52 protein-coding genes, 2 tRNA genes and 1 pseudogene (2 of these 55 running past the window's edge) are annotated in these 57,205 nt (G+C 61.3%); 31 read left to right on the top strand and 24 right to left on the bottom strand.

Translation table 11 applies throughout. The features are described 5' to 3' along the window. The 3 genes from hutU to hutC all read right to left on the bottom strand — a co-directional run. Window positions 1-324, bottom strand: the start of a protein-coding gene (hutU, locus tag J4E63_RS22125) for a urocanate hydratase (RefSeq protein WP_039592729.1). The gene continues 1,365 nt to the left of window position 1, outside the view; 324 of the gene's 1,689 nt are visible here — the first part of the coding sequence; its start codon is at window positions 322-324; the stop codon falls past the left edge of the window. A gap of 447 nt (window positions 325-771) precedes the next feature. After that, the gene (locus J4E63_RS22120; protein WP_103310037.1) at window positions 772-1,341 is read right to left on the bottom strand and encodes a HutD family protein; all 570 of its coding nucleotides are present in this window, start codon (window positions 1,339-1,341) and stop codon (window positions 772-774) included. Next, window positions 1,338-2,048: a histidine utilization repressor gene (gene hutC, locus J4E63_RS22115; RefSeq protein ID WP_170842365.1), complete on the bottom strand. Its 711-nt coding sequence runs from the start codon at window positions 2,046-2,048 to the stop codon at window positions 1,338-1,340. The genes J4E63_RS22120 and hutC overlap by 4 nt, the downstream gene beginning before the upstream one ends. 143 nt (window positions 2,049-2,191) lie before the next feature. Here hutC and J4E63_RS22110 point away from each other — a divergent pair, with 143 nt between their 5' ends. Further along, on the top strand, window positions 2,192-3,556 hold the full coding sequence (locus J4E63_RS22110) for a formimidoylglutamate deiminase (RefSeq protein ID WP_060739592.1): 1,365 nt from the start codon (window positions 2,192-2,194) through the stop codon (window positions 3,554-3,556). Between the two features lie 122 nt (window positions 3,557-3,678). Here the strand turns inward: J4E63_RS22110 and J4E63_RS22105 are convergent, their stop codons facing one another. Further along, the gene (locus J4E63_RS22105; RefSeq protein ID WP_060739593.1) at window positions 3,679-4,248 is read right to left on the bottom strand and encodes a lipocalin family protein; all 570 of its coding nucleotides are present in this window, start codon (window positions 4,246-4,248) and stop codon (window positions 3,679-3,681) included. Window positions 4,249-4,279: 31 nt separating this feature from the next. Further along, window positions 4,280-4,534, bottom strand: coding sequence for a hypothetical protein (locus J4E63_RS22100; RefSeq protein ID WP_003186715.1), 255 nt, complete (start codon window positions 4,532-4,534; stop codon window positions 4,280-4,282). Between the two features lie 284 nt (window positions 4,535-4,818). Here J4E63_RS22100 and J4E63_RS22095 point away from each other — a divergent pair, with 284 nt between their 5' ends. Continuing rightward, complete coding sequence (locus J4E63_RS22095; RefSeq protein WP_207283366.1) at window positions 4,819-6,711, top strand: methyl-accepting chemotaxis protein; 1,893 nt, start codon at window positions 4,819-4,821, stop codon at window positions 6,709-6,711. Window positions 6,712-6,824: 113 nt separating this feature from the next. Here J4E63_RS22095 and J4E63_RS22090 read toward each other — a convergent pair whose 3' ends face one another. The 5 genes from J4E63_RS22090 to J4E63_RS22070 form a co-directional block, all read right to left on the bottom strand. Then, entirely contained in the window at window positions 6,825-7,421 is a 597-nt protein-coding gene (locus J4E63_RS22090) for a DUF924 family protein (RefSeq protein WP_207283365.1), read from the bottom strand. Window positions 7,422-7,424: 3 nt separating this feature from the next. Next, window positions 7,425-8,435, bottom strand: a complete 1,011-nt coding sequence (locus J4E63_RS22085) for a class 1 fructose-bisphosphatase (protein ID WP_018607993.1) — start codon at window positions 8,433-8,435, stop codon at window positions 7,425-7,427. Between the two features lie 235 nt (window positions 8,436-8,670). Next, window positions 8,671-10,053, bottom strand: coding sequence for a DUF3999 domain-containing protein (locus tag J4E63_RS22080; RefSeq protein WP_207283364.1), 1,383 nt, complete (start codon window positions 10,051-10,053; stop codon window positions 8,671-8,673). Next, a complete protein-coding gene (locus J4E63_RS22075) occupies window positions 10,050-13,673 on the bottom strand; it encodes a DUF2339 domain-containing protein (RefSeq protein ID WP_207283363.1) in 3,624 nt (1,207 codons plus the stop codon). The genes J4E63_RS22080 and J4E63_RS22075 overlap by 4 nt, the downstream gene beginning before the upstream one ends. 291 nt (window positions 13,674-13,964) lie before the next feature. Further along, a complete protein-coding gene (locus J4E63_RS22070) occupies window positions 13,965-16,415 on the bottom strand; it encodes a glycogen/starch/alpha-glucan phosphorylase (RefSeq protein WP_207283362.1) in 2,451 nt (816 codons plus the stop codon). 254 nt (window positions 16,416-16,669) lie between these two features. On the opposite strand from J4E63_RS22070, the gene J4E63_RS22065 reads away from it, so the two are divergent. Continuing rightward, window positions 16,670-17,107: a YkgJ family cysteine cluster protein gene (locus tag J4E63_RS22065; protein ID WP_025211360.1), complete on the top strand. Its 438-nt coding sequence runs from the start codon at window positions 16,670-16,672 to the stop codon at window positions 17,105-17,107. A 226-nt stretch (window positions 17,108-17,333) separates the two neighbouring features. Here the strand turns inward: J4E63_RS22065 and typA are convergent, their stop codons facing one another. After that, window positions 17,334-19,154, bottom strand: coding sequence for a translational GTPase TypA (gene typA / locus J4E63_RS22060; RefSeq protein WP_003186725.1), 1,821 nt, complete (start codon window positions 19,152-19,154; stop codon window positions 17,334-17,336). A 138-nt stretch (window positions 19,155-19,292) separates the two neighbouring features. Beyond that, on the bottom strand, window positions 19,293-20,747 hold the full coding sequence (gene thiI / locus J4E63_RS22055) for a tRNA uracil 4-sulfurtransferase ThiI (protein ID WP_207283361.1): 1,455 nt from the start codon (window positions 20,745-20,747) through the stop codon (window positions 19,293-19,295). Window positions 20,748-21,075: 328 nt separating this feature from the next. On the opposite strand from thiI, the gene glnA reads away from it, so the two are divergent. From glnA to ntrC, 6 genes are all read left to right on the top strand, one after another. Continuing rightward, window positions 21,076-22,482 carry a type I glutamate--ammonia ligase gene (glnA, locus tag J4E63_RS22050; protein WP_003196860.1) on the top strand — a complete coding sequence of 469 codons (1,407 nt, stop codon included), beginning with the start codon at window positions 21,076-21,078 and terminating at the stop codon, window positions 22,480-22,482. Window positions 22,483-22,605: 123 nt separating this feature from the next. After that, entirely contained in the window at window positions 22,606-23,169 is a 564-nt protein-coding gene (locus J4E63_RS22045; RefSeq protein ID WP_207283360.1) for a chorismate mutase, read from the top strand. Between the two features lie 189 nt (window positions 23,170-23,358). Next, complete coding sequence (locus tag J4E63_RS22040; RefSeq protein WP_207283359.1) at window positions 23,359-23,877, top strand: DUF4124 domain-containing protein; 519 nt, start codon at window positions 23,359-23,361, stop codon at window positions 23,875-23,877. After that, window positions 23,874-24,497, top strand: coding sequence for a DUF4124 domain-containing protein (locus J4E63_RS22035; RefSeq protein WP_207283358.1), 624 nt, complete (start codon window positions 23,874-23,876; stop codon window positions 24,495-24,497). The genes J4E63_RS22040 and J4E63_RS22035 overlap by 4 nt, the downstream gene beginning before the upstream one ends. Window positions 24,498-24,750: 253 nt before the next feature. Continuing rightward, window positions 24,751-25,836, top strand: a complete 1,086-nt coding sequence (glnL, locus tag J4E63_RS22030; protein ID WP_053117539.1) for a nitrogen regulation protein NR(II) — start codon at window positions 24,751-24,753, stop codon at window positions 25,834-25,836. Continuing rightward, window positions 25,833-27,269: a nitrogen regulation protein NR(I) gene (gene ntrC, locus J4E63_RS22025; RefSeq protein ID WP_060739603.1), complete on the top strand. Its 1,437-nt coding sequence runs from the start codon at window positions 25,833-25,835 to the stop codon at window positions 27,267-27,269. The genes glnL and ntrC overlap by 4 nt, the downstream gene beginning before the upstream one ends. 549 nt (window positions 27,270-27,818) lie before the next feature. Here ntrC and J4E63_RS22020 read toward each other — a convergent pair. After that, on the bottom strand, window positions 27,819-28,259 hold the full coding sequence (locus J4E63_RS22020) for a hypothetical protein (protein WP_207283357.1): 441 nt from the start codon (window positions 28,257-28,259) through the stop codon (window positions 27,819-27,821). Between J4E63_RS22020 and trmL the strand changes: the two genes are divergently transcribed. Next, the gene (trmL, locus tag J4E63_RS22015) at window positions 28,258-28,713 is read left to right on the top strand and encodes a tRNA (uridine(34)/cytosine(34)/5-carboxymethylaminomethyluridine(34)-2'-O)-methyltransferase TrmL (protein WP_192262088.1); all 456 of its coding nucleotides are present in this window, start codon (window positions 28,258-28,260) and stop codon (window positions 28,711-28,713) included. The genes J4E63_RS22020 and trmL overlap by 2 nt on opposite strands. A gap of 188 nt (window positions 28,714-28,901) precedes the next feature. On the opposite strand, the gene secB is transcribed toward trmL, so the two are convergent. Genes secB through J4E63_RS22000 form a run of 3 tightly spaced genes read right to left on the bottom strand, consistent with a single transcriptional unit; the run spans window position 28,902 to window position 30,093 of the window. Continuing rightward, the gene (gene secB, locus J4E63_RS22010) at window positions 28,902-29,384 is read right to left on the bottom strand and encodes a protein-export chaperone SecB (RefSeq protein ID WP_060739605.1); all 483 of its coding nucleotides are present in this window, start codon (window positions 29,382-29,384) and stop codon (window positions 28,902-28,904) included. 39 nt (window positions 29,385-29,423) lie between these two features. Next, entirely contained in the window at window positions 29,424-29,678 is a 255-nt protein-coding gene (grxC, locus tag J4E63_RS22005) for a glutaredoxin 3 (RefSeq protein ID WP_207283356.1), read from the bottom strand. A 1-nt stretch (window position 29,679) separates the two neighbouring features. Further along, window positions 29,680-30,093, bottom strand: a complete 414-nt coding sequence (locus J4E63_RS22000) for a rhodanese-like domain-containing protein (protein WP_060739607.1) — start codon at window positions 30,091-30,093, stop codon at window positions 29,680-29,682. Window positions 30,094-30,245: 152 nt separating this feature from the next. Between J4E63_RS22000 and gpmI the strand changes: the two genes are divergently transcribed. The 4 genes from gpmI to J4E63_RS21980 all read left to right on the top strand — a co-directional run bounded on the left by gpmI (window position 30,246) and on the right by J4E63_RS21980 (window position 35,412). Continuing rightward, the gene (gpmI, locus tag J4E63_RS21995; RefSeq protein ID WP_207283355.1) at window positions 30,246-31,775 is read left to right on the top strand and encodes a 2,3-bisphosphoglycerate-independent phosphoglycerate mutase; all 1,530 of its coding nucleotides are present in this window, start codon (window positions 30,246-30,248) and stop codon (window positions 31,773-31,775) included. A 214-nt stretch (window positions 31,776-31,989) separates the two neighbouring features. Then, window positions 31,990-33,282 carry a murein hydrolase activator EnvC gene (locus J4E63_RS21990; protein WP_207283354.1) on the top strand — a complete coding sequence of 431 codons (1,293 nt, stop codon included), beginning with the start codon at window positions 31,990-31,992 and terminating at the stop codon, window positions 33,280-33,282. A 32-nt stretch (window positions 33,283-33,314) separates the two neighbouring features. Then, window positions 33,315-34,631 (top strand): S41 family peptidase, encoded by a 1,317-nt coding sequence (locus J4E63_RS21985; protein WP_060739610.1) that lies wholly within the window; start codon window positions 33,315-33,317, stop codon window positions 34,629-34,631. Window position 34,632: 1 nt separating this feature from the next. Next, window positions 34,633-35,412 (top strand): divergent polysaccharide deacetylase family protein, encoded by a 780-nt coding sequence (locus J4E63_RS21980; RefSeq protein ID WP_192262085.1) that lies wholly within the window; start codon window positions 34,633-34,635, stop codon window positions 35,410-35,412. A gap of 459 nt (window positions 35,413-35,871) precedes the next feature. Here the strand turns inward: J4E63_RS21980 and J4E63_RS21975 are convergent, their stop codons facing one another. From J4E63_RS21975 to J4E63_RS21945, 7 genes are all read right to left on the bottom strand, one after another. Continuing rightward, window positions 35,872-36,618, bottom strand: a complete 747-nt coding sequence (locus J4E63_RS21975) for an ABC transporter substrate-binding protein (protein ID WP_192262084.1) — start codon at window positions 36,616-36,618, stop codon at window positions 35,872-35,874. Between the two features lie 63 nt (window positions 36,619-36,681). After that, window positions 36,682-37,452, bottom strand: coding sequence for an imidazole glycerol phosphate synthase subunit HisF (gene hisF, locus J4E63_RS21970; RefSeq protein WP_003196830.1), 771 nt, complete (start codon window positions 37,450-37,452; stop codon window positions 36,682-36,684). Between the two features lie 9 nt (window positions 37,453-37,461). Next, entirely contained in the window at window positions 37,462-38,199 is a 738-nt protein-coding gene (gene hisA / locus J4E63_RS21965; RefSeq protein WP_060739613.1) for a 1-(5-phosphoribosyl)-5-[(5-phosphoribosylamino)methylideneamino]imidazole-4-carboxamide isomerase, read from the bottom strand. Between the two features lie 42 nt (window positions 38,200-38,241). Continuing rightward, window positions 38,242-38,496, bottom strand: a complete 255-nt coding sequence (locus J4E63_RS21960; RefSeq protein ID WP_003186749.1) for a DUF2164 domain-containing protein — start codon at window positions 38,494-38,496, stop codon at window positions 38,242-38,244. Further along, a complete protein-coding gene (hisH, locus tag J4E63_RS21955; protein ID WP_024619262.1) occupies window positions 38,496-39,134 on the bottom strand; it encodes an imidazole glycerol phosphate synthase subunit HisH in 639 nt (212 codons plus the stop codon). Before hisH ends, J4E63_RS21960 begins: the two co-directional genes overlap by 1 nt. After that, complete coding sequence (gene hisB / locus J4E63_RS21950; RefSeq protein ID WP_003186751.1) at window positions 39,134-39,727, bottom strand: imidazoleglycerol-phosphate dehydratase HisB; 594 nt, start codon at window positions 39,725-39,727, stop codon at window positions 39,134-39,136. The genes hisH and hisB overlap by 1 nt, the downstream gene beginning before the upstream one ends. 280 nt (window positions 39,728-40,007) lie before the next feature. Then, entirely contained in the window at window positions 40,008-41,669 is a 1,662-nt protein-coding gene (locus tag J4E63_RS21945; protein WP_207283353.1) for an OFA family MFS transporter, read from the bottom strand. 417 nt (window positions 41,670-42,086) lie between these two features. Between J4E63_RS21945 and J4E63_RS21940 the strand changes: the two genes are divergently transcribed. The 9 genes and pseudogenes from J4E63_RS21940 (at window position 42,087) to J4E63_RS21900 (ending at window position 50,361) form a co-directional block, all read left to right on the top strand. Next, window positions 42,087-44,312, top strand: a complete 2,226-nt coding sequence (locus J4E63_RS21940; RefSeq protein WP_207283352.1) for an AsmA family protein — start codon at window positions 42,087-42,089, stop codon at window positions 44,310-44,312. Continuing rightward, window positions 44,309-45,376: an A/G-specific adenine glycosylase gene (mutY, locus tag J4E63_RS21935; RefSeq protein ID WP_060739616.1), complete on the top strand. Its 1,068-nt coding sequence runs from the start codon at window positions 44,309-44,311 to the stop codon at window positions 45,374-45,376. Before J4E63_RS21940 ends, mutY begins: the two co-directional genes overlap by 4 nt. Next, entirely contained in the window at window positions 45,373-45,645 is a 273-nt protein-coding gene (locus J4E63_RS21930; RefSeq protein ID WP_060739617.1) for an oxidative damage protection protein, read from the top strand. Before mutY ends, J4E63_RS21930 begins: the two co-directional genes overlap by 4 nt. 102 nt (window positions 45,646-45,747) lie before the next feature. Next, a tRNA-Phe gene (locus tag J4E63_RS21925) sits at window positions 45,748-45,823 on the top strand. 177 nt (window positions 45,824-46,000) lie between these two features. Beyond that, complete coding sequence (locus J4E63_RS21920; protein ID WP_060739619.1) at window positions 46,001-46,408, top strand: hypothetical protein; 408 nt, start codon at window positions 46,001-46,003, stop codon at window positions 46,406-46,408. Between the two features lie 257 nt (window positions 46,409-46,665). Beyond that, window positions 46,666-46,938 (top strand): annotated as a pseudogene (locus tag J4E63_RS21915) (PDDEXK nuclease domain-containing protein); the annotation flags it as partial. Window positions 46,939-47,037: 99 nt separating this feature from the next. Next, a complete protein-coding gene (locus tag J4E63_RS21910; RefSeq protein ID WP_207283351.1) occupies window positions 47,038-47,643 on the top strand; it encodes a biliverdin-producing heme oxygenase in 606 nt (201 codons plus the stop codon). After that, a complete protein-coding gene (locus J4E63_RS21905) occupies window positions 47,640-49,874 on the top strand; it encodes an ATP-binding protein (RefSeq protein WP_207283350.1) in 2,235 nt (744 codons plus the stop codon). Before J4E63_RS21910 ends, J4E63_RS21905 begins: the two co-directional genes overlap by 4 nt. Window positions 49,875-49,914: 40 nt before the next feature. Continuing rightward, entirely contained in the window at window positions 49,915-50,361 is a 447-nt protein-coding gene (locus tag J4E63_RS21900; RefSeq protein ID WP_060739623.1) for a hypothetical protein, read from the top strand. A 9-nt stretch (window positions 50,362-50,370) separates the two neighbouring features. Here J4E63_RS21900 and J4E63_RS21895 read toward each other — a convergent pair whose 3' ends face one another. Continuing rightward, window positions 50,371-50,820, bottom strand: coding sequence for a carboxypeptidase regulatory-like domain-containing protein (locus J4E63_RS21895; protein WP_207283349.1), 450 nt, complete (start codon window positions 50,818-50,820; stop codon window positions 50,371-50,373). A gap of 396 nt (window positions 50,821-51,216) precedes the next feature. On the opposite strand from J4E63_RS21895, the gene J4E63_RS21890 reads away from it, so the two are divergent. The 8 genes from J4E63_RS21890 to J4E63_RS21855 form a co-directional block, all read left to right on the top strand. Then, window positions 51,217-51,990, top strand: coding sequence for an ABC transporter ATP-binding protein (locus J4E63_RS21890; RefSeq protein ID WP_014336086.1), 774 nt, complete (start codon window positions 51,217-51,219; stop codon window positions 51,988-51,990). 13 nt (window positions 51,991-52,003) lie between these two features. Further along, entirely contained in the window at window positions 52,004-52,759 is a 756-nt protein-coding gene (locus J4E63_RS21885) for an ABC transporter substrate-binding protein (RefSeq protein WP_060739627.1), read from the top strand. Between the two features lie 78 nt (window positions 52,760-52,837). After that, window positions 52,838-53,533 (top strand): ABC transporter permease, encoded by a 696-nt coding sequence (locus J4E63_RS21880; RefSeq protein WP_103310089.1) that lies wholly within the window; start codon window positions 52,838-52,840, stop codon window positions 53,531-53,533. Continuing rightward, entirely contained in the window at window positions 53,530-54,219 is a 690-nt protein-coding gene (locus J4E63_RS21875; protein WP_060739629.1) for an ABC transporter permease, read from the top strand. Before J4E63_RS21880 ends, J4E63_RS21875 begins: the two co-directional genes overlap by 4 nt. After that, on the top strand, window positions 54,200-55,432 hold the full coding sequence (locus J4E63_RS21870; RefSeq protein WP_207283348.1) for a methyltransferase: 1,233 nt from the start codon (window positions 54,200-54,202) through the stop codon (window positions 55,430-55,432). The genes J4E63_RS21875 and J4E63_RS21870 overlap by 20 nt, the downstream gene beginning before the upstream one ends. A gap of 331 nt (window positions 55,433-55,763) precedes the next feature. Then, window positions 55,764-56,588 (top strand): FkbM family methyltransferase, encoded by an 825-nt coding sequence (locus J4E63_RS21865; protein WP_207283347.1) that lies wholly within the window; start codon window positions 55,764-55,766, stop codon window positions 56,586-56,588. A gap of 75 nt (window positions 56,589-56,663) precedes the next feature. Further along, window positions 56,664-56,739: transfer RNA gene (locus J4E63_RS21860), tRNA-Thr, on the top strand. Between the two features lie 269 nt (window positions 56,740-57,008). After that, window positions 57,009-57,205 carry the 5' portion of an Abi family protein gene (locus J4E63_RS21855; protein ID WP_207283346.1) on the top strand. Its footprint extends 793 nt past the window's final position, so 197 of the gene's 990 nt are visible here — the first part of the coding sequence; the start codon lies at window positions 57,009-57,011; its stop codon lies beyond the right edge, outside the window.

Genomic DNA, 57,205 nt, shown 5'->3' with positions numbered 1-57,205 from the left:
GGCGATCAGTACACGAGGGGCGTTGCTGTGGGTCTTGAACACGCCCACCGGCTTGCCGGATTGCACCAGCAGGGTTTCGTCGTCATTCAGGTTGGTCAGGCTTTCGACGATCTTGTCGTAGCACTCCCAATTGCGCGCCGCGCGGCCGATGCCACCGTAGACCACCAGTTCCTTGGGGTTCTCGGCCACTTCCGGGTCGAGGTTGTTCATCAACATGCGCAGCGGCGCTTCAGTCAGCCAGCTCTTGGCGGTCAGCGTGTTACCGCGAGGGGCGCGGATTTCAACGTCACGGTATTTTTCGGGTTTGCGGGTAGCGTCGGTCACAGCAAAAACTCCTCAGCGATCAATCCAGACCAGCCCGGGCAGTGGGCAGCGATTTAGCGAACGTTGCGTAGAAGATCGGTGACTCATACGCATACGTCTTTACTTGTATGTACAAGCATATGCAATCAAGCGGCCAACTTGTCGAGGACACGTTTGCAGGATGACGTGAGGATTGGCTGAAAGCCCCGTGATTGAGCGGTTTGAGAACCAGATGAAATTTCTGAAGGAGGGATTTATGCAGGAGACAAGCAGGTTCTGGCAGCCCGGCTCTGCGCCACGCTGGGGCATTCGGTAACAAGTTGGTGCGCGCAGAAGGAAACAGTGAGATGGCTTTTGTGGCGAGGGAGCTTGCTCCCGCTGGGCTGCGCAGCGGCCCCCAAGAAGCGACGGGCGCTGCGCCCCCGAGCGGGAGCAAGCTCCCTCGCCACTAGAGCGCTTCGCCGAAAATCAGCGGGCCGTCAGCTCGATCACACAGCATTGGCCGTGGCTGGTGATGTCCAGCAGCCCGGTGTTACCGCTCAATTGCAAGCAGTCGTAGAGGCCCAGGATAACGGCGGACTCGCCAATCTTGATGGTCAATCCCGGGGCCGCGCTGAACACCAGCAACGTCTCCGCTTCGCTGAAGAATCGCTGCTGCCCCCCCACCCACTGCAATCGCGCGCGGTAACGCTGCGGTGCATAGATCAGGTTGAAATCCCGAATGGGGCCGCCCAGCAAGGTGCAATGCACATGGCTCTCGCCGCTGAAGGCAAAGGGGTCCAGCGGGCGCAAAGGCCCCGTGGCCTGGCCATCGACGTTCAGCGTCATACCGTCTCCCTGCAAGACGCTGATGATCCGCTCGTAACCGGCAAACGTGGAAAAACCACCCGACTCACCGATATCGGCAATCGACAGACGCCAGCCGAAACCTTCCAGGCCAGTGCCGGCATCGCGAGTGATTTCCTCGGTGCTGCCACCGCCGTTTTTCCAAGGCATGCGGGGGTAATCTGCTGCGCGTAAAACCTTCAACTGGCTCATTTATGAAAGCGCCCTTCCAGACTGTGACGGGAACCCGGATGGATCAGGCGCGCGGCGGTCACCGGCTGGCGCCCGGACCAGGTGCGGCGGCGGATCAACAGGCAGGGTTCGCCTCGCTCGATCTGCAGCAGTTTGCACTCGCTCGGCTCGGCCAGAATCGCCTCGACCACATGCTCACCCTCGGTCAGCGGCGCGACCTGGTTCAGGTAGGCGTAGGGCGTCTGCAAGGTGAAGTCCTGCTTGAGGTAGTCCGGCGCCACCAGTGCGTTGACGAAACGGTCCTCGATTTGCACAGGGATGTCGTTCTCGAAATGCACGATCAGCGAATGGAACACCTTCTGGCCTTCACGCATGTCCAGGGCCAAGGCACGCTCGGAACCGGCGGCTTCTTCTTCCAGGGTGATGACCTTGCAGGTGTGGCGATGACCACGGGAGGCGATTTCGTCGGCGATGTTATGCACTTCAAACAACGCGGATTGGCTCTTGGGCTCGGCGACGAACGTGCCGACCCCCTGCATGCGCACCAACAGGCCGTCGGCGGTCATTTCCCGCAGGGCACGGTTGATGGTCATGCGACTGAAGCCCAATTGGCTGACCAGCTCGCTTTCCGACGGCACGCGGTAATGCGGCGGCCAGTTTCCACTGTCGATCTGCTGGGTGATCATCTGTTTGACGCGGGCGTACAAGGGCGCCGGACTGTCACCCATGTGTGCGGCCAGCGGCGGTTTGGCAGGCGGAGTCGGCACGGCGGTTCCCTGTTCTGCGAATAAGGTTGCTAGCTTGCCGGAGTTTACCGGCCAGGCAAACGTCTGTATATGTATATACAAATTACGCACGATGAGGTTGAACCATGTCCGCCTTCTTTGCCGAACGCGCGCTGCTGCCTAGTGGATGGGCCCATGATGTACGTCTTGAGGTCGATGCCAAGGGCGTCCTGACCCATATCCAGGCCGGCTCCCACGCAGACGGCGCCGAACGGCTGGGCGGTCCGCTGTTGCCGGGCATGCCGAACCTGCACTCCCATGCCTTTCAACGGGCGATGGCCGGGCTGGCGGAAGTGGCGGGCAATCCCAACGACAGTTTCTGGACCTGGCGCGACTTGATGTACCGCCTCGTCGGAAAAATCAGCCCGGATCAACTCGGCATCATCGCCCGCCAGCTGTACATCGAAATGCTCAAGGCCGGCTACACCTCGGTCGCCGAATTCCATTACGTGCACCATGACACCGACGGCGCACCCTACGCCGACCCGGCGGAGCTGGCCCTGCGCATCAGCCACGCCGCCAGCGCCGCCGGCATCGGCCTGACCCTGCTACCGGTGCTCTACAGCCATTCCGGTTTTGGCGGCCAGGCGCCCAATGACGGGCAGCGCCGGTTCATCAACAGCACCGAAAACTACTTGAAGCTTCAGTCACGCTTGCAACCGATCCTGGCCGGGCAACCGGCCCAGGCCCTGGGCTTGTGTTTCCACTCGCTGCGCGCCGTGACACCGGGGCAGATCCAGGACGTGCTGGCCGCCAGCGACCGTGATTGCCCGGTGCACATCCACATCGCCGAGCAGCAGAAGGAAGTCGATGACTGCCTGAGCTGGAGCGGCGCCCGCCCGCTGCAATGGCTGTACGAAAACACCGAAGTCGACCAGCGCTGGTGCCTGGTGCACGCCACCCATGCCAACGCCCAGGAAGTCAGCCTTATGGCCAAGAGCCGGGCGATTGCCGGCCTGTGCCTGACCACCGAAGCCAACCTGGGGGACGGGATTTTCCCGGCCGTGGATTTCCTCGCCCAGGGCGGGCGCCTGGGTATCGGCTCCGACAGCCATGTGTCCTTGAGCGTGGTCGAAGAATTGCGCTGGCTGGAATATGGCCAGCGCCTGCGTGACCAACGGCGCAACCGCTTGTATCGGGCGGATCAGCCGATGGTCGGCCGCACCTTGTTCGATGCGGCATTGGAAGGCGGCGCCCAGGCCCTGGGGCAACCGGTCGGCGCCCTCGACATCGGCAAGCGCGCCGACTGGCTGGTGCTCGATGGCAACGATCCGTACCTGGCCACGGCCAATGGCGACGGGATTCTCAATCGCTGGTTGTTTGCCGGCGGCGATCGTCAGGTGCGGGATGTGATGGTCGGTGGACGGTGGGTTGTGCGTGATGGGCGCCATGCCGGCGAAGAGGAAAGCGCTCGGGCGTTTACCCAGGTATTGCGCGAACTTCTAGACTGACGCGGATAAAAAAATGTGGGAGCGAGCTTGCTCGCGATGAGGCCTTCACATTCAACACTGAGGTTGGCTGGAAGTCCGTCATCGCGAGCAAGCTCGCTCCCACATGGGTTCTCAGGAGCTGATCAATTCGAAGTCTTGGCCATCTGCCGATCCGACGCGCGCCAGATCAGTCGTGTCGTGTCATAGCCCTGCTGGCGCGCCTTGCTCAGCAGCTCCTCGCGCACGACGCTATTGACGGTCGGTGTGCGGGACAGCAGCCACATGTAGCGGCGGCTCGGGTCGCCGACGATGGCGGTCTTGTAGTCATCGCTGACGTACAGCACCCAATATTGCCCTTTCGCCACGCCTGGCACGATCCGTGAAAACCAGTTGTCGAACTCGACCCAGAGCTTGTCGGTCTTGCCCGGCACCTGCGGCGTGGCCGTGCCCCTGGCCTCCTCCCACTGCCAGTCCGAGGTCAGGCAGCGATTGAGCACACCCACGTTGCCGTCTGGCTTGAGGATGTAGTGAGCTTCCGATTGCGCGCAATTGCGCTGGAAATACATGGGCAGACGGGCCAACTCATACCAGGTCCCTTGGTAACGCTTGAGGTTGACGCTGTTGACCGTCTTGGGCGCCAACGGATCTTCGCCAGAAGTGGCACAGCCGGCCAATACCAGGCCAGCCAAAAGTACAAAAACTAACCGCATCATTATTTTTCTCCCGCAGGCCTCTGGCCTCGGTTTACTTCAGGCCTTGGCCGGAAAACATCAACACTTTGTCACCGGCGTACTGCACGCTGATAAAGCTTTTCTGGTCGCCCCAGGTACAGCTGGACATGCCGAGTGCGCCTGAACAATCGGTCGGTTTCCCCAGCAACGTTTCGACTTCGGCCTTGGGCATGCCAGCCGACAGTTTCGAATAGTTTTCCTGGTTGACCTTGCTGCATGCGGTCAACACGACGCACATAAACAGCAGAGCGATAGATCGCAGCGACATGGTGTAACTCCTGGAACGGAAGGGAGGTGGCAGGGTGCCAACCTGATCCTTAGAAGAGAAAACCCCTATCTGGTTCCCTGACACCCCCAGTATTTATTGGCTGTGCAGAGGTGTTTCATCGATGAATCACCCGGTTTGTGACGCCGTCGTACCTTTCGTCGGGACTGAGGCCCTGGCGCCTGATGGGCCGGGCTTTTGCGCCGATAAAAAGTCACAGCGCAAAATCCCGCGCTATGGCAAATTGACAGCCCTCCCTGACCCGCCCCTTCGCAGTAGTGTTCTTAATGACCAGAAACATGAAATTCAGCCATAAAATCCTGCTGGCTGCCGCCCTCGTGGTGGCCGTTGCATTCGCCTGTTTCATCCTGTTCAACGACTATCGTCAACGCCAGAGCCTGCACGCCAGCACCGAGACCTCCATGCAGGAGCTCGGCAACCTGACCAGCCGTAACATCCAGACGTGGGTCGACGGCCGTATCCAATTGCTGCAGTCGCTGGCCCAGCAGATCGCCGTGGACGGCAACAGCGCCGACAGCCTCAAGCGTGCCGTGGGCCTGCCGGCGTACACCGGCAATTTTCAGCTCAGCTATTTCGGCGGCACTGACGGCGTGATGTTCTCGGTACCGGCCGGCAATCGCGCCGCCGACTACGACCCGCGCGCCCGTGGCTGGTACAAGGCCGCCAACAGCGCACAGCAAACCATCGTCACCGAACCGTACATCGCCGCCTCGTCGGGCAAACTGGTGATCACCGTCGCCACGCCGGTACAGCGCCAGGGGCAGATGATCGGCGTGGCCGGTGCGGACATCGACCTGTCCAGTATCAGCGCCATCATCAACTCGCTGAACTTCGGCGGCCACGGCCACGCGTTCATCGTCAGCGCCGACGGCAAGATCCTGATCCACCCCGACAGCAAGCGCGTGCTCAAGACCCTGGCCGAGGCCTACCCCAACGGCGCGCCGCAAATCAGCCCAGGCGTGAAGGAAGTCGACCTCGACGGCCAGACCCAATTCATTTCCTTCACCCGCGTCAACGGCGTGCCGGGCGCCGACTGGTACGTGGCGCTGGTGCTCGACAAGGACACCGCGCTGGCGATGCTCAGTGAGTTCCGTACGTCGGCGCTGATCGCCATGGTCATCGCGGTGGTGTTCATCATCGCCCTGCTGGGCATGTTGATCCGCGTGCTGATGCAACCGCTGCTGACCATGGGCCGCGCCATGCATGACATCGCCGAAGGCGAAGGCGACCTGACCCGGCGCCTGGTCATTCACGGCCATGACGAATTCGGCGCACTGGGCACGTCGTTCAACCGTTTTGTCGAACGCATTCACACCTCGATCCGCGAAGTGGCCTCGGCCACCGGCCAGGTCAACGAAGTCGCCTTGCGCGTGGTCAGTGCGTCCAACTCGTCGATGTTCAACTCCGACCAGCAGGCGTCGCGCACCAGCAGCGTGGCCGCGGCCATCAACCAGCTTGGCGCCGCCGCCCAGGAAATCGCCCAGAACGCCGCCCTCGCCTCGCAACATTCCAGCGAGGCCCGCAACCTGGCCGAAGACGGCCAGCAAGTCGTGGATAAAACCATCGCGGCCATGCAGCAGTTGTCGGCCAAGATCAGCGATTCGTGCGGCAACATCGAAACCCTGAACAGCAACACAGTGAACATCGGCCAGATCCTCGAGGTGATCACCAGCATTTCCCAGCAGACCAACCTGCTCGCCCTCAACGCCGCCATCGAAGCGGCGCGGGCCGGTGAAGCCGGGCGCGGCTTCGCGGTGGTGGCCGATGAAGTGCGCAACCTGGCGCACCGCACCCAGGACTCGGCGCAGCAAGTGCAGAAGATGATCGAAGAGCTGCAAGTCGGCGCACGGGAAGCGGTGCTGACCATGACCGATAGCCAGCGCCAGAGCGAAAGCAGCGTCGGCATCGCCAACCAGGCCGGCGAGCGACTGGGCAGCGTGACCCAGCGTATCGGTGAAATCGACGGCATGAACCAATCCGTGGCCACCGCCACCGAAGAACAGACCGCCGTGGTGGAGTCGATCAACGTCGACATCACCGAGATCAACACGCTGAACCAGGAAGGCGTGGAAAACCTGCAGGCCACCTTGCGGGCCTGTGCCGACCTCGAACAGCAGGCGGCGCGGTTGAAGCAGTTGGTGGGTAGTTTCAGGATCTAGCGCTTTCAAGACCGCCATCGCGAGCAAGCTCGCTCCCACAGTTGACCGCGCTCGAAGTCATCAATGTGGGAGCGAGCTTGCTCGCGATAGCGGCGTCAGCTAGATCGAAAGAATCAGAACCTGGACCCAGGCCTGTTCAAAAACTCGATTTCCTCAGCCGTGGACTCGCGCCCCAACACCGCATTGCGATGGGGGAACCGTCCAAACCGGGCAATGATCTTCTGGTGCCGCTCGGCATAATCCAGGTTGTCTTCAAACACCGCCCGCTCCGCCTCCGGTTGCTCTCGGACCAGGTCGATAAACCGCGACACAGCCTCGTTCTGCACCGCCAGGTTTTCGCAGTGTTCGAGTACCAGATAGATGAACACGCGCTGGATCGGCTTGAGTTGCCGGTCGAAACCCGCCGCCAGGCCTTGGGCGACCAGCGCTTGGGCACGCAGGTCGCCGGAAAAAGCCTTGGGGGTGTCGCGAAAGATCATCCGCGGGAGTTGATCGAGCAGTAGCACCAGGGCCAGCCTACCTTCCGGGCGTTGCGCCCAATCGGTCAATCCGCCGGCCAGTGCCTGCTCGACCCGATCACCGAAGCGCTCTTGCGCCTGGCGATCATGGCCTTTGCCGAACCACAGCTTGCCCCTGTCAGCCGATATTTCGTCCGGTGTCTGGGCTGCACCAAACCACCAATCGAGCAACGGCTGCCAGGGCTCGGCCATGATTTATTCCTTGTGGTAAGCCGTGGCGCGAGCCACTTCTTCCTTCGAACCGAGGAACACGGCCACGCGCTGGTGCAGACCTTCAGGCTTGATATCGAGAATGCGCTGGTGACCGTCGGTGGAAGCACCACCCGCCTGCTCCACCAGGAACGACATCGGGTTGGCTTCGTACATCAGGCGCAGCTTGCCCGGCTTGGACGGCTCGCGGCTGTCGCGCGGGTACATGAACAAGCCACCACGGGTCAGGATCCGGTGCACGTCGGCAACCATCGCGGCGACCCAGCGCATGTTGTAGTTCTTCTTCAGCGGGCCTTCTTCGCCTGCCAGCAATTCTTCGACGTAGCGTTTCACCGGGGCTTCCCAGTGACGCTGGTTGGACATGTTGATGGCGAATTCCTGGGTGGTCTCAGGAATGGTGATGTCTTCGTGGGTCAGTACGAAGCTGCCCATCTCGCGGTCCAGGGTGAAGCCCTTGACGCCGTCACCCAGGGTCAGCACCAGCATGGTCTGGGGGCCGTAGATGGCATAACCGGCGGCGACCTGCTCGGTGCCCGGCTGCAGGAAGGCCTTTTCATTCAAGGCTTCGTTCTGGCTCAAGTACTCGTTCGGGCAGCGCAGTACCGAGAAGATGGTGCCGACCGGCGCGTTGATGTCGATGTTCGACGAACCGTCCAGTGGGTCGAACACCAGCAGGTAGGCACCCTTGGGGTATTTGCCCGGGATCTGGTAGGCATTGTCCATTTCCTCGGACGCCATGCCGGCCAGGTGACCGCCCCATTCGTTGGCTTCGAGCAGGATTTCGTTGGACAGCACGTCGAGCTTCTTCTGCACTTCACCCTGCACGTTTTCGGTGCCCATGCTGCCCAGGACACCACCCAACGCGCCTTTGGAAACGGCGTGGCTGATTTCCTTGCACGCACGCGCCACCACTTCGATCAGAAAGCGCAGATCGGCAGGGGTGTTGTTGCTACGGGTCTGCTCAATCAAATAGCGACTCAAGGTAACGCGGGACATGGACGGCTCCGAAGAATAGGGGGCGGAAAAACCAGCGCAGTTTAGCGCGAGTCGGGACTTAATTCCTCCTATGAGACGGGATATGGAGGATTGAGTTCACGGCGTGGCGGCTCGCTTGGATATTTCTGTCGATTGAGAGGACGCCATCGCGAGCAAGCTCGCTCCCACAGTTGACCGGGTTGTATCGACGAACGCGGTCTATTGTGGGAGCGAGCTTGCTCGCGATGAACGCACCTCAGCTCTTGACCGGCGGCTTGCGAAGCAGGCTGAACGCCATCGCCGCGAGGAACAGCACGCTCAGCAGCAACACCGCCCACAAGCCGATTTTCTTCCAGTTGGTATCGACCGTCGCAGGCGCGGTGGCGGTTGCAGGGGTCGCAGTTGGCGTCGACGTAGCCGCGCCGTTCACCGTCGCCGTCCCCAGCGTCGCCAGGCGCGACGGTTTGTAATCAGGCACCAGCGTGCTCAATGGCAAGCTGGCCGCTTTGACTGTCGCGCTGCCCAGCGCCAGGCGGTAAGGCCCTTCGCCCCGCGCCAGGAACACCACCTGGGTCGGGCGTACGGCAAAGCGCAGGGCCGGGGCTTCGGTTCCCAGGCCGCCGCCACGCTCGTCCACGGTCAGTTTCAATTGCTGCACGGTCTGGCCGGACAGCTGCAATTGGTTTTGCAGCACATCCTGGCCGTTCTGGGTCAGGCGATAGAGCAAGCCACTGCCCATTGGCTGCCACGGATGGCTGCTTTCACGGCGACCGGCCAGGGTCACCGGCGCCAGGCTGTTGGCCTGGCTCAGTTCGACCTGCACTTGTTCGATGTTCAGCCCCATGGGCAACTGCCAGGTGTACTCACCGGCCTTCGTCGTGCTGCCGGCCAACGGTTGCGACCAGACCAGCGGCAACGGCAGGCTTTCGCGGCTGGCGCTGTGCAGTTGGGCCGAGGTCAGCACCGGCGCGGAGGACGGCGAATCCCACAGCAACCGCAGATAGCGCGCCGGTTGCCCCGGCAGGTTCACTTCATGCTGCTCGACCCGCTCATCGGCAAAGGTCAAGCGCGCCACCTGGCCTTCACCCCAGGATTGCCAGTGCTGCAAGTCGTCACTGGCTTCGATGGTGAACCGCTGGAAGCCGTCGCGCTCGCTGGTCCAGTCGAGGATCAACTGCTGCAGCGGCGCCTTGATCGCGCTGGCATCCAGCAACCAGCCACGCAACTCTTCCTCCCCGGCTTCGAGCCGGCTGGAGGGCTGGACTTCCACCAAGGTGCCGTTGGCGTTCGATTGCACCCGCACACTGGGCGCACGCTCGTTGTCATCGGCGGCGTTGTACAGCGGGAACCACTTCACGTCGGTGAGGGTGCGGTTTTCCCGGCTCTGGGCCGACTCGCGCACCAAGGCATAGGCCTGGGCCTGCCCGGCGGCGTTGAAGACGCGCAGGTCGCTCAGGTCGGTCTGCCGCGCCTGCAACTGCACGTCCAGTGGCAACGGCAGGCGATACCACGGCCCTTCGCCGCTCAGGGCCAACGGCACTTGATGAGCGAAATCCGCCGGTTGCTCCTGGGCCGTAGCCGACAACGCCACCCACAATCCGACCACGCCCAGTCCGATCCGATTCAACTTGCGACTCAAGATGACACTCCCTCACTGACAGGCATAGGCGGCTCATCCTGGGCGACCGTCTCCGGGCGCTTGGGCGGCAGCGGCGCGAAGTAGCCCACCACCAATAGCAATACACCCACGCCGATGAACGACACGATCCGCGCCAGACCGCCACGGTTACTCAATTCGACAAAGAACAGCTTGGCCACGACCACGGCGATCAACGCCGCACCGATCAGCCACACTTCACGGCGATGGCGCAGATGCCCACCGATCATCAGGCCCAGGGCGATCAAGGTCCAGACAATGGACAACCCGGCCTGCACGAACATCGACTCGAGCAGCGCGTCCAGCTCGTATGGCACCCCCATCCACTGGTGGGCCGTGCGCATCACCAGGGCGGTGAAGAACGCGAACAGCGACACACCGGCGATCAACTGGGCGATGTGCCCGACGCGATTCCAGCCATTCGTCGATTGCTCCACGGCGTTGCGAGCCCACACATAGATACCGAACAAGGCAAACAGCAGGCCCAGCTCCAAGGGATTGAGCAACGGCACATAAGGCAGTGGCTCTGAGTTGCCATCGCTGAAGGTGTTGGTCAGCCAGAACCAACCGAGCATCAACAGCGCCATGGGCGCCGCCGCATAGACACGATATTCCCGTGGTTGTGCCGAAACCGGCCATGGCAAGGTACGCGGCGTGGCCATCAGCACCAGATAAAGACCTGGCAGGATCGCCCAGGCCAGCCAGCGCCAAGCGTTGTACTGCTCGGACAGCAACAGCAGGCCGTAACGCAACTCCAGCATCAACACCGCCATCAGCAACCAGCACCCGAGTACGTGGGCCGTACTGCGCGCCCGGGCCGGCAGCACCGGCGCCAGGCGCTTGAGCGAGAGGAAATGCACGGCGAATACCGCCAGCCAGGCCAGCCAGCCAAAGTCCGCCGCCGGGTGGTAGCGGCTATCCCACGCTGCGACAAGCACACAGCCCGCCGCCGGGATCAACAGGGTGCACAGCAGCCCCAGTGCCGGCCATTTCAACCGCAGCGACAAAACGCTCCACACCGCCACGCTGATGGCCGCGACCAACAACAGCAAGCTGCCTTGCAGGTTCGCCGGGGCAAAACGCAGCACTTCGCTGACCCACGCCAGCGCCCACCAACCCGCGCCCCAGATCAGCAACAGCTCGGACAGGCGCTGCAAGCTCAAGGCGTCCAGCTCCTGCGCCGCGTGCGCCCGTTGCAGGCGCCACGCACCCACCAGCGCCGCCAGCCCCAGGACCAGCGGCGTCCAGAACCCGCTGTGGGCCAGGGGTCGCAGATCCTCGGCATTGAGCGGGCCCAGCAACGCCGGCCCCGCCGTCAGGAACGCCGCACCGCCCAGCAGTTGCAACAACAGGCCGAAGACAAAGCTCACGCGCTGTTTCAGGTACAGGCTCAGCCAGATGATCAACAGCCCACTGGCCGCCCACACACCGCTCGCGGTTTGCCAGGGCAGGACGAACAGCACCGCGAGGTTGATCAGCACCAGCCCCGCCAGCAGCACCACCGACAAGCCGCGCAGCAATCGGACATCGTTGCGCACCATGTCGTCGCGCGCCGCCAGCAACATGCCGCCAATCAACGCCAGACCGATCAGGGAAGCGCTGAGCAAACCGCTCCAGCCCGCGCTGAACACCGCCGCCGAATCGCCCTCGGCGCCTTGCAGGCGCAACAGGAACAATGCGCCGCCGAGCAATTGCACCGCGAACGCGGTGAACAGGAAGCTGCGCGATTGCAGGCGCAGACCGACAAACAACGTCGCCAATCCGGCCAGGGCCCAGGCGATGGCCGTGCCGTGGGTGAAGAAGAACAACGGTGCCAGCAGATAGAGGAAACTCAAGCCCAGCACCGCCAGCACCGGCAGGCCTTGGCGCTCCCAAGCCGCAGTGTGTTCAGGGGCGGCCTTGCGCAGTTGGTAGAACGTGAACAGTAAAGCGCCGCCGAGCATCAACGCCCCCAACGGTGAGCCGTCGAGCAGGCTGCTTTCGCCAGATCGCAATTCGCTGAGGAAGGCCAGCGCCGAACCCAATTGCAGCAGCAAAGCAAAGGCTCGTGCGAAAGGTCGTTGCTGACGCAGGCCCAGCCAGAAAATCCCCGCGCCCTCCACGGCCCAGGCCGCGGCGGTCCAACGGGCGTCGAGCCCCAAGGGAATCGCCAGGCTGGAAAAAATCACCCCCAGGGCCAGGCAGGTTTCCGCCAACAACAAGGCGCGGCCGCCCATCAATAGCCGCGCCAGGCCCATGTAGATCATGCCCAGGGCCAGGGCGCTGAAGGCAGCGGCGAACTCCAGGTGCTGCACCAACGCGAACTGCAAGCCGAAGCCCACCAGCGGCGGGGCGAACAGCATCGTGCCGTCCACGTAATCGCCCTTGCGCGCCGACCAGCGCAACAACGCGTCGCGGCTGCCCTCTTCGGGGGCGTCGTTCATTTCCAGCAGCTTGCGGCGGGTGAACAGCAAGCCAATCGCCAGGTAGATGAGGAAGAACAGAATCAGGAACGGCTCGGTGCTCCAGAGCAGTTCTGGCGTGTAGGAACGCAGGCCCCAGGCGAAACCGATGCCGAAGGTGCCGACAAAACCGATCAGGTTGAGCAGGCGCCAGGTCTTGAACCAGGCTATCGCGAGAATGCCGGCATTGAGCAGGATGAAATAACTGAACAGCGCGACGTGGTTGCCGCTGCCGGTAGAGGTCAGGATCGGCGCGGCGAACCCGCCCAGTGCCGCCGCCGCAGCCAGGCCCAGGGCATTCTGGGTAACCGCCAGGATCGCCGAGAACACCGTCACCGCCACCAGTAAGCCCAGGGCCGCCTTGGAATCGAGCAACGGATGCAAGCGCATGGCGGCGAACACCGTCAGGTACAACACGGCGATCCCGGTGCCCTGGAGCATCAGCGCATAACTGTTGTTGCGCTGGCGCAACCACCAGCCCAGGCCCAACAGGCCCAGCGCACTGGCTGCGACGCCGGCGTAACGCAATTCGATCGGCACCACCATGCCTTCGGTGGCATAGCGCAGCAAAAACGCCAGGCCGAGGAACAACAACACCACGCCGACCCGCAGCACCGTATTGCCGCCGAACAACCAGTTGCGCGCACCGATGATGGCGCGGTCGAACAGATTCGGACCACGTGGGGCCGCCGGCTCCGCAATCATTGGCTCCAGAGGCAGAGGGGCAAAATCGCGCTCGGCACGCCGACTGGACGTCTCTGGCGCGGGCTTCCAAATGTCATCGGGCAACGGCTGGCTGGCCTGGGTGGCCATCGCGGGAGCGGGTTCGAGGTCTGACGGCAATTCCCAGACGAGCTCCGGTTCGGTGCGCGTTGCGGGCTTCGCGGCCTGGGGCACGACAACCTCGGGCGCGGGGGCCGGATCACTCGGTTCGGCCACCTTGCCGCGTTCGAGTACCGCCAGGCGGCCCTCCAACGTGAGCAAGCTCTGCTGGGCCTCTTGCAACAAGATCTGTTGCTTGGCCGCCTGGACACCCAGGCGCCCCAATCGAAACGCCTGGGCGATGCCAAGCCCCACCAGTGCGCCTATCAGCGCATCGGCGAACGACTCGTCCACCACCCAGCCGAGTGCCAGGCCCAACAACGTCAAGATCCATTGCATGGTTGATATCCCTAAGCGGCCCGTTGCGGGCATGACCGGGGTGATGCGATGCCTGGATCAGTCTAGTGGAAACCCCCAAACCCTGTGGGAGCGAGCTTGCTCGCGATAGCGGCATGACAGACACCTTAAGGCTGACTGATACACCGCTATCGCGAGCAAGCTCGCTCCCACATTGGAATGTTGGCGCTGCCAATTGCTGAGTCCGGCCAAACAGCCCGGCGAAACTGGCGCCTAGTATATCGACGAAGCCCAACCGCCGTTGGGCTTCGCTCACATTTCTTGCAGCAAATGCTACTCCAGGGCTTTCCAGATGTCGGTGGCATATTCGCGGATGGTCCGGTCCGAGGAGAACCAACCCATGCGCGCGGTGTTGAGCACCGCCGAACGCCACCACTGCTTGTCGTCGTGCCAACGCTCTTCGACCCGGGCCTGGGCGTTCCAGTACGAGTCGAAGTCGGCACAAACCAGGAAGCGGTCATAGTCCACCAGCGAATCGACAAGCCCGGCGTAGCGCATCGGATCATCCGGCGAGAACACCCCGCCGCGAATCGCCTGCAATACATCGTTCAGGCGATGGGAGGCGGCGATGTCCGGCGCAGCGCTGAACTCACCGTTTTGCTTGCGCGCTTCCACTTGCTCAGCCGTCAGGCCGAAAATGAACATGTGCTCGCCACCGACGCGCTCATGCATCTCCACGTTGGCGCCATCCATGGTACCGATGGTCAGCGCGCCGTTGAGGCCGAACTTCATGTTGCTGGTGCCCGACGCTTCGAAGCCGGCCGTGGAAATCTGCTCCGACAGGTCCGCCGCCGGAATGATGCTTTCGGCCAGGCTGACGTTGTAGTTGGGCAGGAACACTACTTTGAGCAAACCGCGCACGGTCGGATCGTTGTTCACCACCCGGGCGATGTCGTTGGTCAGCTTGATGATCAGCTTGGCCTGGTGATAACTGGCGGCGGCCTTGCCGGCGAAGATCTTCACCCGCGGCACCCAGTCCACTTCCGGCTCGGCACGGATCGCCTGGTACAGCGCCACGGTGTGCATCAGGTTGAGCAACTGGCGCTTGTATTCGTGGATCCGCTTGACCTGCACGTCGAACATCGCCGCCGGGTTCACGGCAATGCCCAGTCGCTCGTGGATCAGGTAAGCCAGGGCTTTCTTGCTGTGCAGGCGCTGCTCGGCGAACTGCTTGCGAAACGCCGGCTTGTCGGCAAACGGTTCCAGTTCGATCAGGCGCTCCTCGGGGTTGTCGAGCACGCTCGGGCCAAGGGCGTCGACCATCATCGAGGTCAATTCGGCGTTGGCCTGGAACAACCAGCGGCGGAAGGTGATGCCGTTGGTCTTGTTGTTGATCCGATCCGGATAGAGCTTGTGCAGCTCGGAGAACACCGTGCTGCGCATCAGTTGCGTGTGCAACCCGGACACGCCGTTGACGCTGTGGGAACCGAGGAACGCCAGGTTGCCCATCCGCACCCGCCGCCCGTTGTCCTCTTCGATCAGCGAAACCGAGCGCAGCACGTCGAAATCGTGCACGCCTTTGGCCCGCAGCGAATCGATGTGCTGGGCGTTGATCAGGTAGATGATCTGCATGTGCCGGGGCAACATGCGCTCCATCAGCCCCACCGGCCAGGTCTCCAGGGCTTCGGGCAGCAGTGTGTGGTTGGTGTAGGACAGCGTGTCCTGGGTGATCTGCCAGGCCGCATCCCAGGCCACGTCATAGACATCCACCAATTGCCGCATCAGCTCGGCCACGGCGATGGACGGGTGCGTGTCGTTGAGCTGGATCGCCGCATGGTCGCCCAGGGTCAGCACCGAGGTGTGCATGTTGCGATGGCGGCGCAGCAAGTCCTGCAACGAGGCGGCGACAAAGAAATATTCCTGGCGCAGGCGCAATTCCTGGCCGGCTTCGGTGCTGTCGGCCGGATAGAGGACGCGGGAAATACTTTCGGCCCGAGCCACTTCCGCCACCGCGCCCAAGTGGTCGCCGGCGTTGAAGCGTTCCAGGTGCAAGTCTTCCACGGCCCGGGCGCGCCACAGGCGCAGGGTGTTGACGCTGGCACCGCGCCAACCCACCACCGGCGTGTCGTAGGCGATGGCCCGCACGGTTTCGGCCGGGGACCAGACTTGCCGGGTCTTGCCGGCCTCATCGGTCACGGTCTCGACGCTGCCGCCAAAACCGATCGGGTAGACCACCTCCGGCCGCTCGAACTCCCACGGGTTGCCGAAATCCAGCCAATGCTCGGTCTGCTCCTGCTGCCAGCCATCGACAATCGCCTGGCGGAACAGGCCGTGCTCATAACGAATGCCGTAGCCATGGCCAGCGATGCCCAGTGTGGACATGCTTTCCATGAAACACGCCGCCAAGCGGCCAAGACCACCGTTGCCCAGCGCCGCATCGGGTTCGAGCAGACGGATGCGCTCCAGGTCCACGCCCAGCTCGGTCAGGGCCTCGCGCGCGGTGTCCAGCAGGCCAAGGTTGCTCAGGCTGTCGTAGAGCAAGCGGCCGATGAGGAATTCCAGGGAGAGGTAATAGACGCGCTTCTGGCCCTTGCGGTAGATCTGCCGCGTGTGGTCCATCCAGTGTTCGACCATGTGGTCGCGGGCGGCCAGGGCAATGGCTTCGAACCAATCGTGATCAAACGCATGATCCGGGTCCTTGCCGACGGCGTAAGTGAGTTTGGTCAACACGGCGTCGCGAAATGCCGCAACTTCAGCTTCGCGAACAAGTGGTTCTTGAGTCATTGATGAGACCTCGAACGAGCATGGAATTGTCTGAGCCTAGTCGGTCTGACAGACGGTACAGGCTCTTGGTTCGGTGGATTCCCCCGAGTGCCGGAGAATCGTCGCCAGAGAGTTGCCGGTTGGGCAAATGAATGCAGGGGCCGTGCCGGTCCTCGAGCGTTTTAGCGCAGATGAAAAAAAACCGGCAGATGGTCGTTCAAAATTTCACCAGTCCCGGTATGATCGCGCGCCCTGATGCATGCTGGTAAACCGTGATGATGAAGCCCAACCTGATCGCCGCCGCGGAGATCGACCGACTCGATACCTGGGCCAAGTACTCCGCCCCGATGTGCGGTTCCTGCGTATCGAGCTGCTGCACGCTGCCGGTGGAGGCCAAGATCAAGGACCTGATCCGGATCGGCATCGTCGATGAGTTCGAACTGGGCGACCCGCCGAAGAACATCGCCAAGCGCCTGCAAAAGGAAGGGATCGTCGAGCGCTACAACCAGAAGTCGGAAATTTTCACGCTCCAGCGCATGAGCAACAACGATTGCCTTTATCTGGACCGCAAGAGCCGGTTGTGCACCATTTACGAGAAGCGCCCGGACACCTGCCGCAACCATCCGCGGATTGGGCCACGGCCGGGGTATTGTGCCTACAAGCCCAAGGAAGTGGAGCGCGAGCGGAATCCGCGGACGTTGGACAAATTCTGATCGACAGCTGGTTCAGCGGTGCCTGAGCCGACGCCATCGCGAGCAAGCTCGCTCCCACAGGGGATTCCTGTCGGACACAACATCTGTACCCACTGCAAATCCACTGTGGGAGCGAGCCTGCTCGCGATAGGGCCCTGACAGGCGCTACATCACTTCCAGGCATAAAAAAACGCCCCTGATCTCACAATCAGGGGCGTTTTTTTTCAGCCGCTAACTAAGTCGAAACTCAGTTGCCGCTTTTCTTGGCAGCGCGGGTACGCTCGCTTTCGCCAAGGATTTTCTTACGCAGGCGAATCGACTTAGGCGTCACTTCGCACAATTCGTCTTCCTGCACGAACTCCAGCGCTTGCTCCAGGGTGAACTTGACCGGCGGAACCAGGGCAATGGTTTCGTCCTTGCCCGAAGCACGCATGTTGTCGAGCTTCTTGCCTTTGGTCGGGTTCACGCCCAGGTCGTTGTCGCGGCTGTTCAGGCCGACGATTTGACCTTCGTAGATATCCTGGCCGTGCTCGACGAACAGCTTGCCGCGCGCTTGCAGGGTTTCCAGCGAGTAGGTCAGGGCCTTGCCGGTCGCAACCGATACCAGCACGCCGTTCTGACGGCCGGACATGTCGCCGGACTTCATCACGTCGTAACGATCGAAGATCGAGGTCAGGATGCCGCCACCGGAGGTCAGGGTCAGGAACTCGTTACGGAAACCGATCAGGCCACGGGCCGGGATGTTGTACTCAAGGCGCACACGGCCCTTGCCATCCGGAACCATGTTGGTCAGGTCGCCTTTACGCAGGCCCATTTGCTCCATGATCGCGCCCTGGGATTCTTCCGGCAGGTCGATGGTCACGTTTTCGTACGGTTCGTGCTTGACGCCATCAACCATGCGGATGATCACTTCAGGACGACCCACGCCCATTTCGAAGCCTTCGCGACGCATGGTTTCGATCAGTACCGAGAGGTGCAGCTCACCACGGCCGGACACTTTGAACTTGTCGGCCGAGTCGCCTTCTTCAACGCGCAGGGCAACGTTGTAGAGCAGCTCTTTGTCCAGGCGTTCCTTGATGTTACGGCTGGTCACGAACTTGCCTTCTTTACCGCAGAATGGCGAGTCGTTGACCTGGAAGGTCATGGAAACGGTTGGCTCGTCGACGGTCAACGGCTTCATCGCTTCGACGTTCAGTGGGTCGCACAGGGTGTCGGAGATGAACAGTTGCTCGAAGCCGCTGATGCAGACGATGTCGCCGGCCGCAGCTTCTTCAACGTCGATGCGGTGCAGGCCGTGGTGACCCATCAGCTTGAGGATACGACCGTTGCGCTTCTTGCCGTCGGCGTCGATGGCAACCACCGGGGTGTTCGGCTTGATGCGACCACGGGCGATACGACCAACACCGATCACACCCAGGAAGCTGTTGTAGTCCAGTGCCGAGATCTGCATCTGGAACGGACCGTCACGGTCGACTTTCGGCGCTGGTACGTCGTCGACGATCGACTGGTACAGCGGGGTCATGTCTTCAGCCATGGCGGTGTGGTCCAGACCGGCAATGCCGTTCAGGGCCGAGGCGTAGACGACTTTGAAGTCCAGCTGTTCTTCGGTGGCACCCAGGTTGTCGAACAGGTCGAAGATCTGGTCCAGAACCCAGTCCGGACGCGCGCCTGGACGGTCAACCTTGTTGATGACCACGATCGGACGCAGGCCGGCTTCGAACGCCTTCTTGGTCACGAAACGGGTTTGCGGCATAGGGCCGTCTTGAGCGTCAACCAGCAGCAGCACGGAGTCGACCATCGACATCACGCGCTCTACTTCACCACCGAAGTCGGCGTGGCCCGGGGTGTCCACGATGTTGATGTGGTAGCCGTTCCAGTTGATGGCGGTGTTTTTCGCCAGGATGGTAATACCGCGCTCTTTTTCCTGGTCGTTGGAGTCCATCACGCGCTCGTCGTTGAGCTCGTTGCGCTCCAGGGTGCCGGATTGACGCAAGAGTTTGTCTACCAGGGTGGTCTTACCATGGTCAACGTGAGCAATGATGGCGATGTTGCGTAGATTTTCGATCACTTGTGTATCTCGATCAGAGGATTCGGTGTGCTGACAGGTCGTGGCAGCGATTTACGTTGAGTCCGACAAAGCCGTTACAGCCTGTCGGCGGCGTCGGGGGGCCGGTGACGCAGGCCACAGGCAAACAGCCCCGGGCACTTAGCTCGGTCGATAAACGCGCACATTGGCATGCCCCTCACTGAGCAAATGGTGGGCATGCAGGCGACTCATCACGCCTTTGTCGCAATACAGCAGGTACTGGCGAGTAGGGTCCAGTTCCTTGAAACGCGCGTTCACGGCATAGAACGGCATCGTTTTTACCTCGATGCCGGCGACACTCAGCGGGTCGTCTTCAGCGTCATCCGGGTGGCGGACGTCGATGATGATCTGACCGGCCAGCGCTTCGCCGACTTCTTCAATCTTGATGTCCTGGCCCAATTCGTCGATGACGCGATCGATCGGCACCAGCCTGGCGTTTTCGAGCGCTCGCTCGAGTACCGCCATGTCGAATTCTTTCTCTTCGTGCTCCACCCGCCCGCGCTTGGCCGCCGTCTTCGGATTGACCGAGATGACGCCGCAGTATTCCGGCATGTGCCGGGCAAACTCGGCGGTGCCGATTTCGTTGGCCTGGTCGATGATGTCCTGCTTGTGGCTGGCGATCAGTGGACGCAAGACCAGCTTCTCGGTCACGCAGTCGATCACCGACAGGTTCGGCAAGGTCTGGCTCGACACCTGGGAGATCGCCTCGCCGGTCACCAGCGCATCGATTTGCAGGCGGTCGGCAATTCGTGAAGCGGCGCGCAACATCATACGCTTCAAAATGACGCCCATATGACTGTTATCGACTTTGCCGAGAATCTCGCCCAGGACTTCCTCGAACGGCACACTCACAAATAACACGCGTTGAGAGCTGCCGTACTTCTTCCAGATGAAGTGCGCCACTTCCATCACGCCCAGTTCATGGGCACGCCCGCCGAGGTTGAAGAAGCAGAAATGGCTCATCAACCCGCGACGCATGATCTGGTAGGCGGCCACCGTGGAGTCGAAGCCACCGGACATCAGCACCAGGGTCTGCTCCAGCGAACCCAGCGGATAACCGCCGATGCTGTTGTGCTGGCTGTGGATCACGAACAGCCGCTGGTCGCGAATTTCGATGCGTACTTCGATTTCCGGGTCTTTCAACGAAATACCGGCTGCGCCACATTGCCGGCGCAACTGGCTGCCGACGAACTTCTCCACATCCATCGAACTGAACGCGTGCTTGCCGGCGCGCTTGCAACGCACCGAAAAGATCTTGCCGGCCAGTGCGTCACCATAATGAAGCATGCACTTGGCGAGGATGTCGTCGAAATCCCCCAGCGGGTATTCATCGACTTGCAAAAAATGCGCGATGCCCGGCATGCAACTCAGGCGCTCGGTCATTTCCTTCAGCAGCTTGGGTTCGCTGACACGGGTTTCCAGTTCGAGGTTGTCCCACACGCCATTCACCACCACGGCCGGATCCAGGTCTCGGAGCACGGCACGGATGTTCTTGGCCAACTGGCGGATGAAACGCATCCGTACCGGGCGGCTCTTGATGGTGATCTCGGGGAAGACTTTTACGATTAGTTTCATGAAAACAGCGCGCGAACGGCCAGCCGAAAAAGGGGGGCGCGGATTATAGCGGAAATTGCTCAAGGTTTAACCAGTTAATGTGCAGATGGTTTTGCGCGCACCAAAACAGGTCATTATCGATTGGCGACGCCACATTGCAGTGCGTTATTGTCGGACAATCTTTGATTTACGCCTTTAAAAGCGTGTATTTGGTGCAAAAAACCCATGCTGGGGCACTGGCATGCAATTTGCTCCCTTGTGAGGCAGGTTGCCTTGGCAGAGTATTCGCGCCGGCATCACCCATATCTAAGGGCACTCCACTACCCGCCCGAAGCCACCCGGAGGACATATGTCGAAGTCGGTTCAACTCATCAAAGATCATGACGTCAAGTGGATTGATCTGCGCTTCACTGACACCAAAGGTACTCAACATCACGTGACCATGCCGGCCCGTGATGCGCTGGACGACGAATTCTTTGAAATCGGGAAAATGTTCGACGGCTCCTCCATCTCTGGCTGGAAAGGCATCGAAGCCTCCGACATGATCCTGATGCCGGACGACGAAACCGCCGTCCTGGACCCGTTCACCGAAGAGCCGACCCTGATCCTGGTCTGCGACATCATCGAACCTTCGACCATGCAAGGCTATGACCGCGACCCACGCGCCATCGCCCACCGCGCCGAGGAATACCTGAAGTCCACCGGTATCGGCGACACCGCTTTCTTCGGTCCTGAGCCTGAGTTCTTCATCTTCGACTCGGTCAAGTTCAAGTCCGACATCTCCGGTTCCATGTTCAAGATCTTCTCCGAGCAAGGCTCGTGGATGTCCGACCAGGATGTGGAAGGCGGCAACAAAGGCCACCGCCCAGGCATCAAAGGCGGCTACTTCCCGGTTCCACCGTTCGACCACGACCACGAAATCCGTACCTCCATGTGCAACGCACTGGAAGAGATGGGCCAGACCGTCGAAGTTCACCACCACGAAGTGGCGACTGCCGGCCAGAACGAAATCGGCGTGAAATTCAACACGCTGGTCAAGAAGGCTGACGAAGTACAGACCCTCAAGTACTGCGTACACAACGTTGCTGACGCTTACGGCCGCACCGCGACCTTCATGCCGAAGCCTCTGTACGGCGACAACGGTTCGGGCATGCACGTTCACATGTCGATCTCCAAGGACGGCAAGAACACCTTCGCAGGCGAAGGCTATGCCGGTCTGTCGGACACTGCCCTGTACTTCATCGGCGGTATCATCAAGCACGGTAAGGCCCTGAACGGCTTCACCAACCCGTCGACCAACTCCTACAAGCGTCTGGTACCAGGCTTCGAAGCCCCGGTCATGCTGGCCTACTCGGCTCGTAACCGTTCCGCCTCGATCCGTATTCCTTACGTGAACAGCCCTAAAGCCCGCCGTATCGAAGCACGCTTCCCGGATCCGGCTGCCAACCCGTACCTGGCCTTCGCTGCACTGATGATGGCCGGCCTGGACGGTATCCAGAACAAGATCCACCCTGGCGATGCCGCGGACAAAAACCTGTATGACCTGCCGCCTGAAGAGGCCAAGGAAATCCCACAGGTGTGTGGCAGCTTGAAAGAAGCCCTGGAAGAGCTGGACAAGGGCCGTGCGTTCCTGACCAAAGGCGGCGTATTCAGCGATGACTTCATCGACGCTTACATCGCACTGAAAAGCGAAGAAGAAATCAAGGTTCGCACCTTCGTACACCCACTGGAATATGAGCTGTACTACAGCTGCTGATCCGGTAGCGCCGCCACGCACGGCGTGAAATAAAGAAAGGCCTCCTTCGGGAGGCCTTTTTTATGGGCGCAGGTTACGTGCATGATGCCCCGTCGCCCCCCCCCTATGAAGACGAGACTACCCATGACTTTGCGCTTCAAGCTCTGCCTTGCCCTGTCTGCCGCGCTGCTGGCCTCCACCGCCGCAGCCGCCTCGACTCCCGCCCCAGAAGCCCTGACCCCGTTGCTTAACGCCATTGGCGAACGCCTGGCCATCGCCGATCAAGTGGCGCTGAGTAAATGGGACAGTGGCAAACCCGTAGAGGACCGTCAGCGCGAGCGTGAAGTCATCGCCGCCGCCGTCGCCCAGGCACCGGCCTACAAACTGAGCAGCGAAACCGTGGAAGCGTTTTTTGCCGCCCAGATAGAAGCCAACAAAATGGTGCAGTACATCAACTTGTCCGACTGGGCCCTGGACGGCAAGGCCCCGGACCTCCCGCGCCCGGACCTGGTGGGGCAGATCCGCCCGCAGCTCGACCGCCTGCAGAAACGCCTGCTGCAACAACTGGCCGACTTCGCCCCCTACCGCACCGACCCGCAGTGCCCGCAATGGCTGGCCCGTGCCACCCACCACGACAAGCAGCACCCGGTGCACCGGCTCGCCCTGATCCGAGCAACCGCAGAGCTGTGTATCTCCACAAAAGCCTAAGCCCCCCCTGTGGGAGCGAGCTTGCTCGCGATGAGGCCAGCACATTCAACACCTCAGTGCCTGACACTCCGCCATCGCGAGCAAGCTCGCTCCCACAAGGCAGGTCATGGCCCAACACACAACAACTTGGGCCAACCCTCCCCCCTGACCTATGCTGCAACTCAACACTTTCAGTTTTCGGTCGATTTTATGGGGCGCGGCTTTTCAATCATCCTGTTGTCGCTGCTGGCACTGTCCGCCGCCGCGCAGATCTACAAGTACATCGACGCCGAGGGCAATACCGCCTACAGCAACCAGCCACCCCAAGGCGTCCCGGCCCAGACGGTGGAGTTGCCGCCGCTCAACAGCATCGAACGCCAGTCTCCAGCCAGCCCGGGCACACCGACGCCCCCCATCAACAACGAAAAGTCGCGCGATGCCTACGAAACCCTGGAACTGACCGACATCCCCACCGACGAGGCCCTGCGCGCCAACAACGGCACCTTCACCGTTGGCGTACACGCTCAACCGCGCCTGCGCAGCCCGCATCTGTTCCGGTTGCTGCTGGACGGGCAGCCCTACGGCCAAGCGAGCAACGTGCCGCGCCTGCAATTGGTGAATATCGACCGAGGCGAGCACAGCCTCGCGGTTCAAGTCATCGACGGCGACAACCTCGTGCAGCAAAGCGAGACCGTCACCTTCACCGTGCAACGGGTACACCAGCCATGATCCGCTGGCTGCTCGCGCTGGGCCTGGCGCTGGCGGCGATGCCCGGCGTGGCGCAGGTCTATACCTACATCGATGCCCAGGGCAATCGCGTGTTCACCGATCAGCCGCGCCCCGGCAACGCAAAGAAAGTCCAACTGCCACCCGGCAACCGGATGCCGGCGCCGCCCACGGGTACAGCCTCGGCGCCCGCGACCGAAGCCAGGCCCGAACCGTTGTTTCATTACGAAATGCTCAGGCTGTTGATTCCCGAGCCGGACGCGACGATACGCAGCACCGCAGGCGAATTGATCGTCAGTGTCACCAGCGAACCGAGCCTGAGAAAAGGCCACCGCTACCGCCTGTTGCTCGACGGCAAACCAACGGGCGCGCCGGGACCGAGCCCGGTATTCGCCTTGAGCGACATCGATCGAGGCACCCATCACCTGGCGGTCGAAATCCTCGACGAGCAGGACCGTATCGTCGAACGCACCGCCAACCAGCCCTTCCACATGCAACGCATGTCCCTGGCGCAGAAGCGCCGCATCAAGCCCTGTGTCATGGCCGATTACGGTCAACGCCCCGAGTGCCCTCTCGCCGAAAAGCCTGAAGAAGAAAAAAGCAGCATCTTGCCGTTTTTTTAACACTGCCCAGGCTCTCGCACTATATTGGTGCAATAGCTTGCACGCTACTCAGTCCAAAAACCCATTTTGGTTCGAAAGTACCCGGAAAAGCTGGCAGAACGCCACGCAAGCGAGCGAAAAACACCCTTTTGAGGCTCTAAACGCTTCTTTTCGGAGCCTTGGTTTGGTTTTTGCATTTTCCTTGTGACAGCGCATTAATCGCGCGCGCAATTTGGGACCGGTCCCGAGTTGCTACGCTCCAAAAGAGGTCCTGATGACCATTAGCGACGCACTACACCGCTTGCTGCTCGACAACCTCACCACCGCGACCATCCTGCTCGACGCCGAACTGCGCCTCGAGTACATGAACCCGGCGGCGGAGATGCTCCTGGCCGTCAGCGGCCAGCGCAGCCACGGGCAGTTCATCAGCGAGTTGTTTACCGAATCTGCCGAAGCGCTCAATTCCCTGCGCCAAGCGGTGGAGCAGGCTCACCCGTTCACCAAGCGCGAGGCGATGCTCACCGCCCTGACCGGCCAGACCCTGACCGTGGATTATGCGGTCACGCCGATCCTGAACAACGGCGCCACCTTGTTGCTGCTGGAAGTCCACCCGCGTGATCGCTTGCTGCGCATCACCAAGGAGGAGGCGCAGTTGTCCAAGCAGGAAACCAGCAAGATGCTGGTGCGGGGCCTGGCCCACGAGATCAAGAACCCTCTCGGCGGAATACGTGGCGCGGCACAGTTGCTTGCCCGCGAACTGCCGGAAGAAAGCCTCAAGGACTACACCAACGTCATCATCGAGGAAGCCGACCGCCTGCGGAACCTGGTGGACCGCATGCTTGGCTCGAACAAGCTACCGTCCCTGGCGATGTGCAACGTCCATGAAGTGCTGGAGCGCGTCAGCAGCCTGGTGGAAGCAGAAAGCCAGGGTTGCATCACTTTGGTGCGCGACTATGATCCAAGCATTCCCGACGTCTTGATCGACCGCGAGCAGATGATCCAGGCGGTGCTGAACATCGTGCGCAACGCGATGCAGGCCATCAGCAGCCAGAACGAACTGCGCCTGGGTCGCATCAGCCTGCGTACCCGCGCCATGCGCCAGTTCACCATCGGCCACGTGCGCCATCGCCTGGTGACCAAGATCGAAATCATCGACAACGGTCCGGGCATCCCTGCCGAACTGCAGGAAACCATCTTTTTTCCCATGGTCAGCGGCCGTCCGGACGGTACCGGGCTGGGCCTGGCCATTACCCAGAACATCATCAGTCAGCATCAGGGCTTGATCGAATGTGAGAGCCACCCCGGCCACACCACTTTCTCGATCTTCCTGCCACTGGAACAAGGAGCCACATCGACATGAGCCGTAGTGAAACCGTGTGGATCGTCGATGACGACCGTTCTATCCGTTGGGTCCTGGAAAAAGCCTTGCAACAGGAAGGCATGACCACCCAGAGCTTCGACAGCGCCGATGGGGTGATGAGCCGCCTGGCGCGTCAGCAACCGGACGTCATCATCTCCGACATCCGCATGCCCGGCGCCAGTGGCCTGGACCTGTTGGCGCGGATTCGCGAGCAGCATCCGCGGCTGCCGGTGATCATCATGACCGCCCATTCCGACCTGGACAGCGCCGTGGCGTCCTACCAGGGCGGCGCTTTCGAATACCTGCCCAAGCCATTTGACGTCGACGAAGCCGTATCGCTGGTCAAGCGCGCCAACCAGCACGCCCAGGAACAACAGGGTATGGAAGAGGTGCCGGCCCTGGCCCGCACCCCGGAAATCATCGGCGAAGCGCCGGCGATGCAGGAAGTGTTTCGCGCCATCGGGCGCTTGAGCCACTCCAACATCACTGTGCTGATCAATGGCGAGTCGGGCACCGGCAAGGAACTGGTGGCCCACGCCCTGCACCGCCACAGTCCACGGGCGGCGTCGCCGTTCATCGCGCTGAACATGGCGGCGATTCCCAAGGACTTGATGGAGTCCGAGCTGTTCGGCCACGAAAAAGGCGCCTTCACCGGCGCGGCCAACCTGCGGCGCGGACGCTTCGAGCAAGCCGACGGCGGCACGTTGTTCCTCGATGAAATCGGCGACATGCCGGCCGACACCCAGACCCGCTTGCTGCGCGTGCTGGCCGATGGCGAGTTCTATCGGGTCGGCGGCCATACACCGGTGAAGGTGGACGTGCGCATCATCGCCGCGACCCACCAGAACCTGGAAACCCTGGTTCACGCCGGCAAATTCCGTGAGGACTTGTTCCACCGCCTGAACGTCATCCGTATTCATATCCCGCGCCTGGCGGATCGTCGCGAAGACATCCCGACCCTGGCCCGGCACTTCCTCAGCCGCGCGGCCCAGGAACTGGCGGTCGAGCCCAAGCTGCTCAAGAGCGAAACCGAGGAATACCTCAAGAACCTGCCGTGGCCGGGCAACGTGCGCCAGTTGGAGAACACCTGCCGCTGGATCACGGTGATGGCTTCAGGTCGCGAAGTGCACATCAGCGACCTGCCGCCGGAACTGCTGAGCCTGCCGCAGGATTCGGCCCCCGTGACCAACTGGGAGCAAGCCCTGCGCCAGTGGGCCGACCAGGCCCTGGCCCGCGGTCAGTCGAGCCTGTTGGACAGCGCGGTACCGGCCTTCGAGCGGATCATGATCGAAACCGCCCTCAAGCACACCGCCGGCCGCCGCCGCGATGCCGCCGTGCTGCTGGGCTGGGGCCGCAATACCTTGACCCGCAAGATCAAGGAGTTGGGGATGAAGGTCGACGGTGGGGATGATGATGACGGGGATGAGGGCTGATCGGTCTTCAGCCCTTCGCTGAATTTGAAGGCCCAATCGCGAGCAAGCCCGCTCCCACAAGGGAAACGCAATTCCTGGACTGCCCCCCAAAAGTCAGATTGGTGTCCAACTTTTTGGGGCAATCCATCCTGTGGGAGCGAGCTTGCTCGCGATGCTTTTAAAGGCCTCATGCACCGCATCAATGCACTGCGAACCGCAATTGCACATGCACCACCCGCCAAAACCAATCGGCCCAGCTCGAAAAAACCGCACAAACAAAAGCAAAAGCCCCGGAATACGGGGCTTTTGCGTCATAGAAAGCGTTTTTGTGACAAATAATTTAAAACTGGCACGCCCCCTGCAATAGCTAGATCACTACCCAGTTTCGGGGACCTTGGTACAGGCAGGCCGGGGAATCCCCATTTTATACCGGGCTCAGTGAGCCCACTGTTTTGGGGGCCTTGATACAGGCAGGTCAAGGTTTCCCTTCTTTACACCCAGGGCCATGCGCTTAGCGCGAGCCCTCCCGTTTTGGGGACCTTGGTACAGGCAGGCCGGGGATTCCCTCTTTTATTGCTCCTGGAGACGGACCTCCAGCCGCCAGCGGTCATCGACCTCGCTGCCGGTCCACTCCCCCCGCAACGGACGCGCCGCCACCAGCGTCAGCAACAACCCCTCGTCACTCAAACGCACCCGCCAGTTCACATCCTTGCCGTTGATCTTGAGCTGGCCCTTCTGCGGCTGACCTTCTGCTTGGAACAGCAACGCCACTGAGCCGTCGACAATTTCGCCATGGAGCTTGGGTTCATTGTTGAACCAGGCCACCAGCGTTCCGTCTGTCACCTCGATCTGTTGCAACGCGCTCGGCTCGGGCGTGGTCAGGCGCCCGATCATCAGCCCGACCATCATGCCGAAGATCGCCAAAGAGCCCATCACCCGAGGCATTAGCTTCGAACGTCGGTCGGTTTGCGGCGTAGAATGCCGCTCATCTTTATCTGCGGAGCCGTGCATGTTTCACGTCATCCTTTTTCAACCGGAAATTCCGCCGAATACCGGCAACGTCATCAGGCTGTGCGCCAACAGCGGCTGCCACCTGCATTTGATCGAACCGCTGGGCTTCGACATGGACGACAAGCGCCTGCGCCGGGCCGGCCTCGACTACCATGAGTATGCCACCTTGCAGCGTCACGCCGACCTCGCCAGTTGTCTGGAAAGCCTCGGGCATCCGCGTCTGTTCGCCTTTACCACCAAGGGTTCGCGGCCCTTCCATGACGCCAGCTTCGTCGCCGGTGACGCGTTCCTGTTCGGCCCGGAAAGCCGTGGCCTGCCGGCCGACGTACTGGACGCCCTGCCCACCGAGCAGCGCCTGCGCCTGCCAATGCGTGAAGGCTGCCGCAGCCTGAACCTGTCCAATACCGTGGCGGTGGCGGTTTATGAGGCGTGGCGGCAGAACGGGTTCGCCTGAGCCGTTCCTGTCAGCCAGAAACACCTGTGGGAGCGAGCCTGTGGGAGCCGAGCTTGCTCGCGATGAGGTCGACACGGTTCAACTGCAAAACCGTGTCATCGTTCATCGCGAGCAAGCTCGGCTCCCACAGGGCTCGCTCCCACAGGTTTTGTACCTGGCCGTCGAGCGCTATGCCTGGCAGTGGACGCTTACTGAACGGTCGCGCCGCCTTCCTGCTGCATGCGCTGCAGTTCTTGCGCATACAGGGCATCGAAGTTCACCGGCGCCAGCATGAGGGCCGGGAACGAGCCGCGGGTCACCAGGCTGTCCAGGGTTTCCCGGGCGTAAGGGAACAGGATGTTCGGGCAGAACGCGCCCAGGGTGTGGCTCATCGAAGGAGCATCCAGGTTCTTGATCAGGAAGATCCCGGCCTGTTGCACTTCAGCGATGAACGCCACTTCGTCACCGTTCTTGACGGTGACCGACAAGGTCAGCACCACTTCGTGGAAGTCATCTTCCAGGGCTTTCTGACGGGTGTTCAGGTCCAGGCCTACGCTCGGCTCCCACTGCTGGCGAAAGATCGCCGGGCTTTTCGGGGCTTCGAAGGACAGGTCACGTACATAAATGCGCTGCAAGGAGAATTGCGGTGCGGCTTCTTCTTCGCTGGCAGCTGTGTTCTGTTGGTCAGTCATCGCAGATCCTTCTTACTTTCAGGTTCTTTAGTGGGAAATTCAGGCCTTGAGCAGCGCGTCGAGCTTGCCAGCGCGCTCCAGGGCATACAGATCGTCGCAACCGCCCACGTGGGTGCTGCCGATCCAGATCTGCGGCACGGACGTGCGCCCGGCCTTCTGGGTCATTTCGGTGCGCAGTTGCGGCTTGCCGTCGACCTTGATCTCTTCGAAGGCCACGCCTTTGTTCTGGAGCAGGGACTTGGCTCTGGAGCAATAGGGGCAGTAATCGCTGGAATAGACAACAACGTGGGACATTTCACTTCACCAGGGGCAGATTGTCGGCTTTCCAGCTGGCAACGCCGCCGGACAGCTTGGCGGCGGTAAAACCGGACTTCATCAGCTCGCGGGCGTGGGTGCCGGCGTGCTGGCCTTGGGCGTCCACCAGGATCAGCGTCTTGGCCTTGTGTTTTTCCAGCTCGCCGATCCGCGCCATCAGTTTGTCCTGGGGAATGTTCACCGCCCCGACAATGTGACCGGCGGCGTAATCCTTGCTCGGGCGGATGTCCACCACCAGGCCGGCATCCTTGTTGACCAGTGCGGTCAGCTCCCCAGTGCTCAGGCTGCGACCGCCGCCCTGCATCGTGTGGGCAACCAGCAACGCCAGCAGCACGACGAAGATACCGACGAGAATGTAGTGGTTAGTGGCAAATTGAATCAGGTGAGCAACCATCGAAGGAGGTTCCAGGGCGTTAAAATGTCGGCCAGTATACACAGCACGCAAGGCCGGCCAAACCCCGCCCGGCGGTGACGCCGCCGGAACTTACCTTTAAACTGCCCGTCCCTTTTCCATCGTCTTCTTTTAACCCGCCACGAGTGGATTCCATGACTACCACGCCTAAACCTTTGGTCCTGATGATTCTCGACGGCTTCGGTCACAGTGACAGCCACGAATCCAACGCCGTGTATTCGGCCAACAAGCCTGTGCTGGACCGTCTGTGGGCCACCGTGCCCAACGGCCTGATCTCCGGCAGCGGCATGGACGTCGGCCTGCCGGACGGACAGATGGGCAACTCCGAAGTCGGCCACATGAACCTCGGCGCAGGCCGCGTGGTGTACCAGGACTTCACCCGCGTGACCAAATCGATCCGCGACGGCGAGTTCTTCGAAAACCCGACCATCTGCACCGCGGTGGATAAGGCCGTGGCCGCCGGCAAGGCCGTGCACTTCATGGGCCTGCTGTCCGACGGTGGCGTGCACAGCCACCAGGACCACCTGATCGCCATGGCCGAACTGGCTGCCAAGCGCGGCGCCGAGAAGATCTACCTGCACGCGTTCCTCGATGGCCGCGACACCCCGCCGAAAAGCGCCACGTCGTCGATCGAGCTGCTGGACGCAACGTTCCAGGCCCTCGGCAAGGGGCGCATCGCCAGCCTCGTCGGCCGCTACTTCGCCATGGACCGTGACAACCGTTGGGATCGCGTGGCCCAGGCCTACAACCTGATCGTCGACGGCAACGCCGAATTCAACGCCGCCACCGCCCAGGAAGGCCTGCAAGCCGCCTATGAACGCGGCGAAAGCGATGAATTCGTCAAGGCCACCACCATTGGCGAGCCGGTGAAAGTCGAAGACGGCGATGCCGTGGTGTTCATGAACTTCCGTGCCGACCGCGCCCGCGAGCTGACCCGCGTGTTCGTCGAAGACGATTTCAAGGAATTCGAGCGTGCCCGCCAGCCAAAACTGGCCGGTTTCGTCATGCTGACCCAATACGCCGCCAGCATTCCCGCGCCTTCGGCCTTCGCCGCCGGCAGCCTGGAAAACGTGCTGGGCGACTACCTGGCGAAAAACGGCAAGACCCAACTGCGCATCGCCGAGACCGAAAAGTACGCCCACGTGACGTTCTTTTTCTCCGGCGGCCGTGAAGAACCGTTCCCGGGCGAAGAACGCATCCTGATCCCCTCGCCGAAAGTCGCCACCTACGACCTGCAACCGGAGATGAGCGCACCGGAAGTGACCGACCGCATCGTCGACGCCATTGAAAACCAGCGTTACGACGTGATCGTGGTCAACTACGCCAACGGCGACATGGTCGGCCACAGCGGCGTGTTCGACGCGGCGGTCAAGGCCGTGGAATGCCTGGACACCTGCGTTGGCCGCATCGTCGAGGCCCTGGAAAAGGTCGGCGGCGAAGCACTGATCACGGCCGACCACGGCAACGTCGAGCAGATGTCCGACGAATCCACCGGCCAGGCCCACACCGCCCACACCACCGAGCCGGTGCCGTTCATCTATGTCGGCAAGCGGGACTTCAAGGTCCGCGACGGTGGCGTGCTGGCTGACGTGGCGCCGACCATGCTGATGTTGCTGGGCATGGAAAAGCCTGCGGAAATGACCGGGACTTCGATCCTGGTTTGATTCCGCAAACCCTGTGGGAGCGAGCTTGCTCGCGATAGCGCCGGATCAGCCAACCTTGATGTTGACTGATACACCGCCATCGCGAGCAAGCTCGCTCCCACATGGGTTCTTGGTGTTTTTCGGGCCAGTTATCACACAACCCCAAATGGGCGTTTTTTTTGCAGCGTGGGGCGGGCATACTAGGCCGTCCCTTTCCCTGGTGTCGCCCGCCTCTATGCTTCGCGTCCTGATAGCCCTCGTTCTGACCTGCTTGCTCCAACCGGCCTTTGCCGACGAGCGCGCGCAAACCCAACAGCAGTTGGAAGCCACGCGCCAGGACATTGCCGAGCTGAAAAAGCTGCTGGGCAAGTTGCAGGAAGAGAAATCCAGCGTGCAGAAAGACCTGCGCGGCACCGAAACCGAGATGGGCAAGCTAGAGAAGCAGGTCGACGCCCTGCAAAAAGAACTGAAGAAAAGCGAATCCGAGCTGCAGCGGCTCGATGGAGAGAAAAAAAAACTCCAGAGCGCGCGCACTGAACAGCAAAAGCTGATCGCCATCCAGGCCCGGGCCGCCTACCAGAACGGCCGCCAGGAATACCTCAAGCTGCTGCTCAACCAGCAGAACCCCGAGAAGTTCGCCCGTACCCTCACGTATTACGATTACCTGAGCCAGGCCCGCCTGGAACAACTCAAGAACTTCAATGAAACCTTGCGCCAACTGGCCAATGTCGAAAAAGACATCGAGCTGCAGCAGGCCCAGTTGCTGGTGCAGAAAAGCAGCCTCGACACCCAGCGCGAAGAACTCGAGAAGGTTCGCAAGGAACGCCAGGTGGCCCTGGCCAAGCTCAATGACGATGTGAAGGCCCGCGACAGCAAGCTCAAGGCCCGCGAGCAGGACCAGGCCGAACTGGCCAATGTGTTGAAAACCATCGAAGAGACCCTGGCCCGCCAGGCCCGAGAGGCGGAAGAAGCGCGCCAGAAAGCGCTGATCGCCCAGCAGGAAGCCGAAAAAAAGCGTTTGCGTGAAGCCCAGGCCGACGCAGACGCCGGCGATGCACCGCGCAAACCGGCAAAATCCAGCCCCGGCGCACTGGTTTCCAGTGACGGCGAAACCTTTGGCGGCGCTTTTGCTTCAGCCCGAGGCAAACTTCCGTGGCCGGTCAATGGTCGATTGCTTGCGCGCTTCGGTGAAACCCGCGGCGACGATACTCGCACCAAGTGGGACGGGGTGATGATCAGCGCCTCGGCCGGCAGCCAGGTACATGCCGTGCATGGCGGGCGCGTGGTATTCGCCGACTGGTTGCGCGGCGCCGGCCTGCTGGTGATCCTCGATCACGGCAACGGTTACTTGAGCCTGTACGGCCACAACCAGACGCTGCTCAAGTCGGCGGGCGACGTGGTCAAGGCCGGAGAGTCCATCTCCACGGTCGGTAACAGTGGCGGGCAGGATACGCCAGCACTGTATTTCGCTATTCGTCAGCAGGGTCGCCCCAGTGACCCGGCCCAATGGTGTCGTGCGCAAGGATAAGCGCGCCCATCCTATTAAGGAGTTCGTTCGACATGCTGCATTTGTCCCGCCTTACCTCGCTGGCCCTGACGATCGCCCTCGTGATCGGTGCGCCCCTGGCTTTCGCCGCCGAACCGGCCCCATCGGCCCCCGCCGCCACGGCCGCAACCACCAAGGCGCCGCTGCCGCTGGACGAACTGCGCACCTTTGCCGAGGTCATGGACCGGATCAAAGCCGCCTACGTGGAACCGGTGGATGACAAGATGCTGCTGGAGAACGCCATCAAAGGCATGCTCAGCAACCTTGACCCGCACTCGGCATACCTGGGCCCGGAAGATTTCGCCGAGCTGCAGGAAAGCACCAGCGGCGAATTCGGCGGCCTGGGCATCGAGGTCGGCAGCGAAGACGGCTTCGTCAAGGTGGTCTCGCCAATCGACGACACGCCTGCTTCCAAGGCCGGCATCCAGGCCGGTGACTTCATCGTCAAGATCAACGGCCAGCCGACGCGGGGCCAGAGCATGACCGAAGCCGTGGACAAGATGCGCGGCAAGATCGGCCAGAAGATCACCCTGACCCTGGTGCGCGATGGTGGCACACCGTTCGACGTGACCCTGACCCGTGCGGTCATCCAGGTCAAGAGCGTGAAAAGCCAGTTGCTGGAGTCGGGCTACGGCTACATCCGCATCACCCAGTTCCAGGTCAAGACCGGTGAAGAAGTCGCCAAGGCCCTGGCCAAGATGCGCAAGGACAACGGCAAGAAACTCAACGGCCTGGTCCTGGACCTGCGTAACAACCCCGGCGGCGTATTGCAGTCGGCGGTGGAAGTGGTGGACCACTTCATCACCAAGGGCCTGATCGTCTACACCAAGGGCCGTATCGCCAATTCCGAGCTGCGCTTCTCGGCCACTGGCAACGACTTGAGCGAAGCCGTGCCATTGGTGGTGCTGATCAACGGCGGCAGCGCTTCGGCCTCGGAAATCGTCGCCGGCGCCCTGCAGGACCAGAAGCGCGGTGTGGTCATGGGCACCACCAGCTTCGGCAAGGGCTCGGTGCAGACCGTATTGCCACTGAACAACGACCGCGCCCTGAAGATCACCACCGCGCTGTACTTCACGCCCAACGGCCGTTCCATCCAGGCCCAGGGCATTGTCCCGGACATCGAAGTGCGCAAGGCCAAGATCACCAACGAGCAGGACAGCGAATACTTCAAGGAAGCCGACCTGCAAGGTCACCTGGGCAACGGCAACGGCGGCGCCGACAAACCGACCGGTTCCGGCGCCAAGGCCAAGCCGATGCCCCAGGATGACGACTATCAGTTGGCCCAGGCCTTGAGCTTGCTCAAAGGGTTGAACATCACGTCCGGCCGCTGAGATGGGCCTGCGTTTCACCTTCGTCCTGCTGTGCCTGCTGGCGGGGGCCGTTAACGCGGCGCCCGCCACGCCCTCTTCGCCGCACAAGGCGTACCTGAGCCTGATCATCGACGACCTGGGGCAAAACCTGCCCCGGGACCGTCGAGTGCTCGCCCTTCCCGGGCCGGTCACCGCCGCGATCATGCCTGACACCCCCCACGCCGCCGAATTCGCCCGCGAAGCCCATCGCGCCGGCAAGCTGGTCATGCTGCACATGCCCATGGACCCGGCCACCGGGCCGTTCGCCTGGCATCCGGACCTGTCCATCGAAGAACTGGGCAAGCGCCTCGACGCCGCGTTCGCCGCCGTGCCCTACACCAGTGGGATCAACAACCACATGGGCAGCCGCATGACCGCCCAGCCCCAGGCCATGGCGTGGCTGATGGCGAACTTGCAGCAACGCCACAAGTTTTTCGTCGACAGCCGCACCAGCGCCCAGACCGTCGCCGCCGCCGAAGCGCAAAAGATCGGCCTCGCCAGTGTGTCGCGGGATGTGTTCCTGGACGACGAGCGCACCGAAACCGCCATCGCCCAACAGCTGCAAACCGCCATCGACCTGGCCCGCCGACAAGGCTCGGCTGTGATGATCGGCCATCCCTATCCGCAGACCCTGGCGGTACTCGAACGCGAGCTACCCAAGCTCAAGGCCCAGGGCATCGAATGGATCGATATCAAGTCGATGATCAGCCTGCGCAGCAATCAGGCGATGGTCGGGCATGGGAAGAATGGGGTGTATCGATAGCGACAACCGCGTTGCCGTCATCGCGAGCAGGCTCGCTCCCACAGTGGTTTTGCATCGGGCCCAAGATTGGTGTTCACAGCAGATCCCTGTGGGAGTGAGCCTGCTCGCGATGACGGCGGCACATGCAACATCCCGGCAAGCTGACCCACCGCTTTCGCGAGCAAGCTCGCTCCCACAGTGGTTTTGCATCGGGCACAAGATTGGTGTTCACAGCAGATCCCTGTGGGAACGAGCCTGCTCGCGATGACGGCGGCACATTCAACATCCCGGCAAGCTGACATCCCTCTCTCGCGAGCAAGCTCGCTCCCACAGTGGTTTTGCATCGGGCCCAAGATTGGTGTTCACAGCAGATCTCTGTGGGAGCGAGCTTGCTCGCGATGACGGCGGCACATTCAACATCCCGGCAAGCTGACCCACCGCTTTCGCGAGCAAGCTCGCTCCCACAGGTTTGTCCAGCTATCAGAGATACCGCGCCATGATCGCGTCCACCGCCCCTTCCTTGCGGAGCTCATCCAAGGCAGCCTGAAGCCGGGCGACCACGTCGTCGGGCACGTCCTTGTTCAAGGCCAGGTACAACTCGGCACTGTTGAAGCGCAGCACGGTCTTGAGATCGGTCACCCCTTCCTGACGTGCCAGGTAACGCCCGGCCGGGTCCCCGGTGGCCCACAGATCGATCTGGCCGTTGACCAGCTTCCTGGCGTTGTCCTGATCGCGCAACACGACAATCGGCTTGAGTCCCTGCTTGGCCAACGTCTCGGCAATTGCGTCGCCCTTGTAGGCACCGATCTTGTATTGACGCGCCTGCTCCAGCGAGTCGAGAGCGATCTTGCTGTCGGCCTTGGCGAGCATGATCCAGTCGTCCGGACCGATGGGGCCGACCCATTTGAAAAGCTTTTCACGCTCTGGCAACCGCGCCATGACAAACACACCGTAACCCGGACTTTCCAGGGCGAGTTTGTAGATGCGCTCCCAGGGGAAACGTAGCGTCAGGCTGTAGGAGATATCGGCGCGCTTGAATATCTCGCGGACGATGTCCACGGCAATGCCATGGATGTTCTCGTCCTGGGCGAAGTTCTTACCGTTCTTGGCCATGTTGTACGGGGGGAAGTTTTCCGTCAGCAACACCAGCGATGTATCAGCGGCGCGGACAGTACCTGCGAGCAGCAACGTGGCACCGGCAAAGGCAAGAACGAGGCGTTTGAGCATGTCGGGCTACCGCAATCCATGGTGTGCCCAAGAGTGCCTTGGGCCCGCCATGGTGTCCAGCAGTCAGCGAATGCAGATACCGCGATGAGCCATATAGGCCTTGGCTTCCGGCACGGTGTATTCGCCAAAGTGGAAAATGCTCGCCGCCAGCACCGCGCTGGCGTGGCCTTCCAGGATGCCGTCGGCCAGGTGTTGCAGGTTGCCGACGCCGCCGGACGCGATCACCGGAATGCCCAGGGCATCGCTGATGGCCCGGGTGACGCCCAGGTCGAAACCGTTTTTCATGCCGTCCTGGTCCATGCTGGTCAGCAGGATTTCACCGGCGCCCAGGCCTTCCATCTTCTTCGCCCACTCGACGGCGTCCAGGCCCGTGGGTTTGCGACCGCCGTGGGTGAAGATTTCCCAGCGCGGGGTTTCACCCGGGCCGGAGACTTTCTTGGCATCGATGGCCACGACAATGCATTGCGAGCCGAAGTGCTGGGCCGCTTCGCCGACGAACTCCGGGTTGAACACTGCCGCAGTGTTGATCGACACTTTGTCCGCTCCGGCATTGAGCAGGTTGCGGATGTCTTGCACGGTGCGCACGCCACCGCCCACGGTCAGCGGGATGAACACCTGGCTGGCCATGCGCTCGACGGTATGCAGCGTGGTATCGCGGCCATCGACGCTGGCCGTGATGTCGAGGAAGGTGATCTCGTCCGCGCCCTGTTCGTCGTAGCGACGGGCGATTTCCACCGGGTCGCCGGCATCACGGATGTTCTCGAACTTCACACCCTTGACCACCCGGCCGTTGTCCACGTCCAGGCAAGGGATAATGCGTTTGGCCAGCGCCATGGTGAGTCCTCAGCCTTTGTAGGAGTCGCAGAAGGCCTGGGCCTCGGCGACGTCCAGGGTGCCTTCGTAGATCGCGCGACCGGTGATCGCACCGATGATGCCCGGCGCCTTGGCGTCGAGCAGTGCCTTGATGTCACCCAGGTTGTGGATGCCACCGGAAGCGATCACCGGAATCTTGGTGGCGGCAGCCAGGGCGGCGGTGAACGGGACATTGCAGCCCTGCATCATGCCGTCTTTGGCGATGTCGGTGTAGACGATGGCAGACACGCCGTCGGCTTCGAAACGCTTGGCCAGGTCGATCACCTGCACGGTGCTGACTTCAGCCCAGCCGTCGGTGGCGACAAAACCGTCCTTGGCGTCGAGGCCAACGATGACCTTGCCCGGGAACGCGCGGCACGCTTCGGCAACGAACTCAGGCTCCTTCACCGCCTTGGTGCCGATGATCACGTAGCTCACGCCAGCCTTGACGTAGTGCTCGATGGTTTCCAGCGAGCGAATACCGCCACCGATCTGGATCGGCAAGTTCGGGTAGCGCTTGGCAATGGCCGTGACCACCTCGCCATTGACCGGCTGCCCTTCGAAGGCGCCATTGAGGTCGACCAGATGCAGGCGACGACAGCCGCCCTCCACCCACTTGGCGGCCATGCTCACCGGGTCATCGGAAAACACCGTGGAGTCTTCCATGCGGCCCTGACGCAGACGTACGCAAGCGCCGTCCTTGAGATCGATAGCGGGGATAATCAGCATCTGGCAAACCTTCAAATACGAATATTCAGCTTGGCTCGAAAATCAATTTTTCTCGAGCGCCCACAAGTCGCTTTCAATGCTTTCGAACCTTTCTTTAAGGTGCGTCTGCACATCGAAAATCGCCCTGTTGTAATAGTGCGGCGCAATTTCGCGGGTAAACAGGTCAAGAATTTCCGCCGCTTCGAACGAACCCAGGTCCAGTTCGAAACGCTCCTCCATGAACCGCTGGATCTTGCGGTTCGCTTCACTCTCCTGCTCGGGCGTGAGGGTGAGGATCGGCGGTTTCTTGCGGGCCATTACCAGCGCCCGTCCCACGCCGCGAAGTTCTGCAGCAATTGCAGGCCATGGGTATGGCTCTTCTCCGGGTGGAACTGCACGGCGAAGCGCGAACCATCGGCCAGGGCCGCGGCGAAATCGACGCCATAGTGACCGCTGCCCACCACCTGCCGCGCATTGCCGGCGGCGATGTAGTAGCTGTGCACGAAGTAGAAACGCGCCAAGTCCGGAATGTTGTGCCACAACGGGTGATCCACCGTCTGCTTCACTTCGTTCCAGCCCATGTGCGGGACCTTCAAGTGCTCGCCGTCTTCGTGCAGGCCCTTGCCAAAGAACTTCACCTGGCCCGGGAACAGCGAGATGCAATCGACACCGTCGTTCTCTTCGCTGCGATCGAGCAAGGCCTGCATGCCCACGCAGATGCCGAGGAACGGACGGTCCTGGCTGACTTCGTGCACCAGCTTGTCGAAGCCCAGGCGACGAATCTCGGCCATGCAATCACGAATCGCGCCGACGCCGGGGAACACCACCCGGTCGGCTTCGCGAATCACGTCAGCATCGCTGGTGATCAGCACCTTGCCGGCGCCCACGTGCTCGAGGGCCTTGGCCACCGAGTGCAGGTTGCCCATGCCGTAGTCGATAACCGCGACCGTCTGCATTACAGGACGCCCTTGGTGGAAGGCATCTGGCCGGCCATGCGGTCATCGAGCTCCACGGCCATGCGCAGCGCGCGGCCGAAAGCCTTGAACACGGTTTCGATCTGGTGGTGGGTGTTGTGCCCGCGCAGGTTGTCGATGTGCAGGGTCACGTTGGCGTGGTTGACGAAGCCCTGGAAGAATTCCTGGAACAGGTCGACGTCGAAGCCGCCGACGGTGGCACGGGTATACGGCACGTGCATCTGCAGGCCCGGGCGGCCGGAGAAGTCGATGACCACCCGCGACAGCGCTTCATCGAGCGGCACGTAGGCATGGCCGTAGCGACGGATGCCCTTCTTGTCGCCGATGGCTTTGGTAAAGGCCTGGCCCAGGGTGATACCAACGTCTTCCACCGTATGGTGGTCGTCGATATGCAGGTCGCCCTTGCTGACGATGTCCAGGTCGATCAGCCCGTGACGGGCGATCTGGTCCAGCATGTGCTCAAGAAAAGGTACACCGATATCAAACCGGGCCTTTCCGGTGCCATCCAGGTTGATCGAGGCTTTGATCTGGGTTTCCAGAGTGTCGCGCTCGACAGACGCCTTACGTTCGGCCATCACCAGCTCCGCAAAATCATTGGGCGAAAAAGGCAGCCATTATAGGGGCGCGAGCGGCAAACAGAAACACAAGAGGTGACATCACTGACGGGCTGAATCCCGGGCTGTCGGTGATAGACATGTCCATACAAGTCTTTGCCTTCACCCAAAACGACTGTGGGAGCGAGCTTGCTCGCGATGGCGGTGGGTCAGCAGACAATGATGTCGACTGACATACCCTCATCGCGAGCAAGCTCGCTCCCACAAGGATTGCCCTGTCCTGTTGGTCAGGGCAACGGTCTTAGCGGAACAACACCGCCGTCTTCTGCAGGGTCACCCACACACCCCACGCCAACGGAATGCCCACCACCAGCCAGGCGGCGATCGCCATGAGCTTGGTGCCCGGCGCGGCTTTCCACTCCAGCGACGTGGTGCTGTCGGCACCCTTGTCGTGGCCCAGCGCCTGTTCGGCGGCCAGTTCGGCGTCGGTCATGAAGTACTTGTCGGCGACCGGACGGACCATCAGGTTGCAGAGGAAGCCCAACACCAGCAGGCCGGCGAGGATGTACAAGGTGATGTCATAGGCCGCGGCGCGTTCAACGCCGATGCTCAGTTGATATTCACGCAGGTAGTTCACCAGCACCGGACCCAGCACGCCCGCGGCAGCCCAGGCGGTCAGCAGGCGACCGTGGATTGCACCGACCATTTGCGTACCGAACAGGTCCGCCAGGTAGGCCGGCACAGTGGCGAAACCGCCGCCGTACATCGACAGGATGATGCAGAACGCCGCCACGAACAGCGCGACGCTGCCCAGGTGACCCAGGTTCGGGATCAGCGCGTACAGGGCAAAGCCCAGGGCGAAGAACACGAAATAGGTGTTTTTACGACCCAGGTAATCCGAGAAGGAGGCCCAGAAGAACCGGCCGCCGATGTTGAACAAGCTCAACAGACCGGTGAAACCGGCCGCGATGGCCGCGATCTGGCCCAATTGCACGGCGTCCAGCTGACCGAAAGGCAGGTCATTGCCGAGCAACTTGCCGCCGAACACTTCCTGCAACAGTGGCGAAGCCATGCCCAGGATGCCGATACCGGCGGATACGTTCAGGCACAGCACCAGCCATACCAGACGGAATTGCGGGGTTTTCCAGGCAACATTCACGTGAACGTGGCGATGGGTGATCATCGCGTTCGCGGCTTTCTTCGGTGCCGGGGTCCAGCCCTCAGGCTTCCAGCCGGTCGGCGGGACGCGGTACGACAAGGCGCCACCGATCATGAACACGAAGTAGATCGCGGCCATGACCAGGAAGCTCTGCCATACGCCCACGCCCGTCGGCGAAGCGAAATGGTTCATCAGCGCCGCGGCCAGTGGAGCACCGACCATCGCACCACCGCCGAAGCCCATGATCGCCATGCCGGTCGCCATGCCGCGCTTGTCCGGGAACCACTTGATCAGGGTCGACACCGGGGAGATGTAGCCCAGGCCCAGGCCGATACCACCGATCACCCCGGAACCGACCCACATCAGCCAGATCTGATGGGTATAGATACCCAACGCGGAAATCAGCAGGCCACCGCACCAGCACAAGGCCGATACAACGCCGGCCTTGCGTGGCCCGGCGTGTTCCAGCCAGCCGCCCCAGATGGCTGCCGAGCAACCCAGGAAGATGAAGAACAGGGTGTAGATCCAGCCGAGCATCGAGATCGGCCAGTCACATTGGGACGAAAAGACTTGCGAGATGAAACTCATATCCGCTGCACAAGCCACAGGCTTGGTGATACCCAAGGCCTTGGACAGTGGCAGCCAGAACACCGAGAAGCCGTAGGCCATGCCGATGCACAGGTGAATGGCCAGTGCGGCCGGTGGAACCAGCCACCGGTTGAAACCGGGCTTGGCGATAATGCGTTCCTTGGAGAGGAACGCAGGCTGGTCGGCGACGCCGCCCGCCGTGATGCTCGTGCTCATTGTGTATCCCCCAGTTATTGGAATGGTTCGTCAGCCACGCGTCACCCTCAGCCTTCATTGCACGCAGGCATGGCTGTATTTTCCGGTGAAGCTCCATAGTGTGCGACATCAAGTCGCAGAAGGGCGGACGAACGGATAAAGATTACCATTTGATCGCGACAGAAGAATCAAAGTGATATCACCTTTTTCGTGTCATCTGTCTTATCGCACTATTGTTCGCTTTCTGTAGGGGGCGAACGGTTTATTTTTCAGCAATGCCTGCACACTGGCCCCGGCGTGCGCCTGCAAGCCAGAGCACCGGGACAGCAATGGCCTGGCTGGCGGCGAAGGATCGAAAAGCGATCGCCCAACGCACCGGCAATCCACAGCGTTATACTCCCAGGCTAAATTTTGAACTCAACCTACAAGGATTCGCCCATGAAAGCGTTCGGCAAAATCCTGGGTCTGGTACTTCTCGGGCTGTTGCTGATCATCGTGGCCCTGGGATTTGCCCTGACCCACCTGTTCGATCCCAACGACTATAAAGAAGAGATCCGCCAGATAGCCCGCGACAAGGCCCACATCGAGCTGACCCTCAATGGCGATATCGGCTGGAGCCTGTTTCCATGGCTGGGTCTGGAATTGCACGATGCCAGCGTCGCGACCCTGGCCAATCCGACCCAACCTTTCGCCGACCTGCAGATGCTCGGTCTTTCGGTCCGGGTGATCCCGCTGCTGCGCCGGGAAGTGCAGATGAGCGATGTGCGCGTCGAAGGCCTGAACCTGCGGCTCAACCGTGACAAGAACGGCCATGGTAACTGGGAAGACATCGGCAAGGTGCCGGCCTCGGCGACGACGGCGAACGCGCCAGCAACGACGGAACAGCCTGCTCCCACCACCAGTGCCCCGGCGGAAAAACCGGCCCAGCCGACCCGCCTGGACATCGACAGCCTGACGGTGAACAACGCCCGGGTCGAATACACCGACGAGCAGACCGGCAAGCTGTTCACCGCCGAAAGCATCCAACTGAGCACCGGCCCGGTCCATGACTCCACCAACATCCCGGTCACCCTTACCGCGTTCCTGTCCAGCAACCAGCCGGCCGTGCGCGTGCGCACCGAGATCACCGGCGAACTGCGCTACGAACGCGCCTTGCAGCGCTACAAGTTCGAAGACCTGAAATTGTCCGGCGAAGCCACCGGCGACCCCTTGCAAGGCAAGTCACTGAACTTCGCGGCCCAAGGCCAGCTGTTCCTGGACAAGGCAGCCAACGTCGCCGAATGGACCGGCATCAAGCTGTCCCTCAATCAACTGCGTGCCCTGGGTGAACTGAAGGTCAACGACCTAGACAAAACTCCGCAATTGAATGGCGGGGTGTCGATCGCCCAGTTCGATCTGGCGAAATTCGTCGACAGCGTCGGCCAGACACTTCCGGCCATGGCCGAAGGCAGCCTGAGCAAGGTCGAGCTGGCCAGCCGCATTGCCGGCACGCCGACCAGCGTCGAATTCAACAACATCAACCTGAAGCTCGACGACAGCAACTTCAGCGGTCGTATTGCCGTGCAAGACTTTGCCAAGCAGGCCCTGCGCGTGCAGCTCAAGGCCGACACGTTCAATGTCGACCGCTACCTGCCGCCAAAATCCGCCGACGCCGACAGCTCCAAGGCGGCCCGTGAGGCCGAAGTCAGCAACACCGAAGCCAGCGCCATGGCCGGTGTCGGCAACTCACCGCTGCCAAGCGCGCCGACCCAGGGCGCCTGGAGTAACGATCGGCTGTTTCCTGTGGAGCGCCTGAGCAAGCTGGACCTCGATGCCGACCTGACCTTCGGGCAACTGACCCTGGATAAACTGCCGATCCAGAACGCCGCACTCAAGGCCACCGGCCTGGGCGGCCTGCTGACCCTGGAGAACCTGCGGGGCGATCTGTACAGCGGCAACTTCGAAACCAAGGGCACCCTGGATGTGCGCCAACCTACCCCACTGTTGAGCCTGCAAACCCGTATCAACCGGGTCCCTGCCGAGAAGATCATCGAAAGCCAGGGCAAGAATCCGCCGGTCAAAGGCCTGGTCACCGTCAACAGTGCGATCACCGCCACCGGTAATAGCCAGAAGGCCCTGATCGACAGCCTCAACGGCAACGCCGGGTTCGTCATCAACGATGGCGTGCTCCTCAATGCCAACCTCGAACAGCAATTGTGCAAAGGCATCGCCACCCTCAATCGCAAGTCCCTCAGCGGCGAACCCCGGGGCAAGGACACGCCGTTCCAGCAACTCAACGGCAATCTCACTTTCAACAACGGCGTTGCCCACAACCCGGACCTGAAAGTCCGCATCCCCGGCATGACCGTCAACGGCAACGGCGATATCGACCTGCGGGTGCTGGGCATGGATTACCGCGTCGGCGTCATCGTCGAAGGCGACAAGAGCGACATGCCCGACCCGGCCTGCCAGGTCAACGAACGCTACGTCGACGTCGAATGGCCGTTGCGCTGCCGCGGCCCACTGGAGCTGGGGGCGAAGGCCTGCCGCCTGGACAACGACGGGTTGGGCAAGGTCGCGGCGAAACTGGCCGGCGACCGCCTCGGCGACAAGATCGAGGAGAAGCTCGGCGACAAGGTCAGTCCCGAGCTGAAAGACGCGCTCAAGGGGCTGTTCAAGCGATGAGAGCCGAGCAGTTTTCCTCCGCGGTACTGGACTGGTTCGACCGCCACGGGCGCCACGACTTGCCATGGCAGCAAGACATCACCCCTTATCGGGTGTGGGTCTCGGAAATCATGTTGCAGCAGACCCAGGTCAGTACCGTGCTCAACTACTTCGACCGGTTCATGGCCTCGCTGCCCACCGTTCAAGCCCTGGCCGCCGCGCCGGAGGACGAAGTGCTGCACCTGTGGACCGGGCTGGGTTACTACACCCGTGCGCGCAACTTGCAGAAAACCGCGAAAATCGTCGTCGAGCAGTACGGCGGCGAATTCCCCCGGGACGTGGAAAAGCTCACCGAGTTGCCGGGGATCGGCCTGTCCACCGCCGGTGCCATCGCCAGCATCAGCATGGGCCTGCGGGCGCCGATCCTCGATGGCAACGTCAAGCGGGTACTGGCGCGCTTCACCGCCCAGGAAGGCTACCCGGGCGAACCCAAGGTGGCGAAACAGCTGTGGGCCACCGCCGAGCGCTTCACGCCACAAGACCGGGTCAACGCCTACACCCAGGCGATGATGGACCTGGGCGCGACACTCTGTACCCGCAGCAAGCCCAGTTGCCTGCTCTGCCCACTGAAACAGGGCTGCGAGGCCCACATGCTGGGCCTGGAAACCCGCTACCCGATTCCCAAGCCTCGTAAAGAGGTGCCCAAAAAGCGCACCTTGATGCCGATGCTGGCCAACCACGAGGGCGCGATCCTGCTTTACCGTCGCCCTTCCACCGGACTATGGGGCGGGCTGTGGAGCCTGCCGGAACTCGACGACCTCGACGACCTGCAACACCTGGCCCTGCAACACTCGCTGGAACTGGGCAGCCAACACGAAATGCCAGGCCTGGTGCACACCTTCAGCCACTTCCAGTTGGCGATCGAACCCTGGCTGGTCCGGGTCCGGGAAACCGGCCATCACGTGGCCGAGGCCGACTGGCTCTGGTATAACCTCGCCACCCCGCCGCGCCTGGGCCTTGCCGCCCCGGTCAAAACCTTGCTCGAACGCGCGGCCGCCGTAATGAACGCAGGAGAGTTGCAATGACCCGCACCATCATGTGCCGCAAGTACAAAGAACAACTGGAAGGCCTGGAACGTGCGCCGTTCCCGGGTGCCAAGGGCCAGGACATCTACGACAATGTTTCGGCCAAGGCCTGGGCCGACTGGCAGAAACACCAGACCCTGCTGATCAATGAAAAACGCCTGAACATGATGAACGCCGAAGATCGCAAGTACCTTCAGGGCGAGATGGACAAGTACTTTTCCGGCGAAGATTACGCCAAGGCCGAAGGCTACGTACCGCCATCCGAATAAGCTGTTCAGCACGGGGGCGGATCGTAAGCGACGGTAATAGTTAAATATTTTTTGAAAACTTGCTTGACGCCCCCCTGAAAAACCCGTTTAATGCGCCCCGTTGCCCAGATAGCTCAGTCGGTAGAGCAGGGGATTGAAAATCCCCGTGTCGGCGGTTCGATTCCGTCTCTGGGCACCAAATACCGAAAACCCCGATCAAGCAATTGATCGGGGTTTTTTATTGCCCGGGATTTCCTTGCGCCGCCTCATCGACCCTCCACCTCATCGGGGGCTACGCTCTTCGTCGTGGATTGAGATTCGAAGCGTCGGCGTTGAGGCTGTAGGATAGATGGCCTTATCCATCAGGAATCCGACCATGTCATCGGCGAACAAACAGCACAAGCGCAGCCAGCGCGCCAAGGCGAAAGCCAAGCAGAACCGCACTCGGCGTGCTGCTGCGCCGAACGATTTCCTGGACCCGAACGACGAGCGCATCGATCTGGAAACCGTGGACCTGACGGAACTGTTCCAGATAATGAGTGCCGCCGAAAAGGTCAGCCAGAAGGCGCTGTGCGAAGCGTTCCTGGCCCATCCCCTGCTGGCGCTGGTGCTGGAACAGGAAGGTGAGGAAGAAGCGACCGATTTCATCATTACCGCATTGATCGAATACCGCCGTCTGACCACGGGCGTGGATGAGCAGACCGCGCTGGACTGGGTGGAAAGCAAGCAATTCCAGGCCGATTATGTGGCTGCCTCCCAGGCGCTGACGCAAGGCCAGGACTGACTATCAGACCGGGGCCACGATGGATGACGCCCTGCGGGGATAGCTCCTACAAACCAAGGTCAACCAACATGGGGCGGCGTCATACCCGTCCTGCGTCAATCCACTATTTTTCCTCCCAAGCAATCAGCCCCGTCCGGCATCATCGAAACATCGCTTGATGCATCCTTGCAGTCCGCCCCTCTCAATGGTTGGACACTGCGATGACGCCACTGCCGCCCCAAGATGACCCTCAGCTCGCCCCCTTGATCAACGAACTCGGCGAGCTGAGCCATCAGGACATCGGGCAGATGGACATGTATGTGCGCCTCTACGACGACCTCAAGCGCGGCCCCGATGACAGACCCACCGTCGGCATCATTCTGTGCGCCCAGAAAGACGAATCGGTGGTGCGTTACTCCGTATTGCAGGGCAATGAGCAATTGTTCGCCAGTCAATACAAGCTGGTGCTCCCCTCGGAAGAAGAGCTGTGCAATGAGCTGAATCGCGAACGGGCGCGACTCGGCGAGCAGCAAGCAGGCGCAGCGACTTGAGGAAATGAGGGCCGACACCCGATGACTGCATACCCAAAAACCCATGTAAGATTTATGCGTTTCTTTCAGCAACGCTCCAGTCAAAGAACTCTATCCTGCATGTCATCGGCCGCTACCTACCCTTCTCTGATCCAGGCATTGCGGAGCGAAACCGCTGAACTGCACATCGCCTTGGAAAAACGCCTGCCGTTTTTCTCCGAACAGCTGGACTTCGATCTGTATCGGCGCCTGATGGCGGCCTACTACGGCTTCTATCAACCGTTGGAACAACGCCTTCATGTACTTGCACTGACGCCGACCGGGCTGGACCAATCCCTACGGATCAAACTTCCGGTGCTGCGGGCGGATCTCACGGCACTGGGTCTGGAAGCAGCTACTATCGAAGCGCTGCCCACCTGCCAGGCGTTGCCGCTGATCGACTCCCGTGCCGCCGCACTCGGCGTGTCCTATGTGCTGGAAGGTGCAACGCTCGGGGGGCAGATCCTGCGGCGTAGGGTGGCCGAGAAGCTGGGGCTTGACGCCTCTAGCGGAGCAGCCTTCCTCAACGTGTATGGCGAACTCACCGGCCGGCGCTGGAAGGATTTCCTCCAATACCTGGACGACAGGAACCTTGGCCAGGCCCAGGTGTTCGAAGTCACACGCGCCGCCAAGGCGACGTTCTCTCATTTTGAACACTGGCTGGACAGCCAAAAGGTATTGTCATGACCCCGGAAAACCAGGAAGCCTTCGAAGAACTGCTGGCCAATTGCGCAGACGAACCGATTCGCTTTCCCGGGACCATCCAGCCTCATGGCGTGTTATTGATGCTGTCCGAGCCCGATTTCGTGATCCGTCAGGTCAGCGCCAACGTGTTGCAATTGATGGCGCAGGATCCCCACAGGCTGCTGGGCCAGACACTCGACGCCCTGCTGGGGCTGGAACAGGCCGAGGCGATCCTCATCGCCTGTCGCGCCGCCCCGGAAAGCGACAACGTGCCCGTGGCCATTGTCGTGAACCAACAACGCTTCGACGCCCTGGTGCATCGCCATCAGGGCGCCCTGATCGTCGAATTGGAACAGCACCTGAGCGACTATCGCCCCGAAGGGGTCAGCGGCGAGGCCAACATGGGCCGCATGTTGCAACGCCTGCAAAGTGCGAAAACCCTCCAGGCCCTGTACGAAATCAGCGTGCAGGAAATCCAGGCCATGACCGGTTACGACCGGGTGCTGATCTATCGCTTCGAGGAAGAAGGCCACGGCCAAGTGATTGCCGAGGCCAGCGCGCCATCGATGGAGCTCTACAAGGGCCTGTTTTTCCCGGCGTCGGATATTCCCGAACAGGCTCGAGAGCTGTATCGCATCAACTGGCTGCGGATCATCCCCAACGCCGACTACACGCCAGTGCCGCTGGTTCCGCAATTGCGGCCCGATACCCAGGCGCCCCTGGACCTGAGTTTTGCCACGCTGCGCAGCGTCTCGCCGATCCACCGCCAGTACATGAAAAACATGGGCGTACTGTCGTCCATGAGCATCTCGTTGATGGAGGGCGAACGCTTGTGGGGGCTGATCAGTTGCGGCAATCGCCAGCCGCTGCTGGTGCCCCATGAAATGCGCATGGCCTGCCAGACTATTGGCCAGGTGCTGTCATTGCAGATCAGCGCCATGCAAACCCTGGAACTGACTCGGCAACGGGACGCCAAGCTGGAAGACCTCAAGGTCCTCGCCGCGGTCATGGCCGAGTCCAGCGACAACGTCTTCGATAGCTTGTCCCACGAGCCGCAACGCCTCATGGAGCTGACCGGCGCCAGTGGCGTCGCGATTTTCGAGGACAACAAACTGCACCGTCATGGCCAGTGCCCGGAACCGGAGCAGATCCGCGAGTTGCACAAATGGATCCTGGAAACCGGCAAGCCGGTGTTCTCTCACCACAACCTGAGCAGCGTCTTCGCACCTGCCCAGGCTTATCAGGACGTGGCGAGCGGCGTGCTGGCGATCCACTTGCCCAAGCCTGTGGAAAACGGCGTGCTGTGGTTCCGCCCCGAGGTCAAGCAAACCCTCCAATGGAGCGGCGACCCACAAAAACCCCTGGACCTGGAAAACAGCGAGACCGGTCTGCGCCTGCGGCCCCGGACGTCTTTCGAGATCTGGAAAGTCGAAATGGCCGGCATCAGTACCAAATGGAGCCATGGAGATCTGTTCGCCGCCAACGACTTGCGGCGCTCGGCCTTGGAAAACGACCTGGCCCGCCAGGTGCACAAGGAGCGCCTGGCCGTGCAGGCCCGCGATGAACTGGTGGCCGTGGTGTCTCATGACCTGCGCAGCCCGATGACGGTCATTTCCATGCTCTGCGGCATGATGCAAAAGGCCTTCAGCTCCGACGGTTCCCACAGCTCCAAGCGTATCGCCTCAGCCATCGACACCATGCAACAGGCTACCAGCCGCATGAATGCCCTGCTGGAGGACCTGCTCGACACCTCGCGCATCGACGCCGGGCGCTACACCATCAATCCCCAGCCAATGGACGTCAGCCAGATCTTCGAAGACGCCTGCTCGCTGCTGACGCCGTTGGCCACTGCCAAGGCCATCGACATTTCCTTCAATGCCGAACCGAACCTGAGGATCAATGCCGACCCCGAGCGGCTGTTCCAGGTGCTGTCCAACCTGATCGGCAACGCCATCAAGTTCACGCCGCAGCAAGGCTCCGTGGGCATCAGTGCGATGTCGGTCGGGAACGAGATCGTGTTCAGCGTCCGCGACACCGGTGAAGGGATTACGCCAGAGCAGTTGCCTCATGTTTTCGAGCGCTACTGGACGAGCAAGGAGGGCAACCCGAACGGCACCGGGCTGGGGTTGTACATTTCCAAGGGGATTGTCCAGGCCCATGGCGGTAAACTGCATGCCGAAAGCCAGCCAGGCCAGGGCAGCGAATTCCGCTTTACCGTGCCGAGAATCGACTGAGCCGGGCACCGCCCCCTAACGAATTGGAAACCGAAGCCCAATGGCCTCACTGAACAAACAGCAAAAACGCGCCAAGCGCGCCAAAGACAAAGCCAAGCAAATCCGCATGACCGGGCGCAAATCGATCCCGATGTATGGCGATCCGGCCCACGCCACCGCCCAGCCACCGGTCTACGTGCTGGAACTGTTCGCCAAGCTGCGCGAAGCCGAGGCCGTCAGCCGCAGTGAAATGCTCGATACGCTGCTTACGTCCCTGAGCGTGATGATCATCGAACGCCCAGGCCTGCTCGACCTGAAGAACGCTGAAAACGAAGGCATGGCGGCGACCAACCTGGCCGCCGACATGCTGGTGGACTACCGCATGTGGGTCGATGACATGGACCGCGAGACCGCCCAGCGCTGGCTCAGCACACCGGAGTTCATCAAGGACTTCAGCGAAGCGCTGGACCGTTATCGCCAGACCCAGGAAGAACCCACCAGCGAATAAGCCGCTCGGCTATTCATCACCGTTCCAATGAAACACCAGGTTGCGCGCGGCACCGCTGCCTACCTCAGCAGTGTCGCGTCGCGTCTCCCCGTTGCGCGTCGCCACCACGTTGTACTTGCCCGGCGGCAGTTGCACATAAACCAGCGGCCCCGCATCGCTGAGCGTCAACAATGTTTGTCCCGATGCGTTCTGCACGGTCACGTCCACATCCGGGACGTATTTGTTTTCCGGGCCGACCGCGAACGTCATGTGCAGGTTGTAGCCATGGGCCTGCCCGATGGCCCGAGCTTCGTCCTCGCCGATACCACCGGACAGATAGGTGATGCCATTCTGTTGCTGTGGCTGGACCTGCACGCCGGCACTGTCTACCGGGGCCAGGTTCGTGGCGTTGAGCATGATGGGGAACAACAGCGCGCCGAACAGAAGGAAGGGCAGCAAAAAGTAATGGTTATGCTTCATGGCGAGGACTCCAGGTACTGGAAACAGCTCATGAGTTCTCTTTTGATCTTGATTACGCGGCAAGGTTTAGATCTATTGGCTATGAGCGGAAACCAAGTAACCACTCAAAGCACAGCGACACGCTCATCCGGTTAACCCTTCCAACCCCCGCCCAAAGCTGGCACCATCGCGCCTTTTTTTACGCGACTCCCCGGGCTTTTCACCGGTAGACAGGGTTCAAACGGCCGTTCGGTTGTTGATGGCGCGACAGACTGCTGTGCCGATGCGACAACCTGCCACACATCCCCGGTTTACCAGCCGAAGCGCTGTTGGCTGTCATTCGGACGCATGCTAGCTTGGCCGCCTCGCCAAGGAAGGCAGCCAACAGCAAGGGAGCACATACCATGAGGACCGCACATGGCCCAGGCCACGCCCGCGCTTGAAATCCGCAACCTGCACAAACGCTACGGACAGCTGGAGGTGCTCAAGGGCGTCTCGCTGACCGCCCGCGACGGCGATGTGATCTCGATCCTCGGATCCTCCGGGTCCGGCAAGTCCACGTTTCTGCGCTGCATCAACCTGCTGGAGAACCCCAACCAGGGCCAGATCCTGGTGGCCGGCGAAGAGCTCAAGCTCAAGGCCGCGAAAAACGGTGAACTGGTGGCCGCCGACGGCAAACAGATCAACCGCCTGCGCAGCGAGATCGGTTTTGTGTTTCAGAACTTTAACCTTTGGCCGCACATGAGCGTGCTCGATAACATCATCGAAGCCCCACGCCGGGTGCTCGGCCAAAGCAAAGCAGAAGCCGTCGAAGTGGCCGAGGCCTTGTTGGCGAAGGTCGGCATCGCCGACAAGCGCCACGCCTACCCGGCCGAACTGTCGGGCGGCCAGCAGCAACGCGCCGCCATCGCCCGCACCCTGGCGATGCAGCCCAAGGTGATTCTGTTCGACGAACCCACCTCCGCTCTTGACCCGGAAATGGTCCAGGAAGTACTTAGTGTGATCCGCGCCCTGGCCGAAGAAGGACGCACCATGCTGCTGGTCACCCATGAAATGGGCTTCGCCCGTCAGGTTTCCAGCGAAGTCGTGTTCCTTCATCAAGGCCTGGTCGAGGAGCAAGGATCGCCACAGCAGGTCTTCGAAAACCCGCTTTCGGCGCGCTGCAAACAATTCATGTCCAGCAACCGCTAACGGAGCAGTACAGATGCAGACCTACAAGAAATTCCTCCTGGCAGCAGCCGTCAGCCTGGTCTTCTCGGCCAACGCCATGGCGGCCGATAAACTGAAGATGGGCATCGAAGCGGCCTATCCGCCGTTCAACAACAAGGACGCCAGCGGCCAGGTCGTGGGGTTCGATAAAGACATCGGCGACGCCTTGTGCGCCAAGATGAAAGTCGAGTGCGAAGTCGTCACCTCCGATTGGGACGGCATCATCCCGGCCCTGAACGCCAAGAAATTCGACTTCCTGATTTCCTCGCTGTCGATCACCGAGGAACGCAAGCAGGCGGTGGACTTCACCGACCCGTACTACTCCAACAAACTGCAGTTCATCGCGCCGAAAAGCGCCGAGTTCAAGACCGATAAGGACTCGCTCAAAGGCAAGGTCATCGGCGCACAACGGGCGACCCTGGCCGGCACCTGGCTGGAAGACGAACTGGGTAGCGACATCACCACCAAGCTCTACGACACGCAGGAAAACGCTTATCTGGACCTGACCTCTGGCCGCGTCGATGCGATCCTGGCGGACAAATACGTCAACTATGACTGGCTGAAAACCGAGGCCGGCCGCGCCTACGAATTCAAGGGCGACCCGGTGGTGGAAAGCGACAAGATCGGCATCGCCGTGCGCAAGGGCGACAACGAATTGCGCAACAAACTGAACGCCGCGCTCAAGGAAATTGTCGCCGACGGCACCTACAAGAAAATCAACGACAAGTACTTTCCGTTCAACATCTATTGATGCTGACGTACCCGGCCGACGCTGCCACACCGCAGCGCCGGCCCTTAGCAAAGCCTGCCGCGATATGAACACACGCCCATGATGATCGATCTCCACGGATTCGGCCCGGCGCTCGCCGCTGGCGCACTGATGACCGTCAAACTGGCACTCTCGGCCCTGTGCCTGGGGCTGGTGCTCGGCCTGCTCGGCGCCTTGGCCAAGACCTCGCCGTACAAGCCATTGCAATGGCTTGGCGGCACTTACTCGACACTGGTTCGTGGCATTCCGGAATTGCTCTGGGTGCTGTTGATCTACTTCGGTACCGTCAACCTGATGCGTGCGCTGGGCGAGTACCTGGGCATGCCTGACCTTGCCCTCAACGCCTTCGCCGCCGGTGTCATTGCCCTGGGCCTGTGCTTTGGCGCCTACGCCACGGAAGTGTTTCGCGGCGCGATCCTGGCAATTCCCAAGGGCCACCGTGAGGCCGGCGTCGCCCTGGGCCTGTCGAAGTGGCGGATCTTCACCCGACTGATCATGCCGCAGATGTGGCGCATCGCCCTGCCGGGCCTGGGTAACCTGTTCATGATCCTGATGAAGGACACCGCGCTGGTCTCGGTGATCGGCCTGGAAGAAATCATGCGCCACGCACAGATTGGCGTGACCGTGTCCAAGCAACCGTTCACCTTCTATATGGTCGCAGCGTTCATGTACCTGGGGCTGACGGTGCTCGCCATGCTCGGCATGCACCTGCTGGAACGACGCGCCGCCCGTGGATTTGCCAGGAGCACCCAATGAACTGGGACGTCATCATCAAGTGGCTGCCGAAGCTGGCCCAAGGCGCGACACTGACCCTGGAGCTGGTGGCCATCGCCGTGATCGCCGGGCTGCTGCTGGCGATTCCGCTGGGCATCGCCCGCTCTTCACGCCTGTGGCAGGTGCGGGCATTGCCCTACGCCTACATCTTCTTTTTCCGTGGCACGCCGCTGTTGGTCCAGCTGTTTTTGGTCTACTACGGCCTGGCGCAGTTCGACGCCGTGCGCAGCAGCGCGCTGTGGCCGTACCTGCGGGACCCGTTCTGGTGCGCCACGGTCACCATGACCTTGCACACCGCCGCCTACATCGCCGAGATCCTGCGCGGCGCGATCCAGGCCATCCCAAAGGGCGAGATCGAAGCCGCACGGGCCCTGGGCATGTCGCGGCCCAAGGCATTGTTCTACATCATGCTGCCCCGTGCTGCCCGCATCGGCCTGCCGGCCTACAGCAACGAAGTGATCCTGATGCTCAAGGCCAGTGCCCTGGCGAGCACCGTGACCCTGCTGGAACTCACCGGCATGGCCCGCACCATCATTGCCCGGACCTACCTGCCAGTGGAAATCTTCTTCGCCGCCGGCATGTTCTACCTGCTGATGTCCTTCCTGTTGGTGCAAGGCTTCAAGCAGTTGGAGCGCTGGTTGCGCGTCGATGCCTGCCAAGGGCGCTGACAGCGGCGTGCTGACGGGCGAGGCATTGCTTGCCCGCTTCACGGCGCTGGACGTTTTTCTCACAGCGTACCAGGCGCTGTGGAAACCACGTCCGTTCACCCACCTGCAGCTGCCTTGGGAAACGTCCCACCCGGAATTGGCCAGATGGCTACGCCAGCGTTCGCTGGAAGCGGCGGAAAATGATCATCATCAGCCGTGGTTGATGGAAGACGCACCCGCACCGTTCCCGGAATTGGCCGCTATCTCCCACACATTGAGCGCTGTCGCAGAATTGCCTGCCAGCACACTCGAAGCACCAAGCCATCGCCTGAACGTCGACGTACCCGGGCGCAAATGGCAGCAGATCGAAGCCTTCGCCTGCCGCCTGCACTTCACCACCCAGCCGACCCACTGGCTGGATTGGTGCGCCGGCAAAGGTCACCTCGGTCGACGCCTGCTGCACGACCAACAGCAACTGACTTGCCTGGAGTACGACCCCGCACTGGTCGCCAGTGGCCAACAGCTGAGCCAGCACCATCACCTGCCCGCCACGCACCTGCAACAAGACGTGCTAGCGGCGGACGCCGCCCAGGCGCTCCACCCCGAACACACACCCGTAGCCCTGCACGCCTGTGGCGACCTACATGTACGCTTGATGCAACTGGCCAGCGCCGCTGGCTGTGCACAACTGGCTATCGCACCGTGCTGTTACAACCGCATCAACACCGAGCGCTATCAAGCGCTGTCCGACGCCGCCAAGGGCTCTGCCCTACAGCTATCGCTCGACGATCTCAGCCTACCGCTGACCGAAACCGTCACCGCTGGCGCACGCGTCAGAAGACAACGGGACCACTCCATGGCCTGGCGCCTGGGCTTCGACTTGCTGCAACGGCAAATCAGAGGGTGCAACGACTACTTGCCCACACCGTCACTCCCCAGCGCTTGGCTGGAAAAATCCTTCGCCCAGTACTGCACCGATCTGGCAGCCCTGAAAGACTTATCCACAGTCGGCACGCCTGATTGGCTCGCCTTGGAAGCAGCGGGCCATCAGCGCTTGGCCGAAGTGCGCAACCTGGAATTGTTGCGAGGCCTTTTCCGACGACCGCTGGAGCTTTGGCTGGTGCTGGACCGGGCGCTTTTCCTCATGCAAAAAGGCTACGACGTTCGCCTCGGCACCTTCTGCGAACCCCCACTGACGCCGCGCAATCTGCTGTTGCTGGCAGAGCGTTACTGAGGCGAAACAGCCTGTGGATAACTCTGTTGATGAAATAAACCCGGATCCAAGAAATCCGAGATTTCCTGACCGTATCAGCATTGGTCATTTTTTGTTCATATGGATAAAAAACCATGAAAACAGGCATTTGCGACGAAACGCGAAAGCGGTCACAAAATCGCAAGATGCCCTGCGTCTCATCCAGCCCGTTGTGCATAAGCGTCTAAGCAAAACGACATAACCGCCGAATTCCGTGCTGCCCCGCGCCAATAATTGCGTCCGCCGCGCCCGTGCTATACAACAGCCCCACGTATCGTGATTGACACAATGCCGACACACTCAAGGACTGGCCGTGACGTTCATTTCCTACGCACAAAACTTCGAAGACATACGCCTGTGGCGCGCCCTTCAATCGGTGGAAAACGGCTTCTACCTCGACGTCGGCGCCAACCATCCGACAGATGACTCAGTCACCCGAGCGTTTTACGACCGCGGCTGGCGTGGCATCAACATCGAACCCGTGCCGGCCTACTACGACGCCCTCTGTCAGCAACGCCCCCACGACACCAACCTGCAATGCGTGGCCGGCGAAAACGCCGAAAGCCTGACCTTCTACACCATCGCCGACACGGGCCTGTCCACGGTAGAAGCCAGCGTCGCCCAACAGCATCGCGACGCCGGCATGGACGTGCGCCACCAGACCGTCCAATCCCGCACCCTGGCCTCCATCTGCGAACAATACGCCCAGGACCGCCCCATCCACTTCCTGAAAATCGACGTCGAAGGCCACGAAGAAACCGTACTGCGCGGCATGGACTTCAGCCGCTGGCGCCCCTGGATCATCCTCATCGAAACCCCGTGGGCCCGCGACCAGACCTGGGAGCACCTGATCACCGACGCCGGCTACCAATCCATCCTGTTCGACGGCATCAACACCTACTACCTCGCCGAAGAACACCTGGCCCTCAAACCCGCCTTCGACATCCCACCGTGCAACCTCGACGGCTTCCAACTCTGCAAAGGCCACAAATTCAGCCACCCCATCGACGACACCGACCAACAACTCAACGCCGCCCTACGCCGCGCCGAACAGGCCGAAGCCCAACTCCACGCCATCCAAAACAGCCGCACCTGGCGCGCCCTGAACAAACTGCGCAACCTGCTTCACCGCGCCTAAGCCGGACCTGCGCAAAAATAGTCAGAATTCAGGGGTTTACAGAACGCACCCAATCGCTATAATCGTCGCCCACACGCCGGTATAGCTCAGTTGGTAGAGCAACTGACTTGTAATCAGTAGGTCCCGGGTTCGACTCCTGGTGCCGGCACCATACAAAACGAAGCCCTCGCAGAAATGCGAGGGCTTTGTTGTTTCTGGAAGGTTTAAACCTCCTAGAAGCTGGATAAAGACCAGCACCGCCTTATCAGCACCCACAGACCAAGCTTTGCTCACACGTCTATTCGTTACAATTCCACGTCAGTGCAACGTTGACGGTCTCTTACACCTACCTATAATGCACCCCAACACACCCGCCAAGCCTAGGTTGACCCAGTCAGCAAGCTCAAATCGTGCGGGTTTTTTTTGCCTGGAGAAAACTACATGAGGCCCTTCGACAAACCGGCCCTCAGCGTAGAACAGCAATTGGAACTGCTAAAACAACGAGGCTTGCACATCGCCAACGATGATCGGGCCATGCGTTTTCTCGAAGTGGTCACGCTGTTTCGCCTGAGTCCCTACATGCGCCCCTTTCAGGAGCCAGACCCTCAACATACTTTCAAGCCCGGCAGCACACTGAA

Source organism: Pseudomonas sp. FW300-N2F2, assembly GCF_017351655.1.
Classification (GTDB): Bacteria; Pseudomonadota; Gammaproteobacteria; order Pseudomonadales; family Pseudomonadaceae; genus Aquipseudomonas; species Aquipseudomonas fluorescens_AA.
Note: the sequence above shows the minus strand (reverse complement) of the source record. Positions and strands in the feature narration are given on the sequence as shown.

Coding starts and splice junctions, on each gene's coding strand:
- J4E63_RS22120 (WP_103310037.1), bottom strand. CDS start 1,341: ATGAGCCAGTTGAAGGTTTTACGCGCAGCAGATTACCCCCGCATGCCT.
- hutC (WP_170842365.1), bottom strand. CDS start 2,048: ATGGGTGACAGTCCGGCGCCCTTGTACGCCCGCGTCAAACAGATGATC.
- J4E63_RS22110 (WP_060739592.1), top strand. CDS start 2,192: ATGTCCGCCTTCTTTGCCGAACGCGCGCTGCTGCCTAGTGGATGGGCC.
- J4E63_RS22105 (WP_060739593.1), bottom strand. CDS start 4,248: ATGATGCGGTTAGTTTTTGTACTTTTGGCTGGCCTGGTATTGGCCGGC.
- J4E63_RS22100 (WP_003186715.1), bottom strand. CDS start 4,534: ATGTCGCTGCGATCTATCGCTCTGCTGTTTATGTGCGTCGTGTTGACC.
- J4E63_RS22095 (WP_207283366.1), top strand. CDS start 4,819: ATGACCAGAAACATGAAATTCAGCCATAAAATCCTGCTGGCTGCCGCC.
- J4E63_RS22090 (WP_207283365.1), bottom strand. CDS start 7,421: ATGGCCGAGCCCTGGCAGCCGTTGCTCGATTGGTGGTTTGGTGCAGCC.
- J4E63_RS22085 (WP_018607993.1), bottom strand. CDS start 8,435: ATGTCCCGCGTTACCTTGAGTCGCTATTTGATTGAGCAGACCCGTAGC.
- J4E63_RS22075 (WP_207283363.1), bottom strand. CDS start 13,673: ATGCAATGGATCTTGACGTTGTTGGGCCTGGCACTCGGCTGGGTGGTG.
- J4E63_RS22070 (WP_207283362.1), bottom strand. CDS start 16,415: ATGACTCAAGAACCACTTGTTCGCGAAGCTGAAGTTGCGGCATTTCGC.
- J4E63_RS22065 (WP_025211360.1), top strand. CDS start 16,670: ATGATGAAGCCCAACCTGATCGCCGCCGCGGAGATCGACCGACTCGAT.
- thiI (WP_207283361.1), bottom strand. CDS start 20,747: ATGAAACTAATCGTAAAAGTCTTCCCCGAGATCACCATCAAGAGCCGC.
- glnA (WP_003196860.1), top strand. CDS start 21,076: ATGTCGAAGTCGGTTCAACTCATCAAAGATCATGACGTCAAGTGGATT.
- J4E63_RS22045 (WP_207283360.1), top strand. CDS start 22,606: ATGACTTTGCGCTTCAAGCTCTGCCTTGCCCTGTCTGCCGCGCTGCTG.
- J4E63_RS22040 (WP_207283359.1), top strand. CDS start 23,359: ATGGGGCGCGGCTTTTCAATCATCCTGTTGTCGCTGCTGGCACTGTCC.
- J4E63_RS22035 (WP_207283358.1), top strand. CDS start 23,874: ATGATCCGCTGGCTGCTCGCGCTGGGCCTGGCGCTGGCGGCGATGCCC.
- glnL (WP_053117539.1), top strand. CDS start 24,751: ATGACCATTAGCGACGCACTACACCGCTTGCTGCTCGACAACCTCACC.
- ntrC (WP_060739603.1), top strand. CDS start 25,833: ATGAGCCGTAGTGAAACCGTGTGGATCGTCGATGACGACCGTTCTATC.
- trmL (WP_192262088.1), top strand. CDS start 28,258: ATGTTTCACGTCATCCTTTTTCAACCGGAAATTCCGCCGAATACCGGC.
- J4E63_RS22020 (WP_207283357.1), bottom strand. CDS start 28,259: ATGCACGGCTCCGCAGATAAAGATGAGCGGCATTCTACGCCGCAAACC.
- secB (WP_060739605.1), bottom strand. CDS start 29,384: ATGACTGACCAACAGAACACAGCTGCCAGCGAAGAAGAAGCCGCACCG.
- grxC (WP_207283356.1), bottom strand. CDS start 29,678: ATGTCCCACGTTGTTGTCTATTCCAGCGATTACTGCCCCTATTGCTCC.
- J4E63_RS22000 (WP_060739607.1), bottom strand. CDS start 30,093: ATGGTTGCTCACCTGATTCAATTTGCCACTAACCACTACATTCTCGTC.
- gpmI (WP_207283355.1), top strand. CDS start 30,246: ATGACTACCACGCCTAAACCTTTGGTCCTGATGATTCTCGACGGCTTC.
- J4E63_RS21990 (WP_207283354.1), top strand. CDS start 31,990: ATGCTTCGCGTCCTGATAGCCCTCGTTCTGACCTGCTTGCTCCAACCG.
- J4E63_RS21985 (WP_060739610.1), top strand. CDS start 33,315: ATGCTGCATTTGTCCCGCCTTACCTCGCTGGCCCTGACGATCGCCCTC.
- J4E63_RS21980 (WP_192262085.1), top strand. CDS start 34,633: ATGGGCCTGCGTTTCACCTTCGTCCTGCTGTGCCTGCTGGCGGGGGCC.
- J4E63_RS21975 (WP_192262084.1), bottom strand. CDS start 36,618: ATGCTCAAACGCCTCGTTCTTGCCTTTGCCGGTGCCACGTTGCTGCTC.
- hisF (WP_003196830.1), bottom strand. CDS start 37,452: ATGGCGCTGGCCAAACGCATTATCCCTTGCCTGGACGTGGACAACGGC.
- hisA (WP_060739613.1), bottom strand. CDS start 38,199: ATGCTGATTATCCCCGCTATCGATCTCAAGGACGGCGCTTGCGTACGT.
- J4E63_RS21960 (WP_003186749.1), bottom strand. CDS start 38,496: ATGGCCCGCAAGAAACCGCCGATCCTCACCCTCACGCCCGAGCAGGAG.
- hisH (WP_024619262.1), bottom strand. CDS start 39,134: ATGCAGACGGTCGCGGTTATCGACTACGGCATGGGCAACCTGCACTCG.
- hisB (WP_003186751.1), bottom strand. CDS start 39,727: ATGGCCGAACGTAAGGCGTCTGTCGAGCGCGACACTCTGGAAACCCAG.
- J4E63_RS21945 (WP_207283353.1), bottom strand. CDS start 41,669: ATGAGCACGAGCATCACGGCGGGCGGCGTCGCCGACCAGCCTGCGTTC.
- J4E63_RS21940 (WP_207283352.1), top strand. CDS start 42,087: ATGAAAGCGTTCGGCAAAATCCTGGGTCTGGTACTTCTCGGGCTGTTG.
- mutY (WP_060739616.1), top strand. CDS start 44,309: ATGAGAGCCGAGCAGTTTTCCTCCGCGGTACTGGACTGGTTCGACCGC.
- J4E63_RS21930 (WP_060739617.1), top strand. CDS start 45,373: ATGACCCGCACCATCATGTGCCGCAAGTACAAAGAACAACTGGAAGGC.
- J4E63_RS21920 (WP_060739619.1), top strand. CDS start 46,001: ATGTCATCGGCGAACAAACAGCACAAGCGCAGCCAGCGCGCCAAGGCG.
- J4E63_RS21910 (WP_207283351.1), top strand. CDS start 47,038: ATGTCATCGGCCGCTACCTACCCTTCTCTGATCCAGGCATTGCGGAGC.
- J4E63_RS21905 (WP_207283350.1), top strand. CDS start 47,640: ATGACCCCGGAAAACCAGGAAGCCTTCGAAGAACTGCTGGCCAATTGC.
- J4E63_RS21900 (WP_060739623.1), top strand. CDS start 49,915: ATGGCCTCACTGAACAAACAGCAAAAACGCGCCAAGCGCGCCAAAGAC.
- J4E63_RS21895 (WP_207283349.1), bottom strand. CDS start 50,820: ATGAAGCATAACCATTACTTTTTGCTGCCCTTCCTTCTGTTCGGCGCG.
- J4E63_RS21890 (WP_014336086.1), top strand. CDS start 51,217: ATGGCCCAGGCCACGCCCGCGCTTGAAATCCGCAACCTGCACAAACGC.
- J4E63_RS21885 (WP_060739627.1), top strand. CDS start 52,004: ATGCAGACCTACAAGAAATTCCTCCTGGCAGCAGCCGTCAGCCTGGTC.
- J4E63_RS21880 (WP_103310089.1), top strand. CDS start 52,838: ATGATGATCGATCTCCACGGATTCGGCCCGGCGCTCGCCGCTGGCGCA.
- J4E63_RS21875 (WP_060739629.1), top strand. CDS start 53,530: ATGAACTGGGACGTCATCATCAAGTGGCTGCCGAAGCTGGCCCAAGGC.
- J4E63_RS21870 (WP_207283348.1), top strand. CDS start 54,200: ATGCCTGCCAAGGGCGCTGACAGCGGCGTGCTGACGGGCGAGGCATTG.